The organism is Marinobacter sp. 3-2 (assembly GCF_003751355.1).
Lineage (GTDB): Bacteria > Pseudomonadota > Gammaproteobacteria > Pseudomonadales > Oleiphilaceae > Marinobacter > Marinobacter adhaerens.
In genome coordinates this window covers 169,970-227,640 of the sequence record NZ_RJUQ01000015.1, presented here as the reverse complement: position 1 = coordinate 227,640, position 57,671 = coordinate 169,970, and the positions used below count along the sequence as shown (strand labels likewise).

General features: G+C 56.7%; 47 protein-coding genes (1 of these 47 cut by a window edge). 40 read left to right on the top strand and 7 right to left on the bottom strand.

The genetic code is table 11. From position 1 onward, the window contains the following. The first annotated feature begins 122 nt into the window (after nucleotides 1-122). From EDB94_RS15205 to EDB94_RS15165, 9 genes are read left to right on the top strand one after another with little or no spacing between them, the layout of a single operon-like run. Nucleotides 123-671 (top strand): AraC family transcriptional regulator, encoded by a 549-nt coding sequence (locus tag EDB94_RS15205; protein ID WP_260312605.1) that lies wholly within the window; start codon nucleotides 123-125, stop codon nucleotides 669-671. Between the two features lie 6 nt (nucleotides 672-677). Beyond that, entirely contained in the window at nucleotides 678-2,084 is a 1,407-nt protein-coding gene (locus tag EDB94_RS15200; RefSeq protein WP_108018679.1) for a hypothetical protein, read from the top strand. After that, nucleotides 2,081-4,888, top strand: coding sequence for a tetratricopeptide repeat protein (locus EDB94_RS15195; protein WP_260312604.1), 2,808 nt, complete (start codon nucleotides 2,081-2,083; stop codon nucleotides 4,886-4,888). Before EDB94_RS15200 ends, EDB94_RS15195 begins: the two co-directional genes overlap by 4 nt. Further along, nucleotides 4,878-5,360, top strand: coding sequence for a hypothetical protein (locus tag EDB94_RS15190; RefSeq protein ID WP_062784118.1), 483 nt, complete (start codon nucleotides 4,878-4,880; stop codon nucleotides 5,358-5,360). Before EDB94_RS15195 ends, EDB94_RS15190 begins: the two co-directional genes overlap by 11 nt. After that, nucleotides 5,361-5,708, top strand: coding sequence for a hypothetical protein (locus EDB94_RS15185; protein ID WP_108018678.1), 348 nt, complete (start codon nucleotides 5,361-5,363; stop codon nucleotides 5,706-5,708). 13 nt (nucleotides 5,709-5,721) lie between these two features. Then, a complete protein-coding gene (locus EDB94_RS15180; protein ID WP_088557161.1) occupies nucleotides 5,722-6,348 on the top strand; it encodes a MotA/TolQ/ExbB proton channel family protein in 627 nt (208 codons plus the stop codon). After that, entirely contained in the window at nucleotides 6,345-6,875 is a 531-nt protein-coding gene (locus tag EDB94_RS15175; protein ID WP_108018677.1) for a biopolymer transporter ExbD, read from the top strand. Before EDB94_RS15180 ends, EDB94_RS15175 begins: the two co-directional genes overlap by 4 nt. After that, on the top strand, nucleotides 6,872-7,360 hold the full coding sequence (locus EDB94_RS15170; RefSeq protein ID WP_108018676.1) for a biopolymer transporter ExbD: 489 nt from the start codon (nucleotides 6,872-6,874) through the stop codon (nucleotides 7,358-7,360). The genes EDB94_RS15175 and EDB94_RS15170 overlap by 4 nt, the downstream gene beginning before the upstream one ends. Next, nucleotides 7,353-8,339, top strand: coding sequence for an AgmX/PglI C-terminal domain-containing protein (locus tag EDB94_RS15165; protein ID WP_260312603.1), 987 nt, complete (start codon nucleotides 7,353-7,355; stop codon nucleotides 8,337-8,339). The genes EDB94_RS15170 and EDB94_RS15165 overlap by 8 nt, the downstream gene beginning before the upstream one ends. A 47-nt stretch (nucleotides 8,340-8,386) precedes the next feature. Here the strand turns inward: EDB94_RS15165 and EDB94_RS15160 are convergent, their stop codons facing one another. Then, complete coding sequence (locus tag EDB94_RS15160) at nucleotides 8,387-8,872, bottom strand: MaoC/PaaZ C-terminal domain-containing protein (RefSeq protein WP_104271180.1); 486 nt, start codon at nucleotides 8,870-8,872, stop codon at nucleotides 8,387-8,389. A gap of 188 nt (nucleotides 8,873-9,060) precedes the next feature. Here EDB94_RS15160 and EDB94_RS15155 point away from each other — a divergent pair, with 188 nt between their 5' ends. The 3 genes from EDB94_RS15155 to EDB94_RS15145 all read left to right on the top strand — a co-directional run bounded on the left by EDB94_RS15155 (nucleotide 9,061) and on the right by EDB94_RS15145 (nucleotide 16,068). Further along, on the top strand, nucleotides 9,061-10,737 hold the full coding sequence (locus EDB94_RS15155; protein ID WP_108018675.1) for a long-chain fatty acid--CoA ligase: 1,677 nt from the start codon (nucleotides 9,061-9,063) through the stop codon (nucleotides 10,735-10,737). Between the two features lie 123 nt (nucleotides 10,738-10,860). Then, complete coding sequence (hrpA, locus tag EDB94_RS15150; RefSeq protein WP_181259046.1) at nucleotides 10,861-14,796, top strand: ATP-dependent RNA helicase HrpA; 3,936 nt, start codon at nucleotides 10,861-10,863, stop codon at nucleotides 14,794-14,796. A gap of 150 nt (nucleotides 14,797-14,946) precedes the next feature. Next, a complete protein-coding gene (locus tag EDB94_RS15145) occupies nucleotides 14,947-16,068 on the top strand; it encodes a beta-ketoacyl-ACP synthase III (protein ID WP_108018674.1) in 1,122 nt (373 codons plus the stop codon). 12 nt (nucleotides 16,069-16,080) lie between these two features. Here EDB94_RS15145 and EDB94_RS15140 read toward each other — a convergent pair whose 3' ends face one another. Continuing rightward, nucleotides 16,081-16,488, bottom strand: coding sequence for a thioesterase family protein (locus EDB94_RS15140; RefSeq protein WP_041645241.1), 408 nt, complete (start codon nucleotides 16,486-16,488; stop codon nucleotides 16,081-16,083). Nucleotides 16,489-16,577: 89 nt separating this feature from the next. On the opposite strand from EDB94_RS15140, the gene EDB94_RS15135 reads away from it, so the two are divergent. Genes EDB94_RS15135 through dinG form a run of 5 tightly spaced genes read left to right on the top strand, consistent with a single transcriptional unit; the run spans nucleotide 16,578 to nucleotide 23,541 of the window. After that, the gene (locus EDB94_RS15135) at nucleotides 16,578-17,366 is read left to right on the top strand and encodes a VacJ family lipoprotein (protein WP_108018673.1); all 789 of its coding nucleotides are present in this window, start codon (nucleotides 16,578-16,580) and stop codon (nucleotides 17,364-17,366) included. 29 nt (nucleotides 17,367-17,395) lie between these two features. Continuing rightward, nucleotides 17,396-18,883, top strand: coding sequence for a DUF3336 domain-containing protein (locus EDB94_RS15130; RefSeq protein WP_108018672.1), 1,488 nt, complete (start codon nucleotides 17,396-17,398; stop codon nucleotides 18,881-18,883). Between the two features lies 1 nt (nucleotide 18,884). Beyond that, nucleotides 18,885-20,609 carry an AAA family ATPase gene (locus EDB94_RS15125; protein WP_108018671.1) on the top strand — a complete coding sequence of 575 codons (1,725 nt, stop codon included), beginning with the start codon at nucleotides 18,885-18,887 and terminating at the stop codon, nucleotides 20,607-20,609. 2 nt (nucleotides 20,610-20,611) lie between these two features. Continuing rightward, nucleotides 20,612-21,337 carry a general secretion pathway protein GspB gene (locus EDB94_RS15120; RefSeq protein ID WP_108018670.1) on the top strand — a complete coding sequence of 242 codons (726 nt, stop codon included), beginning with the start codon at nucleotides 20,612-20,614 and terminating at the stop codon, nucleotides 21,335-21,337. Beyond that, nucleotides 21,337-23,541, top strand: coding sequence for an ATP-dependent DNA helicase DinG (gene dinG / locus EDB94_RS15115; RefSeq protein WP_108018669.1), 2,205 nt, complete (start codon nucleotides 21,337-21,339; stop codon nucleotides 23,539-23,541). Before EDB94_RS15120 ends, dinG begins: the two co-directional genes overlap by 1 nt. 265 nt (nucleotides 23,542-23,806) lie before the next feature. Here dinG and EDB94_RS15110 read toward each other — a convergent pair whose 3' ends face one another. Beyond that, nucleotides 23,807-26,527: a LuxR C-terminal-related transcriptional regulator gene (locus EDB94_RS15110; RefSeq protein WP_108018668.1), complete on the bottom strand. Its 2,721-nt coding sequence runs from the start codon at nucleotides 26,525-26,527 to the stop codon at nucleotides 23,807-23,809. Nucleotides 26,528-26,773: 246 nt separating this feature from the next. On the opposite strand from EDB94_RS15110, the gene cysB reads away from it, so the two are divergent. Further along, nucleotides 26,774-27,751: an HTH-type transcriptional regulator CysB gene (gene cysB, locus EDB94_RS15105; protein ID WP_008171800.1), complete on the top strand. Its 978-nt coding sequence runs from the start codon at nucleotides 26,774-26,776 to the stop codon at nucleotides 27,749-27,751. Nucleotides 27,752-27,778: 27 nt separating this feature from the next. On the opposite strand, the gene EDB94_RS15100 is transcribed toward cysB, so the two are convergent. Next, complete coding sequence (locus tag EDB94_RS15100; RefSeq protein WP_014577210.1) at nucleotides 27,779-28,501, bottom strand: phosphoadenylyl-sulfate reductase; 723 nt, start codon at nucleotides 28,499-28,501, stop codon at nucleotides 27,779-27,781. A 232-nt stretch (nucleotides 28,502-28,733) separates the two neighbouring features. Here EDB94_RS15100 and thrH point away from each other — a divergent pair, with 232 nt between their 5' ends. Beyond that, on the top strand, nucleotides 28,734-29,348 hold the full coding sequence (thrH, locus tag EDB94_RS15095) for a bifunctional phosphoserine phosphatase/homoserine phosphotransferase ThrH (protein ID WP_108018667.1): 615 nt from the start codon (nucleotides 28,734-28,736) through the stop codon (nucleotides 29,346-29,348). A 65-nt stretch (nucleotides 29,349-29,413) separates the two neighbouring features. On the opposite strand, the gene pabB is transcribed toward thrH, so the two are convergent. Next, the gene (gene pabB / locus EDB94_RS15090) at nucleotides 29,414-30,751 is read right to left on the bottom strand and encodes an aminodeoxychorismate synthase component I (RefSeq protein WP_108018666.1); all 1,338 of its coding nucleotides are present in this window, start codon (nucleotides 30,749-30,751) and stop codon (nucleotides 29,414-29,416) included. A 236-nt stretch (nucleotides 30,752-30,987) separates the two neighbouring features. Here pabB and EDB94_RS15085 point away from each other — a divergent pair, with 236 nt between their 5' ends. Together EDB94_RS15085 and EDB94_RS15080 are read left to right on the top strand one after the other, a co-directional pair. After that, nucleotides 30,988-31,539, top strand: a complete 552-nt coding sequence (locus EDB94_RS15085; protein ID WP_227510526.1) for a hypothetical protein — start codon at nucleotides 30,988-30,990, stop codon at nucleotides 31,537-31,539. A 159-nt stretch (nucleotides 31,540-31,698) separates the two neighbouring features. Continuing rightward, nucleotides 31,699-32,580: a DUF6160 family protein gene (locus EDB94_RS15080; RefSeq protein ID WP_108018665.1), complete on the top strand. Its 882-nt coding sequence runs from the start codon at nucleotides 31,699-31,701 to the stop codon at nucleotides 32,578-32,580. Nucleotides 32,581-32,857: 277 nt separating this feature from the next. On the opposite strand, the gene EDB94_RS15075 is transcribed toward EDB94_RS15080, so the two are convergent. Continuing rightward, nucleotides 32,858-33,475 (bottom strand): hypothetical protein, encoded by a 618-nt coding sequence (locus EDB94_RS15075; RefSeq protein ID WP_108018664.1) that lies wholly within the window; start codon nucleotides 33,473-33,475, stop codon nucleotides 32,858-32,860. Nucleotides 33,476-33,663: 188 nt separating this feature from the next. On the opposite strand from EDB94_RS15075, the gene EDB94_RS15070 reads away from it, so the two are divergent. From EDB94_RS15070 to EDB94_RS15025, 10 genes are all read left to right on the top strand, one after another. Then, the gene (locus EDB94_RS15070; protein ID WP_108018663.1) at nucleotides 33,664-34,698 is read left to right on the top strand and encodes a DUF58 domain-containing protein; all 1,035 of its coding nucleotides are present in this window, start codon (nucleotides 33,664-33,666) and stop codon (nucleotides 34,696-34,698) included. A 5-nt stretch (nucleotides 34,699-34,703) separates the two neighbouring features. Next, a complete protein-coding gene (locus EDB94_RS15065; RefSeq protein WP_260312611.1) occupies nucleotides 34,704-36,770 on the top strand; it encodes a DUF3488 and transglutaminase-like domain-containing protein in 2,067 nt (688 codons plus the stop codon). Continuing rightward, complete coding sequence (locus tag EDB94_RS15060) at nucleotides 36,763-37,794, top strand: DNA polymerase III subunit delta' (RefSeq protein ID WP_108018661.1); 1,032 nt, start codon at nucleotides 36,763-36,765, stop codon at nucleotides 37,792-37,794. The genes EDB94_RS15065 and EDB94_RS15060 overlap by 8 nt, the downstream gene beginning before the upstream one ends. A 115-nt stretch (nucleotides 37,795-37,909) precedes the next feature. Then, nucleotides 37,910-38,260, top strand: a complete 351-nt coding sequence (locus tag EDB94_RS15055) for a PilZ domain-containing protein (RefSeq protein ID WP_008171779.1) — start codon at nucleotides 37,910-37,912, stop codon at nucleotides 38,258-38,260. Nucleotides 38,261-38,273: 13 nt separating this feature from the next. Further along, complete coding sequence (locus EDB94_RS15050; RefSeq protein WP_108018660.1) at nucleotides 38,274-39,224, top strand: alpha/beta fold hydrolase; 951 nt, start codon at nucleotides 38,274-38,276, stop codon at nucleotides 39,222-39,224. Continuing rightward, nucleotides 39,217-40,131, top strand: a complete 915-nt coding sequence (locus EDB94_RS15045) for a DUF4892 domain-containing protein (protein ID WP_108018659.1) — start codon at nucleotides 39,217-39,219, stop codon at nucleotides 40,129-40,131. Before EDB94_RS15050 ends, EDB94_RS15045 begins: the two co-directional genes overlap by 8 nt. A gap of 5 nt (nucleotides 40,132-40,136) precedes the next feature. Then, nucleotides 40,137-41,351 (top strand): patatin-like phospholipase family protein, encoded by a 1,215-nt coding sequence (locus tag EDB94_RS15040; RefSeq protein WP_108018723.1) that lies wholly within the window; start codon nucleotides 40,137-40,139, stop codon nucleotides 41,349-41,351. A gap of 88 nt (nucleotides 41,352-41,439) precedes the next feature. Beyond that, complete coding sequence (gene prmB, locus EDB94_RS15035) at nucleotides 41,440-42,342, top strand: 50S ribosomal protein L3 N(5)-glutamine methyltransferase (RefSeq protein ID WP_014577196.1); 903 nt, start codon at nucleotides 41,440-41,442, stop codon at nucleotides 42,340-42,342. Between the two features lie 37 nt (nucleotides 42,343-42,379). After that, the gene (gene aroC / locus EDB94_RS15030) at nucleotides 42,380-43,474 is read left to right on the top strand and encodes a chorismate synthase (protein WP_108018658.1); all 1,095 of its coding nucleotides are present in this window, start codon (nucleotides 42,380-42,382) and stop codon (nucleotides 43,472-43,474) included. 143 nt (nucleotides 43,475-43,617) lie between these two features. Next, nucleotides 43,618-44,781 (top strand): MFS transporter, encoded by a 1,164-nt coding sequence (locus tag EDB94_RS15025; RefSeq protein WP_219908261.1) that lies wholly within the window; start codon nucleotides 43,618-43,620, stop codon nucleotides 44,779-44,781. Between the two features lie 3 nt (nucleotides 44,782-44,784). On the opposite strand, the gene EDB94_RS15020 is transcribed toward EDB94_RS15025, so the two are convergent. Continuing rightward, nucleotides 44,785-45,657: a LysR family transcriptional regulator gene (locus EDB94_RS15020; RefSeq protein WP_108018657.1), complete on the bottom strand. Its 873-nt coding sequence runs from the start codon at nucleotides 45,655-45,657 to the stop codon at nucleotides 44,785-44,787. Nucleotides 45,658-46,081: 424 nt separating this feature from the next. Here EDB94_RS15020 and leuC point away from each other — a divergent pair, with 424 nt between their 5' ends. The 9 genes from leuC to trpA all read left to right on the top strand — a co-directional run. After that, nucleotides 46,082-47,500, top strand: coding sequence for a 3-isopropylmalate dehydratase large subunit (leuC, locus tag EDB94_RS15015; protein WP_108018656.1), 1,419 nt, complete (start codon nucleotides 46,082-46,084; stop codon nucleotides 47,498-47,500). Between the two features lie 16 nt (nucleotides 47,501-47,516). Continuing rightward, entirely contained in the window at nucleotides 47,517-48,164 is a 648-nt protein-coding gene (gene leuD / locus EDB94_RS15010) for a 3-isopropylmalate dehydratase small subunit (protein ID WP_014577190.1), read from the top strand. A gap of 60 nt (nucleotides 48,165-48,224) precedes the next feature. Next, nucleotides 48,225-49,298: a 3-isopropylmalate dehydrogenase gene (leuB, locus tag EDB94_RS15005; protein WP_041645234.1), complete on the top strand. Its 1,074-nt coding sequence runs from the start codon at nucleotides 48,225-48,227 to the stop codon at nucleotides 49,296-49,298. Between the two features lie 131 nt (nucleotides 49,299-49,429). After that, complete coding sequence (gene asd, locus EDB94_RS15000) at nucleotides 49,430-50,545, top strand: aspartate-semialdehyde dehydrogenase (RefSeq protein ID WP_104271229.1); 1,116 nt, start codon at nucleotides 49,430-49,432, stop codon at nucleotides 50,543-50,545. A 314-nt stretch (nucleotides 50,546-50,859) separates the two neighbouring features. Continuing rightward, nucleotides 50,860-54,108 (top strand): FimV/HubP family polar landmark protein, encoded by a 3,249-nt coding sequence (locus tag EDB94_RS14995; protein WP_108018655.1) that lies wholly within the window; start codon nucleotides 50,860-50,862, stop codon nucleotides 54,106-54,108. A gap of 107 nt (nucleotides 54,109-54,215) precedes the next feature. Then, the gene (truA, locus tag EDB94_RS14990) at nucleotides 54,216-55,124 is read left to right on the top strand and encodes a tRNA pseudouridine(38-40) synthase TruA (protein WP_108018654.1); all 909 of its coding nucleotides are present in this window, start codon (nucleotides 54,216-54,218) and stop codon (nucleotides 55,122-55,124) included. Next, a complete protein-coding gene (locus tag EDB94_RS14985; RefSeq protein WP_108018653.1) occupies nucleotides 55,121-55,750 on the top strand; it encodes a phosphoribosylanthranilate isomerase in 630 nt (209 codons plus the stop codon). Before truA ends, EDB94_RS14985 begins: the two co-directional genes overlap by 4 nt. After that, a complete protein-coding gene (gene trpB / locus EDB94_RS14980; protein WP_373274847.1) occupies nucleotides 55,743-56,951 on the top strand; it encodes a tryptophan synthase subunit beta in 1,209 nt (402 codons plus the stop codon). The genes EDB94_RS14985 and trpB overlap by 8 nt, the downstream gene beginning before the upstream one ends. Nucleotides 56,952-56,970: 19 nt before the next feature. Continuing rightward, a protein-coding gene (gene trpA / locus EDB94_RS14975) for a tryptophan synthase subunit alpha (protein ID WP_008171746.1) crosses the window boundary here: on the top strand, nucleotides 56,971-57,671 show its 5' portion. It continues 112 nt past the right edge of the window; only the first 701 of its 813 coding nucleotides appear in the window; the start codon lies at nucleotides 56,971-56,973; the stop codon falls past the right edge of the window.

Genomic DNA, 57,671 nt, shown 5'->3' with positions numbered 1-57,671 from the left:
CGCCATGCGTTCTCCAATTGGTGATCTGGATACCGTTCTTGTCGGTTACCAAGTGTTACGCTTTCTGCCGATCTGTTACAGAACTTTGCACTCGTTACAGAGGCTAAAAGGGCAGGAGGCTTATGGTCGGCATACAACAATTACAAAGCGGCCGGATTTCACTTCAAAAGGTAATCAGCATTGCGGTAATGGTTCCGGTGTTGCTCGCGGCTAAAACCTCGGTTGCAGCCGGGCTTGACGAGGAACTGAAGGAGCTGAGCGCAAAAGTTGCCAGTCACTCTGAAGACGTATTTGCGCTCGAGCAGAAAGTACTTCATCCAGCCAATACCAGACTGGCAGTTTTCCTGACACTTCAAAGCCCGGATGCGCTCGATCTTGATTCCGTCGCGCTCTTCGTGAATGGCCAACCTGTCGCTTCCCACCTGTATTCCGATAGAGAGCGGACATCGCTTGAACGCGGCGGAATCCAGCAGTTGTTCACCGGGAACCTGGAAAACGGCGAGCATGAGTTGAAAACGGTGATTACCGCTCGCTCCGCCGATGATGATTTCGTGCGGCGGGAATCCACCCTTAAGTTCAGAAAACGCCCCGGCGTACTCCGTTTGCAGATGAGTCTGGAAGCCCGGTCGCCCGATTACGAACCTCGGGTTTCGTTCGTGGAGTGGGAGTAGGGCGCCATGATGCTTCGGGTCCTCCTGTTTGTGTTGCCTCTGACTGTTTCCGGCTTTTCCGGGGCGGCCACGCCGGTAATGCCGCATGATGTCCTTTCTGGTCTCAAGGAATTCCGGCAGGCAGGAGAAGTCGGCGTGGATCTTGGGGACGGACGACAGCAAGCGCTCTATGAAGACGCTGAGAAGGCACGAGCCGAAGGCCGCACAGATGAGGCCGGGCGCATCCTGGCCGGTATGAAAGAGGGCTACTGGGCGGCTCTGGGATACCTCAATCTTGCCAGTGATTACGCCAAATCCGATCTTAACCCGGCCAGAGCGCTGGTTGCTCTGCGGGTTGCGTTAGCCATGTCCGATGGTGACGCCGATTCCGAGCGTAGCCAGCATCTGGAGAATAATCTGTTGGTACGTGCGGGCTACCTTGCCTACCAGCATGGCGAATTCGACAAAGCGATCGGCTTTCTGGAGAAGGTCGATCTCGACAGTTTCAACACGCCGCGGGCCCTTTACCTTCACGGTTTGGCACTGACAGAAAAAGGCAATCACCGGGCCGCCATGCAGAGCTGGCATCGAGCCAGGAAATATCCTTTGGCCTACCCGGGAGTTGCCGACGCATGGATAGGGATGGGGCGCGGCTACGATCTCTCCGGCTATCTCGGGCAGGCTGGAGAAGCCTACCTTGCGGCCAACGCTGCGTTCGAGAGTGAACGGGTCACGCTTCGTAAACTTGCCGGCAAGATTCGCGAACAGGGCGCCTACAAAACCCTGGTGGAAGATGCCAGGGAGACCGGGGTTGACTGGTTTCTTGCCGACAGCCGCACCTTGACTCAACCGCGAATGGCCTATCTGTTGGGCTTCATGGAGGGTCCGGAGGCGCAGAGGGCGGCGGGGCGAGTCGTGGCCCTTCGCACCATGGCGGCAAAGCTGGATCGCCACGGTCATGATCTGCAGGTGTTCGGGGGAGCGCTTGAAGACAAACTCGCCGGCATGCAGAACCCGTTCGCCGATCAAAGCAAAATGGATCTCTCCGCGCGGGGCAAGGATCTGAGTGCCAGCCTGGAGAGTTTGGCCAATCAAGCCGATCCCGACCAGCAAGCCCGTATTCGCTCCCTTCATAAAACGCTGGCCGACACACAGGCCAGACTGGAACAGGTCCAGGCCAGGGGATCCCGGCAGCCGGAAACGCTGGATCGATTGCGTAGTGAAGCCCTTGCGCTGGAAAGGCGAAACGAGGTGTTGTTATCGGCTGTTCGTCAGTTGCTTGAAAGGTGCGAGTCGGCGCTGGACAAACTGGCACTTGAGTATGTCGAAGCCAGAGATCAGCAGATGGCCTTTGCGCTGGACAAAACCGAACAGCAAATTGCGCATCTTTACGAATATCTCGCCCTTCAGAGCCTGGAGGAGACGCAGCCATGATGAAACCAGTTGCGGGCTTGTTCCTCTGCTTGATGTTGGTGGTGCCGGCTGCAGCCCAGGAAGCCTTTCGTGTAGAGCTTGGGCGGGACGGAGAGACGATCGGGGACATGCGACCGGTGTTTCTTACTTTTGAAAGCAGGCCGATGCCGGCGATCTCGCCTTCGGAAGTGGCCCGGCGCTACCATCGCCTGTTCAGGACATCGGACGAGCCTGAGGTTCGGATCGATGCCCTCAACCGGCTGAGCAACATCAGGGATCGGTCAGGATCAGACGTTGGCTTGTCGGCGTCTGAAGAAGAACAGGTCTACAGCGAGGCCATCAGCAGCTATGAGTCTATTCTCGAGCGAGGTTCCTATGGCGGGAGGCTTGACGAGCTGCTGTACCAGATGGCCAAGGCCCATGCTCTGACGGGGCAGCAGGATGCTTCAATCCAGAGGTTGAAACAGCTGGTCGGGTTATATCCGAAATCCCCTCTTGTGCCAGAGGCCAGGTTCCGATTGGCTGAATCCGCCTTCGCAGCCGGACGCTACACAGAAGCGGAAACCGGCTATCTGCACCTCGTTAATTCAGACGCTGGTGGAGAGCTGGGCATCAAGGCCAGATACATGCTCGGTTGGAGCCAGTTCAAACAGGGGCCGTCTGCGTGGAGCAGGGCCGCAGCGACCTTTATCAGAGTTCTGGATGAGTTCCTGCCGAGCGCACAGAGCCTGGGGTCAGTCAGCGATTCGAGCGTTGATACCATCGATGACACGTTTCGGGTGCTTGCCCTGATGGCTGCCCGAAACAGCGGTACGGACACCCTTATTGCCTGGCTGGATGGTAGCCGGCCCCACCACTGGGAACATCTCCTGTTCGATCGGCTGGCCGATTACTACGCCGTGAAGGGCGAGACCATCGCAAGTGTTGCTGCCAATCAGGCCTTTATTGACTATTCGCCCAGTCAACGTGCTGTGCCTGCCTTCCGGTTACAGATAGTGGATGTGTGGCAAGCGGCTGGTGATCCGGAGCAGGTTCGCAATGCCCGTGCGGAGTTCGTCGCCAGCTACAGCCAGGATTCCGCTTACGCCGCTCTGACTGGTGAACAGAAGAATAAATGGCTGAGTTACAGCAAACGGTTGGCGGATTACCACTATGACCTGGCCACACGATTGGTGGAACAGGGCCGGGTGGCGAAGGCTGAATCCACTTTTGCTGAGGCAGCGGTTTATTACGCACACCTGGCTCCGAGGATTGATCAGAGCGGCGAAATGCTTCGCCTTGCTGGTGATGCCTGGTTGCAGGCGAGGGATTTTCCGAAAGCGTTGACGAATTTTCGCAGAGCAGCCTATGAGTCGCCCGGTTACAGCGAGGCTGCCGATGCTGCCTGGGCCGCTGTTGCTCTGTTGAGAAACAGTCTTGACCAGCCGACCACTGTATCTGCCTTTCAACCCGAACTGAAGGATGTTTCCAATGAGGCCAACCGCTTTAGTGGACGTTTCGAAGGGGATAGCCGGATTTCCGGCCTGATGGCAGATCTCGCCGCCCGGTGGCTGGCCGCCGGCGACCATCAGCTGGCGTTGGATTATGGTTCGCGAGTATTGACTGCGCCCACGGCGTCTCCGGCAGAGCGATACGCAGCATGGCAGGTTATGGCCCGGATACGCCAGGAAGAGGGCGACTATGGTCTGGCGGAGCGTGCCTGGGGCCAGGCGCTGAATCTTGCCGAAAGTGAACGGCTCGCAAACGTGACCGAAGAGCAGGTCTCAGCCATTCGGAAGCAACTGGCGACGTCCGTCTATCGCCAGGCAGAGCTCGCGGTATCCAGTGGCAGGCTCGGAGAGGCCGTTGGGCACTTTCGACGGGTTGATTCGGTGCTACCAGGTTCGGACGTTGCCATTCGTGCGCGCTACGACGCGGCCAACACCTTGCTCAAAGCATCGGACTGGGGCGCTGCCGTCGGCGACCTGCAGAGTTTTCGCGCCGATTTTCCCCAGCACGAGCTTACTGCCGGCATCAGCGAAAAGCTGGTACATGCCTGGATTCAGTCTGATGAACCCACCCGCGCGGCGTCAGAATTATTGCTGGCCGCCGACAATCACGCTAACCCATGGCACCTGAAGTTGCGGGCTGCGGAATTGTTGAATCAAGCCGGGAATGTAGCGGAACGAAATGCCCTTTACAGGGATTACCTTGCAAGGGCTCCGAAGGCAGAGAGCGGGGCCGAACATGAACAGCTCCAGACATTCCGGCATCGCCTGGTAGAAACCGGCGAAAATCCCGATGCCTGGAGGGAAGTACTGGTCCAGTCAGAGCTGGACAGCACCTGGCACACCGCCGACACCCTTGAGTGGGCCTCCCGGTCGTCACTGGTGCTCGGTGCCCGTGCGGCTGCAGTGTTTACCAGCATCAGACTGAGCCAGCCGCTGGAACATTCTCTGGCGCGCAAGCAAAAGGCGCTGGAATCGGCTCGACAGAGATTCCTGGATGCCGAAGCTCTGGGCGGCGAGCGAGTTCTGTCTGAATCGCTGTTCCGACGGGCCGAACTCTATCGTGGTCTGGCCAAAGACCTGATGGCATCCACGGTTCCGGCGGATTTGAATGAACTGGAGGCGATGCAGTATCAGATGTTACTGGAGGAAGAAGCTTTCCCATTCGAAGACAAAGCCATTCAACTGCATACGGAGAACCATCGCCGGATTACGGCCGAGGGGTATGACCCCTGGATAGGACGCAGTCTTGGCGTTCTTGCGGAGCTGCACCCGGGACGTTACGAGCGGAGTGTTAAGTGGCTTGGCTGGAATATGGAGATCAGGGATGGCGTGTAATTCAACGGGGAAAACGGGCCTGCCACTGGCGGCGCTTCTGGTGTTGCTCGTCGGCTGCGCCGGGCAGGAAGTCCGGCAGCCGGAGAAGCCCATCGGAAAGGATCCGGAACTGGCAGCAAGTTATGAACAGGAGGGGCGGGTGGCCTTCGAGGAAGGTCGCAAAGGCGCGGCAGTGAATGCATGGCAAAAAGCCGTGGAGCTGGATCCGACCAGGGCGGTGACAGTCAACAACCTGGCGCTCGTTCTAAAGGACCAGTACCGATTCGCCGAAGCGGCCAGGCTACTGGAACTGGGCATCAGCCATTCGCCGGATGTGGCCGAGCTGCATTTTAATCTGGCGGTGATTGCCGAGCTCTATTTGCTGGATCTTCAGACTGCCCTTGAGCATTACAACCGCTACCGGCAGCTGACGGATAAAGAAGACCAGCAGGTGGCTGGCTGGATAGCAGATCTGGAACGGAGGCTGCAATAAATGGCTGATATCCGCAAAACTGCCAAAGTCGTCTTACGCTTACTGGCGCTGGTTGGTCTCCAGTTAATGCTCCTCAACCCGGCACAGGCGGATCAGGAAGAAGCGAACCGGCTGGCTGTTGAGGGTATATCCGCCAGCCTCGGCGAAGACGAGCCGCGGGTACTCTACATACTGCCCTGGCAAGCCCCAAGCCTGCCAAAACGACCAAGGGCGGACCTGAATGACGAGGCGCCGGAGCTGGTCCGGCCGGTAGATCCAGTCGTCCTGGAGCGTCACCGTCTGTTTCGTGAAAACCTTAATCCTCTCATCCTGAGCCCTGTTCGAGACTCAGGCCTGGCCGAGCAATAACCGGAGAACAGTCATGCTGGACACGATCGTACGTTTTTTCCAGGAAGGTGGGCCCTTCATGTACCCCATCGCCATTGTCCTTGCATTGGGGTTGGCGATTACTCTGGAGCGGTTCTTCTATCTCTCTGCGGTGCGGCGGCGAAACCGGATTGCCTTTGAGCGGGGCATCCTGCCGCTGCTGAGGAAGCGGGACTATCAGCGGGCCATGAAAGCCGCCACAAACTCAGACAGTGCGATTGCCTCAATCATGGGGGCGGGCATCGGCCGTCTGCTGAGCAACAGCCGTAGGGAGGATATTGAGTACGCCATGGAAGAAGGCTTGATGGAAGTGCTGCCGCGCCTGGAAAAGCGTACCCAATATCTGGCAACCCTGGCCAACATCGCGACGTTGCTCGGCCTGCTGGGAACCATTATTGGTCTGATTGCTGCGTTTACTGCGGTGGCGGCGGCAGATCCTTCCCAGAAGGCCAGTCTGTTGTCCGAAAGTATTTCCGTGGCCATGAATACCACGGCTTTCGGCCTGATGTCGGCCATTCCGTTGCTCATGTTTCATGCGGTACTACAGACCCGAACCAATGAGATTGTCGACAGTTTTGAAATGGCCGGCGTGAAGTTGCTGAACATTGTGTCTGAAGCATGAGACGACGTCACCGCAGGTTAAGCGTATCGCCTGAGCTGGATATTACCGCCTTTCTCAATCTGATGATTGTGCTGGTACCTGTCCTGTTGCTCGGCATGGTATTCAGTCAGGTTCGAATGATCGAGCTGAATTTTCCCGGTATGGATGCCGGGGAAACGCCGGCGCCCGAAGAGTTCCGTCTCGTGGTTACTTTGATTCCTGAGGGTATTGAAATCGCCGACAGTGATCGCGGCTTGATCCGTGTGTTGCCGACAGAAGAGGCAGTTCAAGACTTCGAAGGCCTGCGTCAGGTCCTTCGGCAGATAAAAAACCGGGTTCCCGAGAAGACTGATGTGGTTCTGGAAGTCGGGCCAGACATCGATTACCAGACACTGATCACGGCCATGGATACGGTCCGTTCTTATCCGGCTGTGGTTGCGGCCAGCGTGGTTGAGGGAGAGCTGTTTCCTGATGTCTCGCTGAAGGATGCGCCCGCAGACCGAAAGCTTGCGGCGAATGCCCGGCTTGAATCCGGGGAGGACGCATGAAGACCTCGCGCAAGGCCAAAAGAATTCGTCGACATTACGGCCGTATGAAGAAGCCTGGGGGCCTTAACCTGGTGTCCCTGATGGACATCTTCACGATCCTGGTTTTCTTCCTGATGGTGAATTCGTCGGATGTGAAAGTGATGCAGAACACCGCGGACGTGCCACTGCCAAAGTCCACGGCGCAACAGGAGGCCATTGAGAGCCTGACAGTCCAGATAACGGGCAATGCCATTCTCGTTCAGGGCAGCGAAGTTGCAAGACTGGAGGGTATCGAGATTGGTGATACCTATATCACAGGGCTTTCGGAAGAGCTTTCCTGGCGTCGCAGTCGCTGGTCTGAAATTCCCGAGGAGGGGCTTGACGTAACCATCATGGCGGGCCGCGACACCGACTACCGATTGCTTCGCAAGGTCATGCAGACCTGTGTTGATGAGCAGTACCGGCAGGTGCGGCTCGCTGTGGAACGGGAGGTCCGAAATGGCTGACAGCGCATGGTCTCGAATGGGCGATTCAGGGCTGCCATGGAGTCGTGATCAGGCCGAGAGTCGACGATTTACGGGCATCGTCTTGTTGGTGACGGCGCTGTTTTTGCCGCCCGCGTTGCTAATTCCCATTCAGGATGTTCCGGAGATCGAGCGCAGCGAAGCCGAGACGATTCCCCCAAGGCTGGCTCGCCTGGTGGAGAAGCCGCAACCGGTGGTGACATCGGAGCCGGTGAAGCCCGAGGCGGAACCCGAGCCCGAGCTGAAACCAGAACTGCAGCCTGAAAAGCCGGAGCCGGAAGTTGCCGAGGTTGAACCTGCTCCGGAACCAGAGGTAAAACCTCAGGTGGCTTCGGAGCCAAAGCCGAAGCCAACGCAGACCATCGAGCAGGCGAGGGAGAAAGCGTCGAGATCGGGGCTGCTGTCGATGAGGGACAAGTTGGCATCACTCAGGTCCCCCGAACCAGCGCCGGCTCGAAAATTTTCGGTCAACACGGAAGTCAGCGCCCCGGATCGAGCCCGAGAGAATGAGGAATCGACGGAAGTTCTCGCTGGCAGTGGCGGAGTTGAAGATACGGTTGCTCCTGAAACAACCGTCGCTGTGGCTGAGCACGAGGTTAAAACAGTTGCGGCCCCCGTTGAAGAAACCAGGCAAGTGGCTGCTAAACCTGCCGAGACAGCCCAGTCCGCTGGTGAGCGGGCAATGAGCAATATTCGGAAAGTCTTCGATGCCCAGAAAACGGCACTTTATTCCATGTATCGGAGGGAACTCCGCCAGGACCCGACTCTGGAAGGCAAAGTCTTGCTGGAGCTGGTCATAGAGCCGGATGGCTCGGTTTCCGCCTGCGAAGTAGTCAGTTCGGAGCTTGGGCATGCCACTCTGGAGCAACGGATTGCCATGCGGGTACGGCTCTTCAATTTCGGGGCCGACAATGTTGAGCCCCGCAAGGTCAGGTTCCCGATTGATTTCCTGCCCGGGTGAAGCGTGTGATCGGGCGGCCATAAAAATGGCTGCCCGATTTCGAGTTCTCAGTGTTCGATGGCGATTTTCGGCAGTCGCGGTTTGTGCAGAGACACCTTTTCCGTCGGGGCGATCACCTTCGCTTCACCGATGACCACCTTCTGTTCGTTCTGATTGCGCACGTCGCACTCCACTACAACCCGGCCTTTCGGCTCCTTGCGAAGGACTTTGAGATGAACGGTGAGGGTGTCGTCCAGCTTAACCGGCCGCTTGAACGAAAGACTCTGCTCCAGGTAAATCGTCCCAGGGCCTGGCATCACTGTTGCCAGAGCCGCCGAAATCAACGAGCCGCTCCACATACCGTGGGCGATGCGTTCCTTGAACATGGAGCCTGCGGCAAATTCAGAGTCCAGGTGTACCGGGTTTACATCGCCGGAGACCGCTGCAAACAGCACCAGTTCGTCCTCGGTAAGGGTGCGCGTGAAGGTCGCGGTATCGCCCTCGTTCAGCTCTTCATAGGTGATGTTTTCCAGGGTATCAAGGGTATCGCTCATCGCGTGCTCCGTGCTGTTGGTATTTGAGTACAGGTGTTCGGGATCGAGTCTCGAAAACTACCTCATCGGTTACAAAACTGCTATTCTCTCCCCACTTTTTTGAGGCTGATACTTTTGTAGGGTTGATTTTTTGAGCAACTTGACATCGGTAAATCATTACAATCAAAAGCGCCAAACAGGAGATGGTGATGGATTTTGAGCAGTTCTATCAGGATAAATACCCCGCCGGCGTACCCCGCGAGGTGGACCTGAACAAGTACAAAAGCATGGTGGATGTGTTCGAACAGTCGGTCAAAAAATTTGCCGACCGTCCAGCTTTCAGTGCTGTTGGTGCAACTCTCACTTACCGTGACCTCGACACCCAGAGCCGCAACTTTGCAGCCTGGCTGCAAAACAAGACAGACCTGAAACCTGGCGACCGCATCGCGGTGCAGATGCCAAACGTCAGCCAGTACCCGGTCGTTGTGTTTGGCGCAATGCGAGCTGGCCTGATTGTAGTGAATACCAACCCGCTTTATACCACGCGGGAAATGGAACATCAGTTCAACGATTCCGGAGCCAAGGCGCTGGTGGTTCTCGCGAACATGGCCGAGAACGCCGAGAAGGTGTTGCCGCACACTGGCATCGAGCACGTGATTGTTACCGAAATCGCGGATATGCACTCGCCAATCAAGCGCACGCTGATGAATGCCGTGGTCAAGCATGTCAAAAAGATGGTGCCGCCGTTCAATCTGCCCCAGGCCCACAAGCTGCCTGCCGTTCTGAGTGCCGGCGCCCGTGAAAAATTCACCCCGGTAGAGTGCAAGCAGGATGACATTGCCGTGCTTCAGTACACCGGCGGGACGACCGGTGTGGCGAAAGGCGCGATGCTGACTCACGGCAACCTGGTAGCCAACCTGCTGCAGACCCGGCCTATGATGGAAGACATGGTGGTTGAAGGTCAGGAGGTTGTTATCGCGCCGCTGCCGCTCTACCACATTTATTCCTTTACCCTGAACTGCGGCATCATGCTTGAGGCCGGCGCGCACAACGTGCTGATTCCGAACCCGCGTGATATCCCGGGCTTTGTGAAAGAGCTGAAGAACCACAAGTTCACCGCGTTCCTGGGACTGAACACGCTCTTTGTCGCGCTTTGCAACAACGAAGACTTTCAGGATCTGGACTTCAGCAGCCTGAAGCTGACGTCCTCGGGCGGTATGGCGCTGACAAGCGACACTGCCAAGATGTGGGAGCGGGTCACCGGATGTGAGATCTGCGAGGGCTTCGGTATGACCGAAACGTCCCCGGTTGTGACCTTCAACCCACACAGTGCCATTCAGATCGGCACCATCGGCCTTCCGATTCCGTCTACAGTGGTTAAAACCCTGGATGAAGAAGGCAATGAAACGCCTCTTGGCGAGCCGGGCGAGCTGTGCGTGAAGGGCCCGCAGGTTATGCGCGGTTACTGGCAGCGCCCGGAGGATACCCAGAAGTCCTTCACCGATGATGGCTATCTGCGCACCGGGGACATTGCCCTGATTCAGGAAGACGGCTATATCCGTATTGTCGATCGCAAGAAAGACATGATCATTGTCTCTGGCTTCAACGTGTTCCCGAATGAGATCGAAGATGTGGTCAGCAGCCATCCGAAAGTGGTCGAGTGCGCCGCAGTTGGCGTTCCCGATGCCAAGAGTGGTGAGGCGGTCAAGGTTTACCTGGTGCCGACGGCTGAAGGCGTGACGGAAAACGAGCTCAAGGAGTTTTGTCGCGAGCGGCTAACCGCCTACAAGGTTCCCAAGAAATTCGAGTTCCGGGATGAGCTGCCCAAGACAAATGTGGGCAAGATCCTGCGCCGTGAACTGCGGGACGAGGCGAACAATAAGTAAGCCCTCCTGGTAGTGGATCAAGGAAAACCCCGCTTCGGCGGGGTTTTTCCGTTTTTAAGACACCGACTTTCCCGATAGACTGTCGCCCAATCGAATCCGAGTGAGCGCTATTCCGGCAATTCAATGACAGAAACCCGTTCCGATACTCCGAGCACACCGAAACCCAAGCCCGATGGCGAAGCCGCTGTTAGAGCGATGATGGAGCAGCTGGACGCCTGCAATCAGCAGGAAGCCGCCCGCATTGTGAAAACGGTGGCCCGTACCAAGGGCAAACCGGGCCAGAAAGACCTGGAGAAAATGGCCAACTGGCTGGAGCGCGGGCTTGAAAAGGTTCAGCAACGCCATGCCCTGCACAAGCCGGCCAGCTTCCCCGAGGGCCTTCCGGTCTCTGAGCGTGTGGATGATATCCGTGAGGCCATCGAAAACCATCAGGTGGTAATCATTGCGGGTGAAACCGGTTCTGGCAAAACCACCCAGATACCCAAAATCTGCATGAACAGTGGTCGTGGTATTCGTGGCCTGATCGGTCATACCCAGCCCCGGCGGATCGCCGCCCGCAGTGTGGCTGCCCGTATTGCCGAGGAGATAGGTGAGCAGACCGGTCAGCAGATCGGGTATCAGGTTCGTTTTACCGATAACACCTCCGAGCAATCCCGTGTAAAGGTGATGACCGACGGCATCCTGCTGGCGGAGGTTCAGCACGACCGGTTTCTGGACCGCTACGATACGATCATCATCGATGAAGCCCACGAGCGCAGTCTCAACATCGATTTTCTGCTGGGCTACCTGCGCCAGCTTTTGCCCAAACGCCCGGATCTGAAGGTTATCATTACGTCGGCCACCATTGAGGTCGAGCGCTTCAGCGAGTTCTTCGATAAGGCGCCCGTGATCGAGGTGAGCGGCCGAACCTATCCGGTGGACGTGCGCTATCGGCCACTGACCGGAGATGAAGACGACCGGGATCAGGGGTGGACGGATGGCGTGCTGGGTGCCCTGGATGAAATCGAGCAGCACGAGCGCAGCCAGAAACAGCCGCCTGGAGATATTCTGGTTTTTCTGCCCGGCGAGCGCGAGATCCGCAACCTCAGCAAGGTTCTTCGCCACGTCGACCTGCGCCATACCGAAGTGCTTCCGCTGTATTCCCGATTGAGCAACGCCGAGCAGAATCGGGTTTTCCAGTCCCACAAGGGGCGACGGATCGTGTTATCCACCAACGTGGCGGAGACCTCGCTGACGGTGCCGGGTATTCGGTACGTGATCGATACCGGTGTTGCCCGGATCAGTCGTTACAGCGTGCGCTCGAAGATCCAGCGCCTGCCGGTGGAGCCTATTTCCCAGGCGAGCGCCAACCAGAGGGCAGGGCGTTGCGGTCGTGTTGCCCCGGGCATCTGTTTCCGCCTGTACGATGAGACGGACTTCATCAACCGCCCGGAATACACCGATCCGGAAATCCTGCGAACCAACCTGGCGTCCGTCATTCTGCAGATGGCCACTTCAGGTTTGGGGGAGATTCGCCAGTTCCCATTTCTTGAGGCGCCGGATAAGCGCCAGGTAAACGACGGCTACAAGCTCCTTGAAGAGTTGGGCGCGGTGGATGACAAACGCCGCGTCACCCGACTTGGTCGAACCATGGCACGGCTGCCTCTGGACCCGCGCCTGGCCAGGATGCTGGTCACCGCCGCCGAGCTTGGGAGTCTTTCGGAAACGCTGGTGATCATTGCGGGGCTGAGTATTCAGGACCCCCGGGAACGCCCCCAGGACAAGCAGCAGGCTGCGGATCAGGCCCACGCGCCTTTCAATGACAAAGAATCCGATTTTCTGACGCTACTGAATGTCTGGAACTTCTACGAAGAACAGCGTCAGGAATTGTCCCAGAATCAACTCAAGAAGGTCTGCCAGAAGAGTTTCCTGAGTTGGATGCGGATGCGGGAATGGCGGGACATCCATCGCCAGCTCACGTTGATCTGCCGGGAACAAAAGCTGGCGGTCAACAAGGATGCCGCCAGTTACGAAGCGCTGCACAAGGCGATTCTGGCGGGTCTCCTGGGCCAGGTGGCGGTGAAAGTGGAGAAAAAGGAATACCTGGCAACACGAAACCGGAAAGTCCTGATCTTTCCCGGTTCGAAGGTCGCCAAGACTGGCCCGAAATGGATTGTGGCCACCGAGATTGTGGAGACCAGTCGGGTGTTCGCCCGGGTGGTGGCCTCCATTCAACCGGAGTGGATTGAGCCCCTGGCCGGACATATCGTCAAGCACCACTACTTTGAGCCCCACTGGGAGCAGAAGCGAGCCCAGGTGATGGGCTATGAAAAGGTTACCCTTTACGGCCTCGATATCGTGGCCAAGCGCCGCATTCCTTACGCAAAGGTGGATCCGGCGGAATGCCGAAATCTGTTTATCCGGCGAGCCCTGGTGGAGGGGGATTACCGATCAAAGGCGCCTTTTATCGCCCGTAACCGGGAGATGCTCGACACGGTTGAGAATCTGGAGAAGAAAACCCGGCGGCGTGACCTGCTCGTTGACGATGAAGTGCTGGTGGCCTTCTATGATGAACGCCTGCCTGCCGACATCATCAGTGGCCGGCACTTCGAGACCTGGTGGAAGGGGCTCCCGGCGGAGCAGTTGAAGCAACTTGAGCTGACGGAATCCGACATTCTTCAGCGCCCGGTTGATGCTCAGGCTGCTGACCTGTACCCGGACTATCTGGAGTGGGAGGGTGTTCGTTACCCGCTGAGCTATGAATTCGAACCCACCAGTGAAAAAGACGGAGTCACGCTTCAGGTACCCTTAATGGCGCTCAAGCAGATACCGTCCCGTCGCCTGGAATGGCTGGTGCCGGGTCTTTTGAGGGAGAAGTGCATTGCTCTGGTGAAATCCCTGCCCAAGGCATTGCGCCGGAATTTCGTACCGGTGCCGGATTTCGTGGATGCCGCTCTCGAAAATCTTCAGCCTTCCAACGAACCGCTGACGCTTCAGCTTGGCGAACAGTTGCGGCGCATGACCGGCGTGCAGATTGATCCTGATGCCTGGACCGATAGCGAATTGCCAAAACACTTGCGGATGAACCTTCGCGTTATGGGTGACGGCGGTCGCGCCATTGCAGAGAGCAGGGAAACGGCAGATCTTCAGCACCAACTTGAGGGTCAGGCCGAGCAGGCACTGGCCTCGGCAACTCAGGATGATGCGGCAACGGAACCGAGTGGCGAGTACACGGAATGGCAGTTCGGCGCATTGCCTGAACAGGTACAGACAGAAAAAGGCGGTATGCAGGTTACTGTGTATCCCGCCCTTGAGGACCTGGGTAAGCAGGTACGCCAGATCCGTTGTCTTGATCGGCTGACCGCTGAAGATACGACTCGGAAGGCTATCGCCCGCTTGATCATAAACCGGTTTGGCCGAACCCTTGATGATCTGGAGCGCAAGCTTCCCCGGTTTAAACAGTCTGCGCTGATGTTTGCTCCGGTGGGTCAGTCGAAAGTGTTGTTGGACGATCTGCTGTTGGCGACCGCCATGCAGCACTTTCTTACGGAAGAAATTCCGAGGACAGCAGAGGGCTTCGACAGGGTGTTTGATGCTCACCGAGGGGATTTCATTCCTGCACTGGAGCAGGCAGACGAACGGCTGTATCAGGCCATGTCCGGTTACCAGAAGGTAGCGAAACAGTTAAAAGGTAAGATCAATCTGGCCATGGCCAACAGCATGGCGGATCTCAAGTTTCAGCTGCAGAACCTGGTATATCCGGGATTCCTGGTTGAGACGCCGCCTGAGTGGCTGGCGGAATTCGGGCGCTATTTTGAGGCGGCTCTGGTTCGGCTGGAGAAGATGCCCCGGGAAATGGGCCGGGAACGGGAATTTCTCCACACCATTGAGCCGCTCTGGTCCCGGTATGCTGTCAAGCGGGACGAACAGCAGCGGCAGGGTGTTCGAGACCCCGAGCTGGTGCTGTACCGCTGGATGCTGGAAGAATTCCGGGTGTCGTTTTTTGCACAGCAACTGGGCACGGTGATGACTGTGTCTGTAAAACGATTGGACCGGCAGTGGGAGAAAACGAAGGTCTGAGGCAGTAACGGGCGCACCAATCCGGTGCCCATGACTGATACCCGACGGGCAAAACCCCGATACTGTGTTAGTATTTCCGGCAGTAGGTCAACGAATTAACAAAACGGGATGTCTGGTGTCCCGTTTTCACAATTATGACGTGGGGTTAGCGTGATTAAAGCCGTTATTAGCGGGACCGGTCTCTACACACCGCCAGCAACCATTAGTAATGACGAACTGGTCGAAGCCTTTAACCAGTATGTTGAACTGTTCAACGCCGAGAACGCAGACGCCATCGCCAGCGGCGATGTAACGCCACTGCAGCTTTCTTCCTCTTCGTTCATCGAAAAAGCGTCGGGCATCAAACGTCGCCATGTCATCGACAAGGATGGCATTCTCGATCCCAACCGCATGAAACCCTACATCCCGGATCGCAGCAACGAAGAGCCCTCAGTTCAATGCGATATGGCCGTGACGGCCTGCCGTGAGGCGCTGGAACAAGCGGGCAAGTCGGCTGAGGATGTTGATGCGGTGATTGTTGCCTGCTCTAATCTGCAGCGAGCCTACCCAGCCGTTTCTATCGAGGTCCAGGAGGCGTTGGGTATCGACGGGTTTGCCTATGATATGAACGTAGCCTGCAGCTCCGCTACGTTCGGTCTCCAGGCCGCCGTCAACTCTGTCGAGAATGGCAGTGCCCGTGCCGTTCTGGTGGTCAGCCCGGAGATCTGTTCGGGCCACCTGAACTTCCGCGATCGGGACAGTCACTTTATTTTCGGTGACGCCTGTACGGCTATTCTGGTTGAGCGTGAGGAAGATACTCGTGAAGGCCAGGGCTTCGAAATCCTCGGTACCAGCCTAAAAACCAAATTTTCGAATAACATCCGGAACAATTTCGGGTTTCTGAACCGCGCCGACGATTCCGGTGTCGGAAAACCGGACAAGCTCTTCGTTCAGCAAGGCCGTAAGGTATTCAAAGAGGTGTCGCCACTGGTTGCCGAGACAATCCAGAAACAGCTGCAAAGCCTTTCGCTGGCCCCGGATGATCTCCGTCGTATGTGGCTTCACCAGGCCAACCTGAACATGAACCAGCTCATTGCGCGCAAGGTAATGGGTCGGGATGCCACCGAAGAAGAGGCCCCGGTCATCCTGGATGAGTACGCAAACACCAGCTCTGCCGGTTCGATCATCGCCTTCCACAAAAACAAGGATGACCTTGTCAGTGGTGATCTGGGGGTAATCTGTTCTTTCGGGGCAGGTTATTCCATCGGCAGCGTGGTGGTTCGCCGCCGATAGGTGTGAGCTGGGTCAAGACGTTGCCAGTGCCCTGAGGGTGTCTGGCAGCGGAGCCGAAGAGCGCGTCTTTCGGTCGAACCAGACGATTTTTGCATAGCCTTCCGCATATACGGCGCCGGTGTCGACATCTGTCAGCAAATGGTAGGTGTCGAGACTGGTGTTACCTGCCTTGTCAGCGTATGTTTTCACCTCAACCGTTGCCGGGTGGTTCAATTCCTTTAGAAAGGTAGCGCTGGTCTTTATAATGACGGGGCCGGTCGGCTCGTCAGGCCCGCCCAGCTCCAGTGAAGCCAGCCACACAATGCGCGCTTCCTCAAAGAATCGGAAGTAGACTGTATTATTGGCGTGGCCGTATGCATCCATGTCTCCCCACCGGAGGGGCATAGTGATTGTGTTTACAAGATTTCCCGGTACTGACATCGGTTTCTCCGGAACAACGGTTTAATAATAAAAAGTAGCGCCGGTATTTTCGACGAATTGAAACGAATTAAACAACCCAAGAGCAGATGATGAACTACTTTTTTATCCGGCGCCGGCTTATTACCCTGGCCATGTTGTTTTCCCTGTCTGCGCTTCTTCCAGCGGGCCAGGCTATTGCCCAGAACATGCAGGAACCCGCTCCAGAGGGATCTGTTCCGGTTGATCCCGCAGATCCCTGGGAGAACTGGAACCGCAAGGTGTACACCTTCAACGAGACCATCGACCGTTGGTTCCTGAAACCGGTAGCACAGGCCTACCGAACCTTCACTCCGCAAATTGTCGACCGCGGCGTTACCAATTTTTTCAACAATCTGACAGAACTGAGGAACTTCACCAACAGTGTCCTTCAACTGAAAGGGGAGTCTGCGGTGGTTGCCGTGGGGCGCTTCACCTACAACACCACCTTTGGGCTGGGTGGTTTGTTCGATGTCGCAACCGCCTTTGACCTGCCGGAACGGCCCGAGGATTTTGGTCAGACCCTGGGATACTGGGGCGCGGGTTCAGGGCCCTATCTGATGCTTCCTTTTCTCGGCCCTTCCACACCCCGGCACTTTACCGGGTTTGTGACGGACGGCTTCGCGTTGCCTTCGGCGTGGGATGAAGTGGAAAGCCCTGAAGTTTACTATGCAAGGGCTCTGCAAATCGTCGACCGCCGGGCGGATTTGATCCCTGCTGAAAGTTTCATCTCTGGCGATAGTTACGTGTTTGTGCGGAATGCCTTTCTGCAACGTCGCGAATTCCTGATTAACGACGGTAAGGTGGTTAACGATCCGTTTGCCAGCGATGATGATGAGGACTTGATGCTTGATGATTTCTAAGCGTCAGCCGGATTGAAAGGAGATCAAAGGTGCTCAAGGATCCAAGAATAGCCAAGTTCCGGAAAATGCTGGCCGACGCGCCCAACTACGAGGTATGGAAAGCAGCGGCCCTGGAACTGGACTTTTTGGAAGGCAACGCCGAGTGGAAAGAGGATTTTGCCTCCGACCTTTATCATTATGAAGTCATCTACGACCGGCTGAGCAACCTCAAGCAGTATCGCCAGCAAAATGACGTGGAACGCCTCAAACGCGCTCTCCGCGAAGGCTTGCACCATGACCTGGGCAATATGGGCAATTCCGCGCTTTATACCCGGTCGCGCGTCGGCACGAAGCATCTGATCGAGGAGTACATCACGCAGGTCTGTGAAGCGCTGGACTATCTTTGTGATCAACCGGTTCCGGGTTTTCCAGTTGCAGATAAGCTCCAGTTCTTCCGCGACACTCTTACAAGTTACGGTCGTCCGGCACTTTTGCTCAGTGGCGGGGCCACCCTCGGAGTGTTCCATTTCGGCGTGATCAAGGCGCTCTGGGAAAAGGGGCTTCTGCCGCAGGTTATTGCGGGCTCAAGTATCGGGGCCATCATCGCGGGCATTCTTGGTGTGCATACGGATGCCGAAATTCCGGAAATGCTGATCCCCGAGAACCACAACCTGAAAGCCTGGAAATGGCGAGGTCTTCTCAGCGCGGTCCGTGGCGACGGGCTCATGGATCAGGAGGAACTTCGGAACTGTCTGCGAGGCAATATCGGTGAGTACACCTTCGAGGAGGCGTATCAGCGTACTGGACGTTCAATCAACGTTAGCGTGTCCCCAGTACAGGCGCACCAGAAGGCCCGGTTGCTTTGCGGATACACCTCGCCCTATTTGATGGTGTGGAGCGCGGTGCTGGCCAGCGCCGCGGTTCCCGGTATTTTCCCGCCGGTTACCCTGATGAAAAAAGACATTCAGGGTAATACGCTCCCGTATATGCCGCGCCTGAAGTTTGTGGATGGCTCGGTCGTCAGTGATTTGCCAATCGAGCGGTTGATGCACCTGTACGATGTAAATTACACCATCGTGAGCCAGACCAATCCCCATGTAGTCCCTTTCCTGAGCCAGCGGGGGCTGGATGAAAAACTGTCCCTCGGAAATCTGCCCATGCATCTGTTGAAATCCGAGATCCAGTTTCATGGCCAGGGCGTGTTCGATTACCTGCGAAAACGGGTAAGGCCAGAACTTCTGCGTCAGATGTCCGGTCAGTTGTACACCATTATGGCCCAGCGTTACTCGGGAGACGTGACCATAGCTCCGTCGTATTCCTTCAAGGATTACAGCAGGATGCTGGCGAATCCGGATCCTGCCTATGTGCGGCAGATGATTCTGGCTGGCGAGCGGGCGACCTGGCCGAAGATCTCCATGATTCGCTCTCACGCCCGTATATCGAAAACCCTGGAGCGCTGCGTGCGAAGGCTGAAGCAACAGAACCGGCGCACGGCCGAGCTCAGGCTTATCAGTAACGCGGATTCCGGTACGTCCTGATATGTATTACGACTTTTTCGGCTTTCGCGAACCGCCGTTTTCCATTGCCCCGGACCCTCGTTATCTATATCTCAGCGATCGCCACAAGGAGGCCCTGGCGCACCTGATGTACGGAGTCCAGGGGCAGGGCGGTTTCATCGTGATCACTGGTGAGGTGGGAACAGGAAAAACAACGGTTTCCCGGTGTTTTATCGAGAATGTTCCCGATCATGTGGATATCGCACTGATCCTCAACCCGAGGCTCTCTGCGCGGGAGTTACTGTCCTCCATCTGCGATGAGCTGGAAATCCCCCACGATATCAGTGCCACCATCAAGGAACTGGTTGATCTGATTAACCGGGACTTGCTCAAGGCCCATGCAGCCGGGCGACACAAGGTTCTGATGATTGATGAGGCCCAGAACCTTTCGGCCGAGGTGCTGGAACAGTTAAGGCTGTTGACCAATCTTGAGACGGCAGAGAAGAAGCTGCTGCAGATTGTCCTGCTTGGCCAGCCTGAACTGCAGGAAATGCTGGCACTTCCGGAATTGAGACAGCTGAATCAGCGGGTCACAGCACGCTATCACCTGGACGCCATCGGTCGGGATGAGCTGGCGGCCTACCTGAAATACCGCCTCAGTGTTGCTGGCATGCGGGGTGATATCTTTTCGCAGCGGGCGGTGAATCGCCTCTATCGCGAGAGCCAGGGCATACCCCGCCTGATCAATTTGATCAGTGACCGCGCATTGTTGGGCGCCTATGCCGAGGGTGAGCATGAGATTACGCCCGAGCATATCCGCCAGGCGGCAAAAGAAGTACGTGGACAATCCCTTGGCCCCACGCCCTCGCGAGCGCGCCAGTCACCAGACAGAGCCCAGTACCTTATCGTTGCGGCTTCGATTCTGGTGGCCATCATCGGCACCGCCTGGCTTTTTGAGCGTTGGTCACCGGGCGGAGCGTTTCTCACCGATCCCTCCTCAGCAGAACCTTTGCAGGGAGCTGTTGAGCGAGTCGAGGAGCAGGAACAGAAACCATTGCAAGAGATCCAGGAAACCGGGTCTGGAGAGCCGTCAGCACCCGTTGAACTTGCCGTGCCGGGTCAGCTTCTAGATTCCGTGGAGGCTTTTCAGGTACTTTTCGGGATTTGGGGGCGTGAATATGAACCTTCGGAAGCGCCCGTTGCCTGCGACTGGGCCAACGAGGAGGGTCTTGGATGCCTGAGTCGTCAGGGTAGCCGCCGAAGCCTCGAGTTTCTGGATCGCCCGGCGATGCTTCAGTTGCAGGATGAGGCGGGTAACCGGGGGTTTGTCGTGCTCCGCCATCTGGATGGCGATACCGCAGATATCGCCTTGCCCTCCGGCAATCAGACTGTATTGTTTGCCAGTATCGAGCGCTATTGGTTCGGGGAGTATCGGGTTCTGTGGCGCCTTCCGGAATACCTGACGGGCGACGGCTTTTACAGCAATGGCGGGGGCGAGCAACTCTGGATTGGTGCGCGAATGATGGATCTGGCGGACCGTTTCAGTAATTCCCGTGCTGAAAGTGACCGGGTGAAACGGCTGGATTCCGAAGAGCAGGTTCGCTGGTATCAGTCATTGCGAGGGCTTACCGTCGATGGGATCGCCGGAGCCATGACGATTATCCAGATCAATAACGACCTGGAAGCTAACATTCCCCGTCTCAAGCCTCTGCAGTCCGAAGGTCGCCGGCAAGTTGAAGGTCGCCGGCAAGTTGAAGGTCGAGAGTAATTATGTCGTACATTCTTGACGCATTGCGGAAATCCGAAACTGAACGGAGGCAAGGTCGCGTACCGGACCTTGGTCAGCAGGTGCAGCTGATCCATCGCCCGAAGAAAAAGCGTTGGTCGCCGGCTGTCTGGGTGTCTCTTGCTCTCATGCTCAATGCCGGCGTCCTGGCCTTTGTCTTCTGGCCGGGAGCGCCGTTGCCCTGGGTTTCCGAGTCGCAATCCGACACATCTGCGGCCTCTGCCAGGATGAAAGCTCCTGAACCTGATGCGGTGTCGCCTGCGACAGAGCCAGCACCGACATTGGAAGATCCCGTTGCACAAACGGGGACCATCCCTGAGCCCGATGCGGGCGAGGCGACGCCAGCGCCGATCGCCTCGGAAACTTCCCCATCGGAAAGTGTGGAGCGGGCGACCGTTATCGTTCCCTCATCCGCAAATGCCGAAACTGCTGCACCAATGGTGCAGCCCGAGCAGGCAGGCAGAGTGCCACATCTGGTAGAGTTGCCGCTCTCATTTCAGAAGAGCGTTCCCGATTTGACCTTTAACAGCCATATCTACTCGTCATCCCCTGCATCGCGCCGGGTCATGATTAACGACACCTACTTGCGAGTGGGCGACGTCTTCGAAGGCCTGCGGGTAGACGACATAACGGAAGAAGGGGTGGTTCTGAGTCGTGACGGGCGCCGTTTTCGGGTTGGCGTTGTTCGGGACTGGGTGAGCCCTCGCTGATGGCGCTGACCGACGAGATCAAGCAATCGATCCAGCAGGGATATCGGGATGTGCTGGCAGGCAAGGATATTCGGGCGCGCTATGGGCAGCGCCTGATGATTGCGGAAATCGCCAGATACATGGGCGACATCACCGAGAACGATGGCCAGCGAACGTCCCCGGCCTCTGCCTGTGTGGTCGAAGCCGGGACCGGGACAGGCAAAACCCTGGCCTATCTGATCGCTGCCATCCCGGTGGCCAAAGCCCTCGGCAAAACCCTGGTTATCTCCACCGCAACCGTGGCCCTTCAGGACCAGATTGTGCTCAAAGATCTCCCGGACCTGAAAAAGCACAGCAAGATGGATTTCAACTGGACTCTGGCCAAAGGGCGGGGGCGCTACCTCTGCATGTCCCGGTTGGAAGCCCGACTGCACGATGAAGGCAATACCGACAGCGACACCATGCCCCTGTTCCTTTTGGATGGGCCGAAAAATGAAGAACCGGGCACCCGAGCCTTTTTCGAGGAAATGCTCGCCAGTTATGGCTCCCGCGAGTGGGACGGTGACCGGGACCACTGGCCGGAACAGATACCGGACGACGTCTGGCGACAGGTAACCACGGACCACCGGCAGTGCACCAACCGCCACTGCAGCTATTTCGACAGTTGCGCGTTTTTTGATGCCCGTAAAGACCTTGATGATGCCGATATCGTGGTGGCTAACCATGATCTGGTTCTTGCAGACCTTGCCCTGGGCGGCGGCGCCATTCTGCCGGAGCCGGAGAACGCCCTTTATATTTTCGATGAGGCTCATCACCTTCCGGACAAGGCCCTGAATCACTTTGCCGCGTCGCTGCCACTCAATGCTACCCGGCAATGGCTGAAGCAGCTTTCCCAGGCGCTTGTTAAAATGCAGCCTTATCTGGCAGCCGGCACCCAGGCCGCCAAGTCCCTGGATCGCATCAGTTCTGCGTCGAGAGAGGTAGACCTGGTCCTCAACCGGGTTTACGAAGAAGCCGAGCAGAATACCGGCTGGGAGTTCAACGAAGAGCGCCGGACGGCGCAGTGGCGTTATCCGGAAGGTGAATTGCCGGAGGCGATGGCCGAGCTTGCAGCCGAAAGCCGGATTTCTACCGCTAACATGGTCCGGCAACTGGGCGTTCTGGCGGACGAGTTGCAGGGCGCCTTTGATGAGCGCAAGGAGCATGAGATCGACCGGGAAACCGCCGAAGCCTGGTATCCGGTGATAGGCTCCTTTCACGCCCGGGCAGAGGACCAGTTGCGGCTCTGGACAGCCTGGTGCGACCCGGGCAATGCCAGTCCCTCCGTGGAAGCTGAAGCCAACAGCGAGACAGGTGATGAGCCTGAAGCCAGGCCGAAAACGCAGAAAAGCCCGCCCCCAGCCCGATGGGCAGTACGCCAGCGCTGGGATCACGCCGAAGACATCACTCTTTACAGTTCACCGGTACTGGCAGACAACCTGTTGTACTCCAGGCTTTGGTCTCGCGCTTACGGCGCCGTGCTCACCAGTGCCACCCTGACTGCACTTGGTCGATTCGATCGCCTGAACGCGCGGGCTGGATTGCCCCAGGGCAGCCGCTTCCTCGTGGTTCCCAGCTCTTTCCGTTACGGCGAAATGGCAACGGTGGAGGTGCCGGCGATGTCCGCCATGCCGACGGATGACGGCTTCACCGATGAGCTTGTAAAACGACTACCGGACCTCTGGGCAGGCGAGAAGGCGACACTGGTACTGTTTACGTCCCGTCGTCAAATGCAGCAAGTGCGAGACGCGCTGGCCCCGGATTACCCGGACCTGATTATCACCCAGGACGATATGGCCAAGGGCGAAGTGCTGAGGCAGCATTGCAGCAGGGTGGATGAAGGCCGGCCGAGTGTCCTGTTCGGCGTTGCCAGTTTTGCAGAGGGTATCGACCTTCCAGGCAAGTACTTGCACCACGTCGTGATTACCCGTTTGCCATTTTCGGTGCCGGATGATCCCATTGAGGCGAGCCTGGCCGAGTGGGTGACGCAGCGGGGCGGCAATCCGTTTATGGAAATCACCGTTCCGGACGCGTCCATCAAACTCGTCCAGGCGGTTGGTCGGCTGCTGCGGACCGAGCAGGATACTGGAAGAGTGACGATCCTGGATCGCCGCATTATTGCCCGCCGGTATGGTCAGCTGTTGCTGGATGCGTTGCCACCCTTCCGCCGGATCATCGAACACTGAATCCCACCAGAACCGTTCAGCCATAAAAAAAGAGCCAGCCCCTTTGGGGGTTGGCTCTCATCAAGGGGTTCTTTCGAACCCGGGCGTCGAAACAACGCGGAACAAGAAATCTGAAGGCCTGAAGTTTCAGAATTCCTAGTGAGGTTTCCCTCACCGTTGAAAATATAATAGGGGATTAGAGGGCGTAGCCGGATCGTCCAAAGGGCGTAGCGGGTTAAAGTTGTTGGTGCAAAGTGTGAGGTGCGTCACGTTTTTGGGCTCGAAATCAGCCTTGCAGCAACCCCAGTTCCCGGGCCCTGGCCAGAGCCTCGGTTCTGCGGCCCACGCCGAGCTTTCCATAAAGGTTGCGAATGTGGGCCTTCACCGTAGCCGGGGCAACGTCCATTTTTGCGGCAATTTCCTTGTTGGCGTGGCCCGCATGAATGAGCGCAAGCACTTCAAGTTCTCGCTGGCTGAGAGGTTCAGGCAGTGTTTCGGCGTTGAGTGTCGTACGACCGCGCTCACCAGAAATGGCACTAGGTTTTGCTTCAGAATGGCCCTCGCCGGACTGGCGTTGATCGAGAAGCATTTTCCTGACGCTAGCGTTCCAGCTTCCCGGTTCATCCAGTGCTGGCAAACCGAGGAGCAGGGCACGCAGATCCGGGCTTTCCTCCGCAAAGAGCCTCAAGAATCCGGCTTCGCTGGCCAGTTCTATCGCGCGGGTCAGCATTTGCTCCGATTCACCGGTCCGTTCCTGCTTCGCCAGGGCCTCGCCATAGACCAACAGAATTTCCACCAGGTGTCTGTTGTGGGCGTTGCGTTCAGCCGGTTGCAAAAGAGCGCTGAGTATTTCCTGGGCCCGCTCGGGCTGATCCAGTGCAACCAGCACTCGCGCCTCGCTAATACGGCTTTGTTCAAGATGAAGCGGATTGGTGAACTCGGTATCGGCTCGGGAACCCAGGCAGGCCCGGGCTTTTTCCGGATGGCCTGAAGCCAGGTAGCAGCGTGCCAGAAGGGCAGTGCTTGCCGGTGGCTCGAACACGATTTGCTCTCGCCGCTTGCGGGCGGTCTGGGATGCGTCTTCGAGCGCGTCAATCGCGTCCTGGAGCCTGCCTTCGCTGAAAGCCAGGTGACCACGCACGTACTGAATGATCACGTGCTGGCCCGGTTCGGTGCCCCGCTCAACATGTTCGAGCAACGGTTTCAGGTGCGTGGCTGCTAGCTGGGGGTGATTTCGTTCGCGATGAATCTCACAGAGTGTACTGTTCTGCCAGCATGAGATGAGTCTTGGCTGGGTTGGGTCCGCATAGTGTTTGTCCACCCATTGCCTTATCTCGGTGCAGGTTTCCAAAGCCAGATCGATATCGCCGCGATTGTACTGAATCCATGCCAGCAGGCCGCCACTAGAAAGAACCGTACTGGGTTTATGTTCGACCTGTCCGTAACGGACTGCCGATTGGAGCGCGTCTTCGGCTTCGGTGAGTTCACCCTTGCCGTAGTAATCCAGGCCCAGGCCGTAATAGGTCACCGACTTTAACGGTATGCGAGTGTGATCAATCTCCCTGAGCACCTGTCTTGTGAGATCTGCGGCGCTCTTGTCGTCACTCCGGGTGCGAGCCAGATAGGAGCGCATCAACGAGATCTCACTTTGCAGCCCGAGGGCCCCTTCGGCATCCGGATGGGAGTCCGCCACCTGCCGGTCCAGAAGATCCTCCAGGCCGGACAGCAGCGGCTCCAGACTATCCATTCGGTTGGCAAAGAACAGCCCCCAGATCCGGAGCATCTGGAGTTGCGGATTGTCGATGACAAGGTCCTGTGGCAGGGCATCAATCCAGTCCAGCACGGGGAGGTGATATCCGCCATGGATCAGGTTGTTGCCGTGCTCGGCGAGCACCTGGGCAAGCCGGGACCAGTCCTCCTGTCGGACGATCTGGGCAATGGCTTCCTGCACGTGGCCATGGGCCAATAACCAGTCCACCGTCCGGTGCCAGAGTCGCGCGGCCGAGTCAGGATCTTGGTGACTTACCCTGAGTTGCAGCGCATCCCGAAACAGGTCGTGATAGCGGAACCACTCGTTACGGGTATCCAGCGGGATCAGGAACAGATTCTGGCTGAGAAGTTTTTCAAGCAGCTCCTGGCTGTTATCGGACCCACGGATCGAATCACAGAGGGACGCACATAGCCGGGGGCAGCAGGCCGTTTCAAGCAGAAAGTCCGACAGCTCCCGGGGTTGCTGCTCAAGTACTTCGCTCAGCACATAATCGCTGATGTGGCGCTCATCCAGATTTATCTGGTTTCCACTCGTGCTGGCGTCCTTTCCGGACAATGCGGACAGCTGCATGGCAGCGACCCAGCCTTCGGTTTTGCGGTAAATCGCGTGGACATCTTCGTCGGCGATATCAAGGCCCATGGTGTCGTGAAAGAACTGACGGCATTCGTCTTCAGAAAAGGCCAACAGGCCAGGGTGGATGTTCTGGATCCACCGACGGACGCGCCAGCGGGCCAGGGGCAGTGGCGGTTCGGTTCTGGACGCCAGGATTATCAGAACACCCGGCGGAAGATAATCAATGAAATAGGCGAACTGCCTGTGGATGGCCGGGTTGCCAATGAAATGGAAATCGTCCAGCACCAGCGACCACGGGCTGTCATCATGAGCCAGTGTGTTGATCAGGCCGGTAATGGCTTCGGTAAACGTGTCATCTGAGTGGTGGGCCAGTTGTTTGCGCAAATCGGACGCGCCGGTCAGGCCGGCTTGCTCAAAAGCACCTATCAGGTACTGCCAGAATCGCCGGGGCTCATCATCGTGTTCATCCAGAGAGAGCCAGGCGGTAGGGGAGGAAACCCTTGAACACCATTGCGCAACCAGAGTGGTCTTGCCAAACCCGGCCGGCGCAATCACCAGATTAAGTCTTTTCGAAGCCCGGGACTCAAGCAAGGCACTCAGCCGCTCACGTTTAACCGCGCGCGAGTCTGACGTTGGCCGAAGAAACTTTGTGGTGAGCAGCATGGATTCCCTGAGAACTGGAGTGTTGATGTGCCCAGACAGGGCATTACGGATTGTGTCCTTTGTATTGGCCAAGTCAAGGGTTGGAGGGGCTTTTCATAGCCTCAGGGTTTTATCAGGGGCTGCGCAAATGCGATTTTGGTCTAAACTGTGTAAAAGCAGTTGCCTATATTAAAAAAGAATGAAAATCTGTATTTTTATGCGTATTCTTCAACAAGGTCCTTCGATCTCCAGGGAGCAGCAGATTCAATGAAACTACAACAGTTGCGCTATATCTGGGAAGTTGCGCATCACGACCTGAATGTCTCAGCAACCGCCCAGAGTCTGTTCACGTCCCAGCCGGGTATCTCCAAACAGATCCGCCTGCTGGAGGACGAGCTGGGGCTTGAAGTATTTGCCCGCAGCGGCAAGCATCTCACCAGAATCACACCGGGCGGCGAGATCATTATTCGCGAGGCCGGCGAAATCCTGCGGCGGGTTGAGGGCATCAAAAAGATTGCCCAGGAATTCAGTAACCAGCGAAAGGGTGATCTCAGCATCGCCACCACGCATACCCAGGCCCGTTATGCACTGCCCCCGATTATCAGTGGTTTTATAGAGGAGTACCCGGACGTCTCCCTGCATATGCATCAGGGGACGCCAATGCAGATCTCCGAAATGGCAGCCAGCGGGGCGGTCGATTTTGCCATTGCCACCGAGGGCATGGAGCTGTTTAACGACCTGATCATGATGCCATGCTACAAATGGAACCGGAGCGTCATCGTGCCGAAGGATCATCCACTGGCGAAACTGCCGGAACTGACACTTCCGGAGCTGGCAGAATACCCGCTCGTGACTTACGTGTTCGGCTTTACGGGGCGCTCGAAACTGGATGAGGCGTTCCAGTCCCAGGGACTGACACCGAAAGTGGTATTTACGGCAGCAGATGCAGACGTGATCAAGACCTACGTCAGGTTGGGGCTCGGTGTTGGAATTGTCGCGAGCATGGCATTCGATCCAAAAACGGACACCGACCTGGTTGCGCTCGACGCCCGCAAGCTTTTCCGTCCCAGCGTCACACGACTCGGGTTCCGAAAGGGGACTTTCCTACGGGGCTATATGTATGACTTCATTCACCGTTTCGCGCCCCATCTCACCAAAGAAAAGGTGGACGAGGCGGTTTCCCATCAGGGCAGCCGGTCTGAAATCGAAGAACTGTTCAAGGATGTCGAGCTGCCCACTCACTAAAAGGTGAATGGGCAAGAGACGCCCGGGTTATTCTCGGGCGATCAGGTTGCCGGCATGGAGGCCGCATTCTTTCTGGGTGGCTTCTTCCCACCACCAGCGGCCTTCACGTTCATGTTGACCAGGCAGGACAGGACGGGTGCAGGGCTGGCAGCCGATGCTGACAAAGCCTTTCTCATGCAGTTTGTTGTACGGCGCCTCGGACATACGGATGTAATCCCACACCTCTTTTGATGTCCAGTTTGCAAGTGGGTTGAACTTTACCAGTGTCTTTTCATTGGTCGAGAAGGCGGTATCTTCCTGGATAACCGGGACGTCATTGCGAGTTCCGGGGCTCTGGTCTTTCCGCTGTCCAGTGATCCAGGCGTCCACGGTCGCCAGCTTGCGGCGCAGCGGGTTGACCTTGCGAATGCCGCAACACTCACCGTGCCCATCTTCATAGAAGCTGAACAGGCCCTTTTTGTTCACCAGATCCTGAACTTCGTGAGCATCCGGAAACAGAACTTCGATCTCGATGCCGTAATGCTTGCGAACTCGCTCTACAAAATCGTAGGTTTCCGGATGCAGACGGCCTGTATCCAGAGTGAAAACCTTCAGGTTGTCGGTCAGCTTGTGCGCCATTTCAATCAACACGACATCTTCTGCGCCACTGAAAGAGATGGCGATGTTATCGTATTGTTGCAGCGCAGCTTTGAGAATCGAACGGGGGCTCTGGCCTTCGAGCTCTTCCCGCAGGGTTTGAATATCGGTCATAGCCCGGCATTGCCTTCTATGGATGTGCAAGGGTATCTAACTGACCGAAAAGGCTACCATTAAATGCCTCATACCCTGAAGGAATGACGATCTATATGGTTATTCCGCGTTAAAAAGCGCGGGTTTACACTTCCACGATGCAATCCTGGCCGGTTTTTCTTATCATACGCACCGAATATAGGCAGGCGGATTGACCGTCCTGGCCCTTTACCAATCAAAGCAGGAGATCGTTGTGGAACTGGCATGCCTTGACCTTGAAGGAGTATTGATCCCGGAGATCTGGATCGCGTTCGCCGAAAAGACCGGCATTGAAGAGCTCAAGGCGACCACCCGCGATATTCCGGATTATGACGTGCTGATGAAGCAGCGCCTCAAGCTGCTGGACCAGCACGGCTATGGCCTTCCGCAAATCCAGGAAGTGATTGGCGAGCTGGACCCGCTGCCCGGCGCCCGGGAGTTTCTGGATTGGCTGCGCGAGCGTTTTCAGGTTGTGATTCTGTCCGACACCTTCTACGAATTCGCCATGCCCCTGATGAAGAAGCTGGGTTATCCGGCACTGCTTTGTCACAAGCTGGAAGTTGCAGGCGACGGCCAGATCACCAACTACCTGCTGCGCCAGCGCGACCCCAAGCGACAGTCGGTGAGGGCATTCCAGTTGCTGAATTACCGCGTGATTGCTGCCGGTGATTCCTACAACGACACCACCATGCTGGGGCAGGCCGAAGCCGGTATTCTTTTCCACGCTCCGAAGAACGTAATCGACGAGTTCCCGCAGTTCCCTGCAGTGCATAACTTCGAGGATCTGAGGCAGGAGTTTCTCAAGGCCAGCGAGATCCATAACCCCTGATTGGAAGACTGAAATTGGGGTCAGAAGAACGCTCTCTTCTGCCCCCATGTTCACCCGAACTCACTTCAGTCGATCACCAACTCTTCCAGAAACCGCATTAAAGAGCCGACTTTTGCGAGCGTCTCCTGATATTCAGCCTCGGGATCTGAGTCCGCAACAATACCGCCACCACCCCAGCACCGAATGGTGCCCTCGCCATCACACAGCATGGTTCGAATCGCAATATTGCTGTCCAGCGTGCCATCCAGTCCGCGATAGAAAATCGAGCCGCAGTAGGGACCGCGCCAGTGGGGCTCCAGCTCCCGGATGATTTCCATTGCTCGGACCTTGGGCGCACCCGTAATGGAACCACCCGGGAATGCGTCAAACAGGGCCTTCATCGGCGTAACACCGTCGGCAAGTTCCGCGCGAATGTGGCTGACGAGGTGATGAACGTTCTTGTAGGACTCAAGAGCAAAGAGTTTGTCGACTTTCACACTACCGGGTTTCGCGTTCAGGCCCAGATCATTGCGGAGAAGATCGACGATCATCAGGTTCTCGGCAAGGTCCTTTTCGGAGCCTTCCAGTTCAGAGGCATAGGCCAGATCGGTTTCCGGTGTTCTGCCTCTCGGCCTGGTGCCCTTGATCGGGCTGGTGGTTACGGTGCGATCGTGTATCTCGAGAAAACGTTCGGGGGAGACCGAGATAATCGATGCTTCGCCTGATCGGATAAAACCGCTGTAGGGAGTAGGGTTAGCATCCGAAAGCGCCTGGAATGCTCGCCAGGGATCCCCTACGAAACGGCCTGAGAATTCCTGGGACAGATTCGCCTGATAACAATCACCGGCTTCGATGTATTGGCGAACCCTTTCTACGCTCGTCCTGAAGGCAACCGGTGTTTGCCTGGGCTGAAATCCGCAAACCATAGACCATCCAGTGGTGGCGGGTTCGTCCGTGGCCAGCCACTGGTCCAGTAAATCACGCGTCCCATCAGGGCAGTCCGGATGAATCCAAAGCCAATATTGATCTGTTCTTCGATTATGAGTGGCAGTCCAAAGATAGAATCCTGCAGACATTAGGGGGACATCCAGAGATGGGCAGAGCTCTCTGAGACGGTTTTCCCTGACATACCCGAGCTCATAGCCCAGGAAGCCAATCCACCCTCCGGACAGGCATTCCGGATTGGGTTCCTGTTCGATCTGGAACTGGTGGACGAGGCTTTCCATGTTCTGGGCAAGCTGATCGGAGCAGAAATCTTCAGGCACAGGGTGTTGGAGTACTTCGGTGGCAATGGCGCTGGCAGAAAATCCGCTGAAAACTCCCCGGGCCGGGCCGTTTCCGACGCTTCCGATATAGGCGAAATCCGTTTCCCGACACGCATGGCTGAGCAGGCGATGGTAGCCCTCATCGGTGAGTTCACGCATGTTTGCCGGGTTCAAGGTTCCTCCGGATTCTTCGAGAAATGATAAACAGCACACAAAACGGGCGTTGTGGCGTTTGCTGAGCCGCTGCTCTAATGAGGGGCTGTTTCAGTTGGGCGCCAATTTGGGCGCTGGTCAATATTCTAACTGAGTTTGGCGACCATTCTTAATACAAAAATAAATCAGAAGTTTGCTGTCATGAGTTGATGGCGAACGTTGAATGAGATGGGAGAAAGCTAATGAAAAATACTTCTACGGCAGTGCGAGCCACAATGTTTCTGATCTTTCTGATTCTGCCTTTGGGAGAGTTGTATGCGCAGAGCGGAGGTGCCACCGAGGATGAGGTCAAGCAGATGGTGCAGAAACAGTTCGAGCGAATGTATCAAAAAGGTGTCGAGAACCTTTCAGACCGAATCGTAGTGTCCGGTGGCGTAAAGCCGTTCGCTGTGGTTACAGATACCGGCGACAAGACCAAGGCGATCCGTATCAAGCAAGCCGAAGAGATGCCTGCCGATGTTGCTCTTGAAGTGCTGCGTCGTTCTCTAATCGCCTTGGTGAAAAAAGGAAAGATTGGTGCAACAGCCATTTTCTACACGGCTGACAATCCTAATAAAGAGGCTAACGCCGAGAAGGTTCTTGTCGTTGAAATGGAACATATTTTTGGGCCGACGCTGGCGCAGCTCGTGCCGTTCACAATAAAAGACGGCAAAGCACGTTTTGGTGACCAAGTTGTCGTGGACATGGAGAAGCAGATTTTCAATATCAAGGTTGATGAAGAGGCAGCGGAATAACGATCGGGTGTCGGACAATCTAATTATTGGTTACTGTGAAGGTGTTCACGGAACATTTTGTTACCTCTGACGTACTCTGTAGCCGTGCAGATACAAAAGTAAACCAAACAGTCTGCATGCAAGGAAATAAAAACAATTTGTTCCGTAAAGGAGAACGTTATGAAAGGCCTGAAGAAACTCGCATTGGCAACTGCCGTTGCTGCAGCTCCGTTTGCAGCTAACGCTGACCTTAAGGCACTGGATGACAGTGCTATGGGCAACGTTACCGGTCAGGCTGGTGTAACCATCGAACTCGAAACTGAAGTGAGCATCGGTGAGTTCCGGTACACCGACGAAGGTTACCTCTCAGTCAACGACATCTTCATTGGTGGCGGCGCAGTTGAGCGTGACGCTGACGGCAATGTGACAGGCGTCGACGGCTTGCTTGATGAGCTGTTGATCGACATTGATATCGCCGCTGATGGTGACGCAGTCATTGATGTTCACTCATTGGAAGTCGATGGCAACGGCAATCCAGTCCCAATCGACTTTGCAGTCGCAGTTGGCTCTGCATCCCTGAACGCAAGCGATGGCAGCGGTAACAGTACTTTGCTGGCAAGCAATATTGGCATTGAGGGTGATCTGGGGCTGCTTAACATCCGTGTTGATACTGCTACAGACAACCTGATCATGAACGTTGGATTCAACGTTTCTGACATGGATATGGACGTAGATTTCCTTGGCGTTAATGTCCGCGATCTGAGCGTTTACGGCGCCCAGTTCTATGAACAGGTTGAACTTAACGGACAGCCGACTGATGCGGCGGGACTCTTCGCTTCAGCTCAGATCACAGTGGGCAAAGGGACGTCCGTTGCTACAGGTGGCGATGCGCTCGAAATCAGCGTTCCTCAGTTTGTGGCTGATATCGGCGTAGGAGCTGTTGAAATCGGCGGACAGTCTATCGGTTCATTCCGCATGGACAACCTTGCCGTTACCAACACTACTATGAGGGTTTACGGCCATGCCGATCCCGTTGGTGGTGGTACAGTTAACCAGCCGTAAAGTTGGTTAGCAGGTTTCACTAAACGCTTTGCTCGACATTGCGTGTATTGAAAACCGACAACAAACCCCCGTCATTATGACGGGGGTTTGTTGTTTTTGGTGCGTCTAGACTAAGGAAAGCTCCGCAGTCATTATTTAGAGTGCGGCGTAAGCAGTTATAGAATGCGACCCCTTACCAGGTGTATCAAACACGTTCTTACGCGTGAGCAATTTAAGACATCGGAGAGTGTAGTTGCGACTCTAGTTCCGGATTCGTTGCCAACCCAAAACGCTAAAACTATCTATCCGGCACCGCAATAGAAAGATCAAACCCTCCACCAGGCCTCGGCGTCAAAGTAATGGGTCCTTCGTTAATGGCCTGCGGAACCTGTATCTGATCAATACCCGGCGGATTGCCAATACTGAAGTTCAGATTCTGGCCATCAAAGCCAATGCCCAGTTGATCGTTCAAAAACGTCTGCGTAAAAGGCTCTTCCGGAATCTGTGCCTGCTGCCCAAAGATGATTGGTGGAATCGTTGGGGTAAACTCCGCTGGCGGCTGTGCCCGCGCGATTTCTTCCTGGGGCAGCAGCAGGGCGCGCCGGAGGAATTCATCCTCTGCGTTTTCCAGAGCATCGGTCTTACCCTCGTCAACGTATCTTTGCAGGGCTTCCCGGTATGCTTCCTCTTCAGCTTCAGTCAGTACCGGTTCGCCGGGGGATATGGTGAGGGAGCGCAGGATACGTTGGCGGTCGGATTCGGATTTCTTCCGTTCTTTGGGTACAACGATTACGGCGGAATCTTTCACATAGGTTTCCACCATCTCGTCCGAGGTCATGGTCTGAACGCCACCAAAGGCAGGTAATGCAACAACCAGACCGCTGATGGCGGTGGTGAGCAGGTGTCGGCGTTTCATAATCTGGCCTCTTTTGTTTAAAAAATACGCTCCCTTGGACGAGTATTCGGTTTGTCAGACAGGAATTCAAGCCAGATGATCCGGGATTGTGATCAGAATCTTTGATTTTTCGGTACTGTTACTAATCAACGCAAAATCGTGGTCGAATACCATGAACTTTTTGGGCATCGCAGGGCCTCAGTTTTACTATGAAAAATCCGTTCAGAAATCGCTTTCGTCGCTGGATTAACCGACGGATTCCGAGGTCCGATGTCCAGAGCTTCAGTCAGAAGAACATATTCATCCTGCCTACTGGTGCGGGGCTCGTGTTCGGGATGTTGCTCGTCATCATGCTTCTCACCGGCATCAATTATCAGAACAGCCTGATTTATCTGAGTACCTTTCTGCTTGGGGCGGTCTTTGTTGGCGCGATGCATCAAACCCATCGAAATCTGTCCGGCCTGGAGCTCACGCTGGTTCAGCCGGGAGAGGGCTTTGCCGGTGATGATATTCCGTTTCGATTCCGCCTGAAGGCAGGGCGAGATGACGCCATTGCCATCCTGCTTTCCTGCGAAGAGTCCGGCCTGGCCCCGGTTCACGTCCACTCGGGTCGTTCCCAGGATGTCACGCTTCCGGTTCATTCCGCTCATCGGGGGTATTTGCGGCCCGATCGGGTACGGATTGAAACGCGTTTTCCGTTCGGCCTCCTCAAGGCCTGGTCGTGGGTTCGGCCGGTATCCGCCGGTCTGGTATTCCCAAGGCCGGTTCCAGCTCCTGAGGCGTTCAGCACGGTAGAGGATGGTGAAGAGTCAGCAGAAGCACGATCCGTTGAAGGCAATGACCATGCGGATATCCGACCCTGGCGGGAAGGTGATCTCAGCCAGCGGGTGCTCTGGAAGCGGTTCGCACGAACCGGGCAAATGGTGGTGGCAGACTGGGAGGGTGAGCAGGGCAGTCCCTATTGGCTGGATTTCAACGCATACCCTGGCGCAGACCATGAGTTGCGGTTGAGTTACCTGGCGTTTCTGATTAATGAACGGGGCAAAAGCGGTGTGCGTTTCGGGTTGAATCTTCCCGGACAGATCATTGAGCCTGATTCGGGGCCGGCACACGCAGCACGGTGCCTGCGAGCATTGGCGACCTGGGGTGAGGAACGGCCGCGGGATACCATGGCCGAGCCCCATGGAACGCGCAGGAATCCGATAGGAAACTCACCGCAGTATGCAGGGGAGGGGCAGGCTTGAGTTTCCTGGACCGCCTTAGAGGCGCCCAATCGGAAGAAGCGACAGCGACCAATCTGCCTTCGAGAGCCTTGCTCTGGCTGATTGCCAGTTTTGCGTTGCTGCTGTCGCCCCAGTGGGACCGGTTACCGCTCTGGCTGATTGCGGCCTGCGCAGTGTTGGCCGCCTGGCGCTGGTTGGCGCAATACGGAAAGGTAAGGCTCCCTGGCCGCCTGTTGCGCACGGGCATTATGCTGGTGCTGATCGGCGTCTATGTTGCAACAGTACAGGGGAGGTTCACGGTAGATACCGCAGCTTCGTTCTTCGTGCTGGCGGTAGGTCTCAAGTGGCTGGAGACCCGTTCGGTCAGGGACTTCTACGTTCTTTTTTTCATTCTTGTCTATCTGGCCTCGGTAAATTTCCTGTTTCATCAGGAGATTCTATGGGCACTGGTCAACTTCACCGGCATAGCGCTGCTGCTGGTCGGGCTGCAAGTACTGAACGCACCGGAACTGCCCGGTGGCATGACTTCAGGCTGGCGCAGGCTGGGTGGAATGTTCCTCAAGACACTGCCAATCGTCGTTCTTTTATTCGTGTTTTTCCCGCGGATGTCGCCGCTGTGGAGTGTGCCGCTGGTGTCCGGTGAGGCCCGGACCGGGATCAGCGACACCATGAGGCCAGGGGATATTTCCAACCTTGCCCAGAGCAGTGAGAGGGCGTTCCGGGTAACCTTTGGCGGCGAGATGCCCGCCTACAGGGACAGATACTGGCGAGGGCTTATTCTCGACTACCTGGATGGAGAAACCTGGCGCCAGGGTCAACAAGAACCATTTCGGGCCCTGGGACGCGTAGCGGTTGATGGTGGCATAGGAGAGCTTGAGCCAAACCAGTATGACGTGTTGTTGGAACCTACGGATCAGCGCTGGGCATTTGCCCTGGAAGGTTCCCGTGCGGTATCGGATAACGTGTTCGAAGACAGCGCGGATCTTTTCCGTTTCCGGCGGCCGGCTGACAGCCCAGTGCGTTACAGGCTCGCACTCGAGAGCGAGGCCTCTGTTGCCGAAACACAAAACGCTGTGGAACTGCGCCGCTATCTGCAACTGCCGCAGGAAGGCAACCCCAGAGCGCGCGACTTTGCAAGGGAACTTCGCCGCACGATGGACGACGAACAGGTCGTTCGTACCCTGTTGCAGCGTTTTCGAGAACAGGAGTACTTTTACACTCTCAGACCTCCTGCCATGCCTGAAGACGGCATCGATTCCCTGCTTTTCGACGAGAAGCGCGGTTTTTGCGCCCACTATGCTGGCGCAACCACCTTCGTGTTGCGCGCTGCCGGTATTCCCTCGCGCGTTGTCGTCGGCTACCAGGGGGGCGAAAACGGGGCGGGAGGCGATTACCTGATTGTGCGTCAGTATGATGCCCATGCCTGGGTTGAGGCCTACATTGACGGCCGCGGATGGGTGAGGATCGATCCGACGGCCGCCATTGCACCGGATAGGATTGAGTCAGGCCTGAGAGACGCGGTGGCAGAGGAGGGATCCTTCCTGGAAAACAACTGGACCTCGCCCCAGCGTTATGCGGATGTGGCCCTGGTGCAATGGGCGAGTCTTCAGCTGGATCGCATCAACTACCAGTGGCAGCGCTGGGTCGTCGGCTATCAGGGCCAGAGCCAGATGGATCTGATGTCCAGGTTGCCCGGTGGTTTCGGCATGCGCGAATTGGGTTACATGACGGCGGGTATCGTTGGTGCCGGATTGCTAATTGCTGGACTCATTTCCGCGTTGCAAATGCGCCGTGGAGAAAGGCGGGACGCGTTCCGGAGGGTGGTGGATACGTGGCACCGTCTGTGCGCGAGTGCAGGCGTGCCTGTCCGTCATGGTGAAACGCCGTCGGTTCTTGCATCAAGGCTGGCAAAAGCTGAACCGGCTGCAGGGGATTCTGCCAGGCTTTTTGCCCGGATGGTGAACAGCCATTACTATAGCGCTGGTAAAGACGACGAGGGCGTTGAGCAGTTGAAGCGAATGCGCCGCTTGCTTGCAACCATGAAGCGCCAACTGCGCAGATCCGGAACCCGCACAGGAAGGTCCAGTGACTGATATTGCCCAAGATATGCCCTGGCTGCGCCGTGCCTGGCAAACGGTTCAGAGCCGGGTCGCAGAAGACCGACTCCCACACGCTCTTATACTTGTTGGAGAGTGTGGTGTGGGTAAGCGGGCCTGGGCAGAGGCTGTCGGCGGGCTGCTGCTTTGCGATCAGCCATTGGGCCGGGAAGCGGGCCAGCCAATTGCCTGTGGCCGCTGTAAACAATGTGAACTTCTGGCAGCCGCCAGCCACCCGGATATCCGGATTTATGCGCCGGAAAAGTCCCGTATGGTCAAGGTGGATCAGGTCAGGGCTCTTTCCTCGTTTGCGGTGGCGTCTCCGCAGGTTGCCCACCATAAGGTGGCGATTATTGACAGGGCGGATCAGTTGAACATCAATGCGGCGAACGCATTGCTCAAAACCCTTGAAGAGCCGCTGCCCGACGTGACCTTGATTCTGTTGCAGGAGAGCGGTCGTCCGGTGTTGCCTACCATCCGGTCCCGGTGCCAGACATTTACGGTTCCGGTGCCCGGCAACAGCGAAGCCAACCACTGGCTCGCCAGTCGTGTAAAGAATCTTCCCGAAGATGCACAACCGTCTGCAGATGTTCTGGCCAAAGCTTTGATGCTGGCGGGTAATGCACCCAGATTGGCACTGGACTATGCAACAGGTGATTTCATCGGTTTGCGGGACACAGCCCTAGACCGCTTCAAGGATTTCATGAAATCCAGGATTCCGGTCGGTGAGGCCGCCAGGGCGTTCAAGTCCATGGGCCTGGAGGATACGCTTTGGTTGTTCGAAACCTGGGCGGCTGATCTGGCACGCTTGATAGTGGGGGGCAGTGCTCGGGACGCCGATGCCGCCGATATGCTCGGATTTCTGGCAAAAACGACACCCGGCTGGCGGGCCCATGAGTTGCTCGATATGGTAAAGGAATCACGCGCGGCGGGTGTCTACAACGCCAGCCCCGAGCTGGAAGCCAGTCGTCTTCTGATCGCCTGGCAAAAGCTGATGCCGGTGAAACGCCCGGCGGCCTAGCGGATATCCCGGCAGAATTGCGTCTTTGGGGGCAACAACTGCTATGATTCCGGAATGAAAGGGATTTTCGGATCCCGATAACCGTTCAAAACGATCTAAGAGAAAGGTGTCAGTTATGGGGCCAGGTTTTGGTGCGCGCAGTGGCATACTCACCCTGACAATCAAGGATAAAGCAGTGCTCTACGCGGCATATATGCCGTATATCCGCCAGGGTGGTCTGTTTATCCCGACCCAGAAACAGTATCAGCTGGGCGACGAAGTCTTTCTGCTTCTCAACCTCATGGACGAGCCTGAAAAAATTCCGGTCGCCGGCAAGGTAATCTGGATAACGCCCAAAGGTGCCCAGGGCAACCGCGCGGCGGGTATAGGTGTCCAGTTCAACGGTGATGATGAAACCGCCCGAACCAAGATTGAATCCTACCTGGCAGGCTCGCTGAGCTCCGATCGCCCCACCCATACAATGTGAAGGCGGAGCCTGGATGAGCGACATGTCGTTTCCCACGGACACCCCCGGAAACCAGGTGAAGGACGGGAGCATTGAAAACCCCGCCCGGTCGTTCCGCGAGTCCGATTGGAAACTCCGGCACATCACCCTGGCCGGTCTTAGCTGGCCTGCCGCTACTGATGCCCACGATAATACACCGATCATAATGCTGCATGGCTGGCTCGATAACAGCCTCACCTTTGTGAAGCTCGCACCGGAGCTGGCGCGACTCGGGCCCGTCTACGCGCTGGACTTTGCCGGGCATGGCCATTCCGGGCACCGCCCAGAGGGGCAGAGTTACCTCTTGATGGACTATGTGGCGGATCTGGCCGAGCTGGTTGAACGTTATTTCCAGGAAACACCGGATGGCAGGATCAACCTGGTCGGGCACTCGCTTGGGGGGATTGTCGGAGCGCTCTACGCGGCCGCCTTTCCGGAGCGAATTCGAAACCTGGTGATGATCGACAGCCTGGGCGCATTGAGCCGTCCGGTTAAGGAAACCATTCCCCAGCTCCGGAAAGCTGTGAAAAAACGCATTGCCGGCTCTGGCCGCCAGGTTGTCTATCCGGATATCGCCACGGCCGCCAAAGCCCGGGAGGGCGGGCTGAGTCCGCTCAGCCCCGAGGCCGCGCTGACGCTCATTCCGCGCAACATGAAACCCGAGGGAGAGGGCTACGTCTGGCAGACCGACCCCAGGTTACGGCACCCGTCTCCATTGATGATGACCGAAGAGCAGGTGCTGGCTTCGCTGTCTGCTATCGAAACCCGAGTACTTTTTGTCAGAGCCGATGCAGGACTTCTTTCGTACAGAAAGGATCTGGATAAACGCGCTGACGCTATCGCCAACCTCCAGATCGTTAACGTGCCGGGAGGTCACCATTGCCATCTGGATGGCGAGACCGGGCCGGCTGCAACAGCCATCAGACAATTCCTGGAAAATGAGTAATCGCTTGCTGAAAATACTGTTCACACGTTTCTTGGTTCCGATCCTCGGATTATTGGCACTGTCTTCCGGTGTGCAGTCTGCTCCGGAGGATATGCCCGAGGCCTATCAACAGTCGACGCTTGAAGATACGGTATCGATTCAGTCATCAGGACACCTGGTATTGTTCAGCCCCGTGCGGGAAGTCAATAACGAGATTCGCTCCGAAACCCTGGCCCGCTTGCCCGTGACCGGGGAAGGGCGTCTGTACCGGATTGCCCGAGACTCAAGTCGCGAGGAAGCGCGGGACCACTACCTCGCTCTATTGCGCGAGAGAAACGCCCAGATTCTGTTCGAGTGCTCCAGTATCCGCTGTGGAAGAAGCAACGTATGGGCGAACCAGATCTTTAATCAGGCGGTTCTCTATGGCCGTGATGCAACCCAGGATTATCTGGTGGCGGGCACCGTTGCCGAGGACGGCGCGCGTTGGCTGACCCTCATTTACACGGTGACTCGCGGCAACCTTCGGGAGTATGTGTGGGTGGAGCACCTGCGGGTCGAATCCGGCGCGACCATTCCCGGCTTTGGCACCATGGCCAACCGCGTTGAAGGGCCGATTATTGTTCCCTGGCAAGGCGGTGTAACCTACCGGTTCGACTGGCAGGCAACGGATCGTAGGCGGGTGAATGATCTGGCCCGTGAAGAGGGTACGGTGGTTGCACTGGTGGGCTATTCTGTATTGGAGACTGATGAGTCCTTCAGTGATGCGATGGAGCGTGCCCGCCTGGCTACCGAATCGTTGTCGGAGGTCCTGTCCAAAACGGGTGTCTCCCGGGCTCAACAGAAGATAATCGTTGTGGGGCCGGCAGGTGTCTTCAGTGATCCAGACAGGCAGGGCGACCGGGTAGAAGTGGTGGTGATCTCGAGGTAATGATTATGGGCACATCAAAGGATGACGATCAGGATCCAAAGGACAAGCCCTCAGAGAAAGATCCGCAGGACAACGTCTCGAAGGTCCTGAGCAGCTCTGATGTCTCCGCTACCCGTGCTCCGGCAAACCCGGAAAAAGGCAAAGACCGGAACAAACCGCGCAAGACCGTGGCTCTGACGCTGGGAAGTGGTGGTGCCAGAGGGTATGCCCACATCGGCGCCATCGAAGTTCTGGTGGAGCGTGGCTACGACATCGTTGCTATCTCCGGCTGTTCCATGGGGGCCCTGATCGGCGGTATGTTCGGAGCCGGCAAGATGCAGGACTACAAGGACTGGGTTACCGGTCTGGGCCAGTTCGATGTCCTCAAGCTCCTGGATGTAACGTTCAATTCCGTGGGCGCTATTCGTGGCGAGAAGATTTTTTCGGTTGTAAGGGAAATGCTGGGAGATACCCGGATCGAAAACCTGCCCATTGCCTTTACGGCCGTGGCGACCGATCTGCTCGCCCACAAGGAAATCTGGTTTCAGGAAGGGCCTCTGGATCAGGCTATCCGCGCTTCGGTGGCGATTCCAAGTGTTGTCACACCCCTCGTTCTCAATGGCAGAGTCCTCGTGGACGGTGCCTTGCTCAATCCTTTGCCAATCATCCCGACCATTTCCTCCCACGCTGACATTATCGTTGCGGTCAATCTCAGTGGCGAGGATGACCGCCGCCGACGGATTCCGGACGCTGCGTTTACTCCGGGCGAGGCTGAAAACACGGATATGGACGAGTGGGTGGACACGATCCGCGAGAAGGCCTCGCGCTGGTTTGACTGGGACGCGCTGAAGTCACTGACTGCCCGGAAGCCGGACAACGGTGACAGCCCGGAAGAAAAGATCAGCCGGGCAGTGCACAAGAAAGAGCATCAAAAGCAGGCGGAGAAGAAGCCGGCTGACAAGAAGAGCCAGGAAGAGCACGAAACCATCGACTGGGACAAGCTCGGGATCGGTAAATTCGATGTGATGAACCTCACCATCGAGACCATGCAGAGTGCGCTTGTGCAGTACAAGATTGCGGGCTACCCGCCGGATTTGCTGGTGAATATCCCGAAGAATGCCTGTCGGAGCTACGATTATCACAAGGCACCGGAATTGATCCAGCTGGGCCGTGAACGGATGGCTGCTGCGCTGGATCGCTTTGAAGAAAGCCGGAACAGCTCTGGGCCTCTGGCTATCTGAACAATTTGTTGGCGGGGGCGGGCTGCAGTCGAGCGGGTAAACAGCGTATAATCCCGCGCTAACACGCTCTTGGACAGGATGTACGTTAGTGACCAGCCCTATTGACGACCTTCACAGCGTTCGGGATTACCTCCGCTACGCCTCCTCTCGGTTTGCTGCTTCGCCGCTGTTTTTCGGGCATGGCACGGACAATGTCTGGGATGAAGCCGTTCAGCTGGTTATGCGTAGCCTGCACCTTCCCCTTGAAAACAACACTCTGTTCCTGGATGCCCGTCTAACGCGGGAAGAGCGGGAGCTGGTACTGGAAAGAATCGCCCGGCGCGTGGATGAGCGCGTACCTCTGGCGTATCTGCTCGGTGAAGCCTGGTTTATGGGCATGCCCTTTCATGTTGACGAACGGGTGTTGGTACCGCGTTCCCCCATTGGTGAATTGATCGAGAATGGCTTTCAGCCGTGGCTCGGAGACAAGCCGGTGGAACGCATCCTTGATCTTTGCACCGGGAGCGGGTGCATTGGCATTGGTGCGGCATCTGTCTTCGGCGAGGCGGAAGTCGATCTTTCAGACATTTCTCCGGATGCACTTGAAGTGGCTGAATCAAATATCGACCTGCACGGAGTCCGCGAGCGGGTCCGTACCGTACAATCCGATGTCTTTGACAATATTGAAGGTCGCTACGACGTGATCGTTAGCAACCCGCCCTATGTAGATGCAGACGATCTCTCCAGCATGCCGGATGAGTACCGCCACGAACCAGAGCTGGGCCTTGCCGCCGGTAAAGACGGGCTCGACATCGCTCACAGAATCATTGCCAAAGCGGCCGAACATCTTACTCCTGGTGGGCTACTGGTCGTGGAAGTCGGTAACAGCTGGGTTGCAATGGATGAGGCGTATCCGGATCTGCCACTGACCTGGCTGGAGTTCGAGAATGGGGGCGATGGCGTCTTTCTGATCACCGAGCCGGACCTGCGTCAGTGGCAGGCTTCCAGTTAAACTGAATTCTCATAAAAGCTGAACAAGATACTGAATTATGTCGGGAAACTCTTTCGGAAAACTGTTTACGGTTACCTCATTCGGCGAGAGCCACGGGCCTGCGCTGGGGTGCATCATTGATGGCTGCCCTCCGGGACTTGAGCTTTCGGAAGCGGACATGCAGCGGGACCTGGATCGCCGTAAGCCAGGCACATCCCGGCACACAACCCAGCGTCGTGAAGCCGACGAGGTGAGAATCCTCTCAGGCGTTTTCGAGGGTAAGACCACCGGAACGCCGATTGGCCTGCTGATTGAAAACACCGATCAACGGTCCAAGGATTACTCAAAGATTTCCGAACAGTTTCGGCCGGCTCACGCTGATTACACCTACATGCATAAGTATGGTGTTCGCGACTATCGCGGCGGTGGTCGTTCGTCTGCCCGTGAGACCGCCATGCGGGTCGCTGCGGGTGCTGTTGCGAGAAAATTCCTTGAGCAGCGCCTGGGTATCCGGATTCGCGGCTATCTGTCGCAGCTGGGGCCCATTAAGGCCGAGAAACTGGATTGGGATCAGGTTCACCAGAACCCGTTCTTCTGCCCGGATGCGGACAAGGTTCCCGAGATGGAAGCTTATATGGATGCCCTGCGCAAGGAGGGGGATTCCATCGGTGCCCGGATCAACGTGGTTGCCGAAGGCGTGCCACCGGGTCTCGGCGAGCCGATCTTTGACCGCCTGGATGCGGACCTTGCCCATGCACTGATGAGCATTAATGCGGTGAAGGGCGTCGAGATTGGCGCCGGTTTTGACTGCATCGACCAGAAGGGCACCGAGCATCGTGACGAAATGACGCCGGAAGGGTTCCTTTCGAATAATGCCGGTGGTGTGCTTGGAGGTATTTCCTCAGGCCAACCGATCGTGGCCAGTATCGCATTGAAGCCCACGTCGAGTTTGCGTTTGTCGGGCCGGAGCATTGATGTGAATGGCGATCCCTGTGAGGTGATTACCACCGGGCGGCACGATCCATGTGTCGGCATCCGCGCGACACCTATTGCGGAGGCGATGATGGCCATTGTGTTGATGGACCATTACCTGCGGCATCGTGGGCAGAATGCGGATGTTTCTGTTTCTACGCCGGTGATTGGGCAGCTCTGATTTTGTTTGTCAGGCTTGGTGAAGCTGCTTTGGCGGCACTCACTGCCCAAAAAACGCCCGTGAATACTTCCCTGTAGGGCTTGGTCGCGCCATCCTTGGCGCTCCACATTTTTGGGCAGTGAGTCCCGCCAAAACAGCCGGACTTGCGGGGTATTTCTATCTACTGGCGCCTCTCTAACCTCTATTTCTGGTTCTTCGCCCTCCTTGGCGGGCTCTTGCCGTATTGGTCCCTCTACCTTGAGGGCCAGGGCTTTTCCTACCTCCAGATCGCCACCCTCATGGCGACGATCCAGCTCACCAAAATCATTGCGCCCAGCGTCTGGGGTTGGCTCGGCGACAAGACCGGCCAACGGGTTCGTCTGGTCCGGTTCGGCGCCATCACCGGCTCGCTGTTCTTCTCTGGCGTATTCATGGAGCCGGGGTTCTATGGCCTGCTGCTGGTCATGCTGGCGTTCACGTTTTTCTGGAATGCGATCTTGCCGCTGTATGAGGTGATCACGCTTCGAACCCTGGGTGAGCAGAAAGAAAAATACGGGCGGGTTCGGCTCTGGGGCTCGGTGGGGTTCATCGGGGCGGTTGCGCTGGTCGGCGGATTACTGGAACTGGTGCCGATTCAGAATCTCCCGTGGTTGTTGCTTCCGGTGTTTGCGGGCATTGCCGTATCCGCATTTCTGGTGCCTGCGGAGCGGGGTGAGCGAAAGCCGCCGGCGCCGAAAGGCAGTTTAAAAGCCATCGTCACGCACCCGGCAGTGGTGACGTTCTTTCTGATGAATTTCCTGCTGCAGGTTTCGCACGGAGCTTACTACACGTTTTTCAGTATCCATCTGGAGCAGCACGGCTACGGCAAGCTGTCGATTGGTTTGCTGTGGTCGCTGGGCGTGTTTGCGGAGATCGCACTGTTTCTGGTGATGCACCGGTTAACGCGCAATTTCACGGTTCGTCAGATTGCGATCGGCGCGCTTACGCTCACCATGATTCGATGGGTATTGATTGCAGAGCTGACGGATCTTGTCCTCGTCCTGCTGTTCGCCCAGCTGCTTCATGCAGCATCTTACGGTGCGCTGCACGCTATCTCTGTCCAATACATCCAGGGCTTTTTTGGCAAGCACCATCACGGGCAGGGGCAGGCCCTCTACAGCGGCCTCACCTTCGGTGCTGGCGGTGCGCTTGGGGCCTGGTTGTCGGGCTTCCTGGTGGATGGGTTCAGTACCTCGGCGGCTTTCTGGGGTGGTGCGGCCGCCATGGCCGTCGCAATCGTGATCACCTGGCGAGGCCTTCGGCCGCCGCCAGCCCATGGCGAGGGTTAAACCTCAGGCGCTTTCCTCTTCCTGCACGATGGTGAGTAACGCTTTGGCCGCGTTGCTGAGCTGCCGCCCGGATAACCCGATCCCCCCGAGGACACGAGAAACCGGCTTGCCCACATCCAGTACCGTAAGGCTGTCGTCAATCATGCGCAGGGGCAGCACACTCCAGCCCAGGCCCACACTGGTCATCATCTTGATGGTTTCCAGGTAGTTGGTTGGCATTTGCGGGTTCAGGTGCAGATTCGCCTCCAGAAACAACCGGCTCACAACCCGATAGGTTGCGGTGCTGGTGTCGGGCAATAGTGCCGGGTGGTCTGCTAGGTCTGTAAGCCTCGGATTTTCGAGTGACGCCAGGGGGTGCTCGGCGCCGGCCACAAACACCATCTGGTCCAGCCATTGGGCAAACACATGAAAGCTCGGTTCCATGCTGTCACTCAGCGTCACGAATGCCAGCTCCGCATTACGTTTACGCATCTGCTCGTAGGCGGCATCGGATTCCATGAACTGTAGGTTGATGGACACCTGAGGGTATTCCCGTTTGAACCGTCGTAGCCAATTTGGCAAATGATGCAGACCGATGTGATGGCTGGCGATGATTTGCAGCTCGCCCTCGACTTGCCCAGAGTCAGGCGACAACGCCACCCGGGCGTTGTGAATTTCATCGAGGATCCGACGTGCATGGGGAAGCAAACGACTGCCGGCATCAGTCAGACGAATCTGGCGGTGGCTACGATCGATCAGGCTGGTGCCAAGCTGGTTTTCCAGGGCAGCCAAACGTTTCGAGATGGCCGGCTGTGTCAGGTGCAGGATTTCTGCGGCTTCTGAGAAGGAGCCCTGATCGACAATGGTCAAAAATGCCTTTAATGCGTTTGAGTCCATATCTGTGTTCCCGGATTTCGAAATATGGTGCAGGTCCCGGCTTGGAACAGCGTTTTCAAAACACGCCGACAAGCACATCCCTGTGGGCTCGAATCGGGCCATCCCTGGCCCTCTACGGTTTTGAAAACGCTGTTCCAACCCGCTCCCCAGAGTGTGGCGAATGTCCGCAGAGTATGGGGAGTATGGAGGGATGAGCCTCCCAAAACCGTGGAGCGCCAGGGATGGCGCGACCGAGCCCTACATGGATGTATTTACGGGCGTGTTTTGGGAGGCTCATCCCTACATGCGACCTTCTCAGAATCTTAAGGTATTACCGTAAGGCATGCGATAGATAAAAAACATGAATTGAGGTTATCCGGTCGCAGGCGGTAAGATAGCGGTATCAAACGTCATAACCAAAACCCCCAGAGAGTGAGAGAGAATCATGGCGGGCAAAACCTTATACGACAAATTGTGGGACGATCATCTCGTCAAACAGCGCGACGACGGCTCCGCGTTGATTTATATCGATCGTCAGTTACTGCACGAAGTGACATCACCCCAGGCATTTGAAGGCCTGCGTCTGGCGGGGCGGAAGCCGTGGCGGATTGATGCCAACATTGCGACGCCGGACCACAATGTGCCTACCACGGATCGTGATCGTGGTGTCGAAGGTATTGTTGACCCGGTTTCCCGGATCCAGGTGGAAACACTGGACAAGAACTGCGACGAGTTCGGGATTCTAGAGTTCAAGATCAAGGATCAACGCCAGGGCATCGTGCACGTTATCGGGCCCGAGCAGGGCGCAACGTTGCCGGGCATGAGTATTGTTTGTGGGGATTCCCATACATCCACCCACGGTGCCTTCGGTTGCCTGGCTCATGGTATTGGCACCAGTGAAGTTGAGCATGTGCTGGCCACCCAGTGCCTGGTGCAGCAGAAAATGAAAAACATGCTGGTGAAGGTCAATGGCAAGCTGGGTCCGGGGGTTACCGGCAAGGATGTTGTGCTGGCCATCATTGGCAAGATCGGGACTGCCGGTGGTACCGGGCACGCCATTGAGTTTGGGGGCGAAGCTATCCAGGGCCTGAGCATGGAAGGGCGGATGACCATCTGCAACATGTCCATCGAAGCCGGTGCGCGGGTTGGTATGGTAGCGGTTGATGACATCACCATCGAATACGTTCGCAATCGCCCGTTTGGCCCCAAGGGCGAGCAGTGGGATGCTGCAGTTGAATACTGGCGCACCTTGCATAGCGATAGCGATGCAGTCTTCGACAAGGTTGTTGAGCTCGAAGGCTCGGAAATCCAGCCGCAGGTGAGCTGGGGTACGTCGCCTGAAATGGTGGCCGGAATTGATGGCAAGGTGCCCGATCCGGAACAGGAAGCCGATCCGATCAAGCGTGAAGGCATTGTTCGCGCTCTCAAGTACATGGGTTTGCAGCCCAATATGGCGATTACCGATATCAAGCTGGATCGTGTGTTCATTGGCTCCTGTACCAACAGCCGCATTGAGGATCTGCGCGAGGCCGCGGCCGTGGTGAAAGGGCGGAAGGTGTCGCCGATTCTGAAGCAGGCCATGGTGGTACCCGGTTCCGGTCTGGTGAAAGCCCAGGCGGAGCAGGAAGGTCTGGACAAGATCTTTATCGAAGCCGGTCTTGAGTGGCGCGACCCGGGCTGTTCGATGTGTCTGGCCATGAACGCCGACAAGCTGGGGCAGGGGGAGCATTGTGCTTCCACGTCAAACCGGAACTTCGAAGGCCGTCAGGGCTTTGGCGGGCGTACCCATCTGGTGAGCCCGGCCATGGCTGCTGCTGCCGCAGTAACCGGTCATTTCGTTGATGTCCGCGAGCTGATGAACTGATCCACAGGAGAGAACCATGCGCGCATTGAAGCAACACCAGGGCGTTGTCGCCCCCATGGACCGTTCCAACGTGGATACGGACATGATCATTCCCAAGCAGTTTCTGAAGTCCATCAAGCGCACGGGTTTCGGCCCGAACCTGTTTGATGAGTTGCGGTATATGGATGAAGGCAAACCGGATCAGGATTGTTCCACCCGTCCGATTAATCCGGATTTTGTCCTGAATCAGGACCGCTACAAGAACGCCAGTGTATTGTTGGCGCGACGTAACTTTGGCTGTGGTTCAAGCCGGGAGCACGCACCCTGGGCTCTGGAGGATTTCGGGTTCCGGGTAATTATTGCTCCGAGTTTTGCCGATATTTTCTATAATAACTGCTTTAAGAATGGGTTGTTACCCATTGTTCTTCCTGAGGAAATTGTTGATCGTTTATTCCGGGAAGTGGAGCAGAGTGAAGGCTATCAGTTGGCAGTCGACCTGGAAGCCAGGACTGTAACTACCCCATCCGGCGAAACCTTTACCTTTGAGGTGGATGATTTCCGTCGTCATTGCCTGCTGAACGGCCTGGATGATATTGGCGTGACGCTGGAAGATGCTGAGCTGATCCGGTCTTACGAAGAAAGCCGCCGTAAAACTGCGCCCTGGCTGTTTGGTGCCGGGGGTTGAATAGGCTGTCGGATTACGCTGGCGCTAATTCGACCTGAAGGAATGGAACAAGGAAAAAACATGCCCAGAACTATCCTGATGCTTCCCGGCGACGGTATCGGTCCGGAAATTGTCGCTGAAGCGGAAAAAGTGCTCAACAAGATCAATGATCAGTTCAATCTCGGCCTGAGCTTCGAGTCCGGCCTCGTGGGCGGTGCGGCGATTGATGAAACCGACACACCGCTGCCGGATGAAACCCTCGAAAAGGCCACCAGAGCCGACGCGATCCTTCTGGGTGCCGTGGGCGGTCCTCAGTGGGACAGTCTGCCCATGGCCAAGCGCCCGGAGAAGGGGTTGCTGGGGTTGCGCTCTAACCTGGAGCTGTTTGCAAACCTGCGTCCGGCAATTCTCTATCCGCAACTGGCGTCCGCCTCTTCTCTGAAGCCGGAAGTTGTTTCCGGGCTGGATATCATGATTGTCCGTGAACTGACTGGCGGTATCTATTTTGGTCAGCCGCGCGGTGTGCGCGAACTGGAGAGCGGAGAGCGCCAGGGTTACAACACCTACGCCTACACAGAATCGGAAATTCGTCGTATCGGGCGGGTGGCTTTTGAGGCCGCGCAGCAGCGGGGCAAAAAGCTGTGCTCCGTGGACAAAGCCAACGTGCTGGAAGTGACTGTTCTATGGCGGGAAATCATGAACGATCTCCGCCGGGAATATCCGGACGTGGAGCTGTCTCATATGTACGTGGACAATGCCGCCATGCAGCTGGTCCGTGCACCCAAGCAGTTTGACGTGATTGTGACTGGCAACATGTTTGGTGATATTCTTTCGGACGAAGCGGCTATGCTCACCGGCTCGATCGGTATGTTGCCATCGGCGTCGCTGAACTCCGAAAAGCAGGGCATGTATGAGCCCTGCCACGGGTCTGCGCCGGATATTGCCGGGCAGGGCATTGCCAATCCGCTGGCCACCATCCTCAGTGCTGCCATGATGCTGCGGTACAGTCTGAATGAGGAAAAAGCTGCTGAAGCCATTGAAGCGGCGGTCAGCAAGGTCCTGGATCAGGGTCTGCGAACAGCGGACATCATGTCTGAGGGCGCAAAGAAAGTGTCCACCCGGGAAATGGGGGAGGCGGTTCTGGCTGCACTGTAAAGAGGCCAGGCCCTGACAGGCGTATTTGAGACCCGACGGCAACGCGATGCAGTTGCCGCGGGATCATCCATCCTGTCCCTGCCAGCGATAAAGGCATGGGGCGGGCATAAAACGAGGTCTGAAGATCGCACATGAAGCGAGTTGGACTTGTAGGTTGGCGTGGCATGGTGGGCTCGGTCCTCATGCAACGCATGCGTGAAGAAAACGATTTCGCCGATATCGAACCGGTGTTTTTCACCACATCCCAGGCTGGCAAGCCTGCGCCGGACGTGGGAAAAGACGACGTTCCTCCTCTGCAGGACGCGTTTGACGTCGAGATTCTGAAAACCATGGATGTCATCGTGACCTGTCAGGGTGGCGACTACACCGGCGCGGTTTATCAGAAGCTCCGTGACGCGGGCTGGGAAGGTTACTGGATTGATGCAGCCTCCACCCTGCGAATGGTCGACCACTCGGTGATTGTTCTGGATCCGGTCAACCGAAACGTGATTGACGCCGCGCTTGAGAAAGGCGTCAAGGACTACATCGGTGGTAACTGCACCGTGAGCCTGATGATGCTGGCTTTGGGTGGCCTGCTTGAGCAGGATCTGATCGAGTGGGTGTCGCCCATGACCTATCAGGCGGCTTCCGGTTCTGGCGCTCAGAACATGCGCGAGCTGTTGAACCAGATGGGCGAGCTCAACAAGAGCGTCAAGTCCGAGCTGGACGATCCTTCCTCCGCGATTCTGGAGATTGACCGCAAGGTAACCGAAACCATGCGTTCGGACGGCTTCCCGACCGAGCACTTCCAGGTGCCCCTGGCCGGCAGTCTTATCCCGTTCATCGACAAGCAGCTCGACAACGGCATGAGTAAGGAAGAGTGGAAGGCGGGGGTCGAGACCAACAAAATTCTCGGGCGCTCCGATAACCCGATTCCCATCGACGGCATCTGTGTGCGGATTGGAGCAATGCGCTCCCACAGTCAGGCGCTGACTATCAAGCTGAAGAAGGATCTCCCGGTTTCTGAAATCGAGTCGATCCTTGCGAAAGCGAATGACTGGGTGAAAGTGATTCCCAATGACCGTGATGCGACCATTGAGGAACTGACTCCAGCGAAGGTGACCGGTACCTTGAGCGTGCCGATCGGCCGTATCCGCAAGCTGACCATGGGGCCGGAATATATTTCCGCGTTTACGGTGGGTGACCAGCTCCTGTGGGGTGCCGCTGAGCCGCTGCGCCGTATGCTCCGGATCCTTCAGGAGCGTTAAAAATTGTTACACAGAGGCAATAAATGCCAACTGTGTCCGGTTTCGATAAACCGGTGAGGGGGCGGAGGCTGATTTCAGCCTCCGCCCCTGTTATTTTCAAGAGCGCTAGGTAGTTCCGCGTGATTGATAAAAAAATGGTACAAGGATTGCGGCTGATTGATTGATAAAAGAGGTTTTATCAACAATACTTGCCGGACTGAAAATTAAAAAGAACACATAATAACGAGAATTATCAAGACGAAAGTCATCCAACCTCGTCCGATTCTGTTTGAAAAAGAGCAGTAACGAATAACGGAGACTGGAAAGGAAAAAGCATGAAGGTACGCAAGCTTGCGGTTGCCCTGGCTCTGGCGGGAGGGCTCGGATCCGGCGTCGCACAGGCCCTGGGGCTGGGTGAAATAGAACTTCAGTCCTATCTGAACGAGCCACTGGACGCAGAGATTGTTCTGCCCCAAAGCCGTGGCGTCAATCCAGCGGACGTGTTCGTCAATATTGCCTCGGAACAGGCATATGAGCGGGTGGGGCTGGATCGCAACCAGTTTCTCAGTAAACTCAGGTTCCAGGTGGTCACCGGCAATGATGGCAGTCTCATTGTCAATGTGTCCTCCCGTGAACCTCTGAGGGAACCGTACCTCAACTTCCTGCTTGAGTTGACCTGGCCAAACGGCCGGTTAATGCGGGAATACGCCGTTCTGGTGGATCCACCTGTATACGCGGAAGAGTCCGGCGTGCAGGAACAGGTCAGCACTCCAACAGTCTCCACGTCCCAGACAACCAGCCAGCCGACGACCACTCGCAGTGCCGAATCAGTTCGTCGCCAGGCTCAGGCCGAGCGGTCGCTGGGTTCCGGATATCAGGCTGATACATTCGGGCCCACCGGAGCTTCAGACACATTGTGGACCATCGCGTCTCAAGTGCGTCCAGACAACAGTGTCTCTATGCAGCAGGTCATGCTAGCAATCCAGGACCTGAACCCGAACGCATTCATTGGCAATAACATCAATCGACTGAAGCGCGGTGAAGTGCTGCGTGTCCCGTCTCTGGACCAGATCCAGAGTCGAACTCGCGCTGAAGCTACTCGCGTGGTTGCCCAGCAGAATCAGGAATTCCAGACGCCCCAGCGCACAGTCGATGCAACCGCCGAGCAGCAGGCAGCGTCCGCGCCCCAACAGCAGGCTGGCGCCGGAGGTGATGAACTCAAACTCGTGGTGTCCGAGGACGCCGGCAGTGAGGCCAGCGAAAGTGGCTCCGCGGGCGGTGACAGCGAACTGCCGGGCGGCGTTGATGCCGGCACAGCGGTCGCGATGGAAGAGCTCGAAAGCGCTCGCCGGGAGAACGATGAGCTGAACAGTCGTGTTGAGGACCTGCAGGACCAGGTGCAGACTCTGCAGCGCCTGCTTGAGCTCAAGAATACCCAGCTTGCTGAAATGCAGCAGACTGCCGGTGATGAAACGGCGGAGCAGACCGCACCCGTTGAAAGTCCGGCTGCCGATGTTGGAGCAGAGGAATCTGTCGCCATGGACGAGGCCGTTGAAGGTGATACGGCACCCGTCGATTCGGACATGATGGACGGTGAAGCTGAGGATGCGGAAGCTGCGGGTGAATCAGGCGACATGGCCGAGTCCGAGGCTATGGTCGATGAAACTGACGAAATGGCCGGTTCCGATCAGTCATCCGATGATCAGATGGGTGCCGATTCCGGTGACGCATCAGAACAGGCTGAAATGTCTGGAGCGGACGAGCCGGCGGTTGAGGCTACCGATGATGCGGTTGAAGAAACTGCGGCGGCGGAGCCAGCCCCGACACAAACAGAGCAATCTGCAGAGCCTGCGCCCAAGCCTGCTCAACAGGCTCCGGCTGCCGATAAAGGTTTCCCCGGTAACGTTATTGATGCCATAACTGGTAATCCGATGTATCAGATTGCCCTTGGTGGCGGTCTGATCGTTCTGCTGTTGCTTCTCCTGCTGCTTGCCCGCCGCAATGCAAACCGGGAAAAGGCGTTTTACGAACAGCTGAACAATGAAACCGACGAAGAAACGGATTCCTTCGATCTGAGCCTGGATGAAGAGGATCAGCAATCTGCGGCTGGCGACGCCCTGGCCGAGGCTGACTCTTACATTGCCTATGGTCAACATGATCGGGCTGCCCAAGCTCTGGAAACCGCAATTTCCCGTGAGCCCAGTCGCACCGATCTGCGCTTGAAGCTGCTCGGTGTCTACGCAGATACCCAGGATCGCGACTCTTTCGAAAAACAATTCGGAGAGGTCGAGGCTCTGGACGATGAAGAAGCGCTGACCACTGCGAACGAGCTGCGCGCGCGGCTGGAAGAGGCGGAGTCGATGCCCAGCATCGATGACCTTGAATCTCAGTTACGTTCCGATTCGTTCGCTACGTCCTATGATTCTGACGAAACCGGTGATGAGTCCATTGAGAAGCAGGACAAGCCTGAATCTGAAGAACTTCTCGCCGATCAGTTTGATGCTGAGAAAGAAGAGCCGGCCGAGAACGAGTTTGGCGACTTTGATTCGGAACTTTCAGAGGCTGACCTGTCTGATTTCGAGCTTGATGAGCTTGACGAATCCGAGGCCAGCAAGGAGGACGCATCCGGCGAGGGCAAAGAAGAAAGCCGTGACGATATGATCGAATACGATCTCTCGGGCCTGGAGCTGGAATCGGACGAAGAAAAGCCTTCGACCGAAGACACCTCCGAGCTTGAGGAGTCCACAGACTGGGATCTGTCTTCGGAATTCGAAGAGGACACTGACAAGCCATCCGGCGCAGAGCAGGGGCTCGACGATTCTGATGACGACCTGAGCCTTGATCTGGAAGAGGGTGATCTGGACGAAGGAGACCTGACGGAGGAGCTGCCAGACGAAAGGCCTAAAACTACATCCGAGGAAGGTACTGAGCAGAGTGCTGATACTGACGGCGAATCGGATATTGATTCGCTGGACGAGTCATTCCTGGATGAGCTCGATGCTGAACTGGACAAGGTAGCCGGTGAAGAAGACGAGCTTGGTGGCAGTGAGATGGAAGAATCTTCGCTGGATGACCTGGAACTGGACGTCTCCGATGAAGACCTGGCCCTGATGGAAGAGTTTTCCGATTCTGCCGATTCAGCCAACCCCGAGGAGAGCGAAGAGGCGTCACTCGATGAAGAGCTTGGTCTTGAGGACACACTCGGTGAGGGCGATGCAGAGGAAGCGGATCCTGAACAGACGGTTGAAGATGCCGAGGATCTCGAGCAACTGGGTGTAACCGATGAGCTCGAAGACTCGGAGACATCTGAAAGTGATCTTGATCTCCCGGTCGCGTCTGATGAAGTTTCCGATGAGTCGCGCAAATCGCAGGTTGCGGACATCGATGAAAGCGAACTCGGTGACGAGGACGATTTCGACTTCCTGGCCGGAACCGATGAGGCCGCTACCAAACTGGATCTGGCGCGGGCCTACATCGAGATGGGTGACACCGACGGAGCTCGCGACATCCTGGAAGAAGTCTCCCTTGAAGGAAACGAAGATCAGAAAGCAGAGGCGCAAGACCTCCTTAAAAATCTGTCCTGATCCGTTATAATCGGGCCTGACAGGTAGCAAGCGCCGGCCGCCGGGTATCCTCCCAGCAATAAGGTCGGCGCTTTGTTTTTATAGAACCATTCTCTTCGGATTCGCACTTGTTTCTCGAGACTCAGCAGCTCTCCACCGATAACGCCGTAGGCGCGGGCCGCGTCGCACTTGCCTTCGAATATGATGGGCGTGGGTTTCACGGCTGGCAGCTCCAGAAATCCGGTGTTCGATCGGTGGAAGCGGAACTGACGGCAGCGGTGGCAAAGGTTGCGAACCATGCAGTTGATCTGGTGTGTGCGGGCCGTACCGATGCCGGGGTGCACGCCAGCTATCAAATCGCTCATTTTGACACTCCGTCTGTCCGTAACCTGCGCTCCTGGGTTATGGGTATAAACACGGCGCTGCCCGATGACATTTCCGTGCACTGGGCCGGAAACGGAGTCGGTGATTTCCACGCTCGATTTTCCGCGACCTATCGGCGTTACCGTTACATCATCTACAACCATCCAGTGCGTCCGGGTATACAGCGGGGCCAGGTAAGCTGGACCTTCCGCCCACTGGACGCAGATCGTATGCACAGGGCCGCCCAGGCATTGGCGGGAGAGCATGACTTTTCCTCTTTCCGTGCGGCCGGATGCCAGTCCCGAACACCGATTCGGTTTCTGGAACGTATTTCGGTAACCCGGAAACGGGATTTTGTCGTAATAGACGTGCAGGCCAACGCGTTTTTGCACCACATGGTCCGGAATATCGCCGGTGCCCTGATGGCGGTTGGTTCGGGAAAGCAGCGACCGGAGTGGATTCATGAGATACTGGTCGCCAGAGATCGGACAGCTGCAGGTGTAACAGCGCCTCCCCATGGTCTGTATCTGGTCGATGTGGGGTACCCGGACGAATTCGGGATTCCCGCTGTCGAGTGCGGCCCGGGCTTTCTGCGGCCCTGGTTCACTCGGGAAGAAAACAGTCCGTTCACCCCAACACACATCCATGTCAAACAGCGGGTTCCGAGCCAATGAGCGCAAGGGTCAAAATTTGCGGCCTTACCCGCCCCGAGGATATCGACGGGGCTGTTCAATTCGGCGCCGACGCCCTGGGTCTGGTTTTTTATGAGCCGAGTCCCCGTTCCGTTTCTCTGGAGCTGGCTGCCGAACTGGCAAAGCGTGTTCCGGCGTTCATGTCGGTGGTTGGATTATTTGTAAATCCATCCAGGCAGGAAGTCGAGGCGGTTCTCGAGCGGGTGCCACTGGATTTGCTGCAATTTCATGGCGACGAATCGGCGGATTTCTGTGCCAGTTTTGGTCGACGCTGGATCAAGGCCATCCGGGTCCGAGAGGCAGGGCAGATTGAAGCCGCCTTCGAGGAGTTCTACAACGCTTCCGGCCTGCTGGTCGACGCCTGGGATCCAGACCGGTATGGAGGCACAGGAAAATCGTTTAACTGGGATCTGATCCCTGACTACCGGCCGCTTCCGATCATATTGGCCGGGGGTTTGTCATCTGATAACGTATTTGCCGCTGTGAAACAGGTGAAACCCTGGGCTGTAGATGTCAGTGGCGGTGTTGAACAGGACAAAGGCATCAAGGATATCCAGAAAATTTCTCATTTTATTAAAGAGGTTCACCGTGTCTGTAAAACTGACTGAAGAAATGCTGAGCGCACTGCCGGACGCGCGGGGTCACTTCGGCGCCTTTGGCGGGCGATTTGTTTCCGAGACTCTGATGGATTCCCTGATGACGCTCGAGAAAGAATACGCCCGCCTGAAGAAGGATCCGGAATTCCAGGCGCGGTTCGACAAGGAACTGGCGGATTATGTTGGCCGGCCAACCCCCCTGTATTTCGCCGAGCGTCTCAGCCGTGAAACCGGCGGCGCCCAGATCTGGCTCAAGCGTGAAGATCTTTGTCACACCGGTGCCCATAAGGTGAACAACACGATCGGCCAGGCGCTGCTTGCCAGTTTCCTCGGTAAAAAGCGGATCATTGCCGAAACCGGTGCGGGTCAGCATGGCGTTGCCACTGCAACTGTTTGCGCGCGCCTGGGTCTCGAATGCCATGTGTTCATGGGCGCGGAGGATGTCCAGCGACAGTCTCTGAACGTGTTCCGGATGAAGCTTCTGGGCGCGACGGTTCATGCCGTTCAGGGTGGCACCAAAACCCTCAAGGATGCCATGAACGATGCGATGCGTGACTGGGTGGCTCACGTGGACGACACCTTCTATATCATTGGTACCGTTGCGGGGCCGCATCCATATCCGCTGCTGGTCCGGGATTTCCAGTCGGTAATCGGTCGGGAAACCCGTCGTCAGGCTCTGGAGAAAACCGGCAAATTGCCGGATGCCCTGGTTGCTTGTGTGGGTGGTGGTTCCAACGCCATTGGCATGTTCTATCCGTTCCTTTCTGACGAATCGGTACAGCTTTACGGTGTCGAGGCTGGCGGCCTGGGCATTGATACCGGCAAACACGCGGCACCACTCTGTGCCGGTCGTCCTGGCGTGCTTCACGGTAACCGCACCTACCTGATGGAAGACGAAAATGGCCAGATCGCAGGTACGCATTCGGTGAGTGCCGGCCTGGACTATCCAGGGGTGGGTCCAGAGCACAGCTGGTTGAAGGACATTGGCCGTGCCAATTATGTGTCCGTTACCGATGACGAAGCGATGGAAGGGTTCCGGAAATTGACCCGCGTCGAGGGCATTATGCCCGCGCTGGAAACGGCTCACGCTGTCGCCTATGCCATCAAACTGGCGGCGACCATGGACAAAGACCAGACCGTTGTCATTAACGTTTCCGGGCGTGGCGACAAGGACATTAACACGGTTGCCAAGCTTGAAGGCATCGAGATCTGAAGAATTAACAGGAGCAGGCATGAGCCGAATTGAAGGGGTCCTCAAGGCCCTGAAAGGACAAGGCCGGAAGGCACTTATTCCCTATATTACTGCCGGTGACCCGCATCCCGATGTCACGGTAGATCTGATGCACACGTTGGTTGAGGCGGGGGCAGATATTATCGAGCTGGGGGTGCCGTTCTCTGACCCCATGGCAGACGGCCCGGTAATCCAGCTTGCCTGTGAGCGGGCCCTGGTGCACGGTACCTCGCTGAGGCAGGTGATTGCCATGGTCAAGGAGTTCCGGAAGTCAGACGACGCAACTCCGGTGGTTTTGATGGGCTACCTGAACCCGATGGAAGCCATGGGCTACGAGCGTTTTGCAGATGCGGCCAAGGATGCTGGCGTCGACGGCATTCTGACCGTTGACTTGCCACCGGAGGAGGCCGACGAGGTTGCTCCGTTGTTTACCCAGCGAAATCTCGACGCCATCTTCCTGCTGTCACCAACGACGACCGATGACCGGATCCGGGCAATCAGTGAGCACTCCTCCGGTTATGTGTACTATGTTTCTATCAAGGGTGTGACGGGATCGGCCACGATCAACGTGGAAGAGGTGGCTGCCAAGGTGAATCATATTCACGAACTGACAGCTCTCCCGGTGGGTGTTGGTTTCGGTATTCGTGATGCGGAAACTGCCGCGGCGGTCGGTCGGGTATCCGATGGTGTAATTGTTGGTAG

What these genes read in the sequence shown, in the direction of transcription:
- EDB94_RS15205 (WP_260312605.1), top strand. Translation starts at nt 123, where the DNA reads ATGGTCGGCATACAACAATTACAAAGCGGCCGGATTTCACTTCAAAAG.
- EDB94_RS15200 (WP_108018679.1), top strand. Translation starts at nt 678, where the DNA reads ATGATGCTTCGGGTCCTCCTGTTTGTGTTGCCTCTGACTGTTTCCGGC.
- EDB94_RS15195 (WP_260312604.1), top strand. Translation starts at nt 2,081, where the DNA reads ATGATGAAACCAGTTGCGGGCTTGTTCCTCTGCTTGATGTTGGTGGTG.
- EDB94_RS15190 (WP_062784118.1), top strand. Translation starts at nt 4,878, where the DNA reads ATGGCGTGTAATTCAACGGGGAAAACGGGCCTGCCACTGGCGGCGCTT.
- EDB94_RS15185 (WP_108018678.1), top strand. Translation starts at nt 5,361, where the DNA reads ATGGCTGATATCCGCAAAACTGCCAAAGTCGTCTTACGCTTACTGGCG.
- EDB94_RS15180 (WP_088557161.1), top strand. Translation starts at nt 5,722, where the DNA reads ATGCTGGACACGATCGTACGTTTTTTCCAGGAAGGTGGGCCCTTCATG.
- EDB94_RS15175 (WP_108018677.1), top strand. Translation starts at nt 6,345, where the DNA reads ATGAGACGACGTCACCGCAGGTTAAGCGTATCGCCTGAGCTGGATATT.
- EDB94_RS15170 (WP_108018676.1), top strand. Translation starts at nt 6,872, where the DNA reads ATGAAGACCTCGCGCAAGGCCAAAAGAATTCGTCGACATTACGGCCGT.
- EDB94_RS15165 (WP_260312603.1), top strand. Translation starts at nt 7,353, where the DNA reads ATGGCTGACAGCGCATGGTCTCGAATGGGCGATTCAGGGCTGCCATGG.
- EDB94_RS15160 (WP_104271180.1), bottom strand. Translation starts at nt 8,872, where the DNA reads ATGAGCGATACCCTTGATACCCTGGAAAACATCACCTATGAAGAGCTG.
- EDB94_RS15155 (WP_108018675.1), top strand. Translation starts at nt 9,061, where the DNA reads ATGGATTTTGAGCAGTTCTATCAGGATAAATACCCCGCCGGCGTACCC.
- hrpA (WP_181259046.1), top strand. Translation starts at nt 10,861, where the DNA reads ATGACAGAAACCCGTTCCGATACTCCGAGCACACCGAAACCCAAGCCC.
- EDB94_RS15140 (WP_041645241.1), bottom strand. Translation starts at nt 16,488, where the DNA reads ATGTCAGTACCGGGAAATCTTGTAAACACAATCACTATGCCCCTCCGG.
- EDB94_RS15135 (WP_108018673.1), top strand. Translation starts at nt 16,578, where the DNA reads ATGAACTACTTTTTTATCCGGCGCCGGCTTATTACCCTGGCCATGTTG.
- EDB94_RS15125 (WP_108018671.1), top strand. Translation starts at nt 18,885, where the DNA reads ATGTATTACGACTTTTTCGGCTTTCGCGAACCGCCGTTTTCCATTGCC.
- EDB94_RS15120 (WP_108018670.1), top strand. Translation starts at nt 20,612, where the DNA reads ATGTCGTACATTCTTGACGCATTGCGGAAATCCGAAACTGAACGGAGG.
- dinG (WP_108018669.1), top strand. Translation starts at nt 21,337, where the DNA reads ATGGCGCTGACCGACGAGATCAAGCAATCGATCCAGCAGGGATATCGG.
- EDB94_RS15110 (WP_108018668.1), bottom strand. Translation starts at nt 26,527, where the DNA reads ATGCTGCTCACCACAAAGTTTCTTCGGCCAACGTCAGACTCGCGCGCG.
- cysB (WP_008171800.1), top strand. Translation starts at nt 26,774, where the DNA reads ATGAAACTACAACAGTTGCGCTATATCTGGGAAGTTGCGCATCACGAC.
- EDB94_RS15100 (WP_014577210.1), bottom strand. Translation starts at nt 28,501, where the DNA reads ATGACCGATATTCAAACCCTGCGGGAAGAGCTCGAAGGCCAGAGCCCC.
- pabB (WP_108018666.1), bottom strand. Translation starts at nt 30,751, where the DNA reads ATGCGTGAACTCACCGATGAGGGCTACCATCGCCTGCTCAGCCATGCG.
- EDB94_RS15085 (WP_227510526.1), top strand. Translation starts at nt 30,988, where the DNA reads ATGAAAAATACTTCTACGGCAGTGCGAGCCACAATGTTTCTGATCTTT.
- EDB94_RS15080 (WP_108018665.1), top strand. Translation starts at nt 31,699, where the DNA reads ATGAAAGGCCTGAAGAAACTCGCATTGGCAACTGCCGTTGCTGCAGCT.
- EDB94_RS15075 (WP_108018664.1), bottom strand. Translation starts at nt 33,475, where the DNA reads ATGAAACGCCGACACCTGCTCACCACCGCCATCAGCGGTCTGGTTGTT.
- EDB94_RS15070 (WP_108018663.1), top strand. Translation starts at nt 33,664, where the DNA reads ATGAAAAATCCGTTCAGAAATCGCTTTCGTCGCTGGATTAACCGACGG.
- EDB94_RS15055 (WP_008171779.1), top strand. Translation starts at nt 37,910, where the DNA reads ATGGGGCCAGGTTTTGGTGCGCGCAGTGGCATACTCACCCTGACAATC.
- EDB94_RS15050 (WP_108018660.1), top strand. Translation starts at nt 38,274, where the DNA reads ATGAGCGACATGTCGTTTCCCACGGACACCCCCGGAAACCAGGTGAAG.
- EDB94_RS15045 (WP_108018659.1), top strand. Translation starts at nt 39,217, where the DNA reads ATGAGTAATCGCTTGCTGAAAATACTGTTCACACGTTTCTTGGTTCCG.
- EDB94_RS15040 (WP_108018723.1), top strand. Translation starts at nt 40,137, where the DNA reads ATGGGCACATCAAAGGATGACGATCAGGATCCAAAGGACAAGCCCTCA.
- aroC (WP_108018658.1), top strand. Translation starts at nt 42,380, where the DNA reads ATGTCGGGAAACTCTTTCGGAAAACTGTTTACGGTTACCTCATTCGGC.
- EDB94_RS15020 (WP_108018657.1), bottom strand. Translation starts at nt 45,657, where the DNA reads ATGGACTCAAACGCATTAAAGGCATTTTTGACCATTGTCGATCAGGGC.
- leuC (WP_108018656.1), top strand. Translation starts at nt 46,082, where the DNA reads ATGGCGGGCAAAACCTTATACGACAAATTGTGGGACGATCATCTCGTC.
- leuD (WP_014577190.1), top strand. Translation starts at nt 47,517, where the DNA reads ATGCGCGCATTGAAGCAACACCAGGGCGTTGTCGCCCCCATGGACCGT.
- leuB (WP_041645234.1), top strand. Translation starts at nt 48,225, where the DNA reads ATGCCCAGAACTATCCTGATGCTTCCCGGCGACGGTATCGGTCCGGAA.
- asd (WP_104271229.1), top strand. Translation starts at nt 49,430, where the DNA reads ATGAAGCGAGTTGGACTTGTAGGTTGGCGTGGCATGGTGGGCTCGGTC.
- EDB94_RS14995 (WP_108018655.1), top strand. Translation starts at nt 50,860, where the DNA reads ATGAAGGTACGCAAGCTTGCGGTTGCCCTGGCTCTGGCGGGAGGGCTC.
- EDB94_RS14985 (WP_108018653.1), top strand. Translation starts at nt 55,121, where the DNA reads ATGAGCGCAAGGGTCAAAATTTGCGGCCTTACCCGCCCCGAGGATATC.